Origin of the sequence: Streptomyces sp. NPDC049813, from assembly GCF_044465085.1 — a bacterium.
In the GTDB taxonomy this organism is placed as follows: domain Bacteria; phylum Actinomycetota; class Actinomycetes; order Streptomycetales; family Streptomycetaceae; genus Streptomyces.
In genome coordinates this window covers 416,336-471,035 of record NZ_JBITLI010000002.1, presented here as the reverse complement: position 1 = coordinate 471,035, position 54,700 = coordinate 416,336, and the positions used below count along the sequence as shown (strand labels likewise).

Below are 54,700 nucleotides of genomic sequence, written 5' to 3'. Positions count from 1 at the left end.
CGCGCGTGGGCGCCGGCGGCGTCGGCCAGGGCGTACGTCCCGGCGACCCGCGGGGTCAGCACCCCCTCGTCGGTCAGCCGGACCAGCTCCGTGAGCAGCTTCCCGTCCGCCACGACCTCCAGCGACCCGGTGCGCACCCCGCGCTCGGGGGCCGGGGCGGCGCCGGGGATGACGCCGAGGTACCTGCCCCCGTCCCGGACCCAGGCCAGTGCCTCGGTGCCGAGGACGGCCGCGTCCAGGACGGCGTCGGCCGGCTCGGGCGTGGCCCCGCGGGCCACGAAGCGGGCGGCGCCGAAGGAGCGGGTCAGCTCCTCGTCGCGCTCGCTCGCGTACGCGGTGACCTCGATGCCCCGGTGGGCGGCGAGCTGGATCGCGTGGCCGCCCAGCGCCCCGGCCGCGCCGGTGACCAACAGGGTCTGGCCGGGCCGCAGCTCCAGCAGGTCCAGGGCCTGGGCGGCGCTCAGCGCGTTGAGGGGGAGCGCGGCGGCGTGGGCGGCGTCCACGGTGACCGGTGCCGGTGCGGCGGCCGCGGCGTCGACGACCACATACTCGGCGTGGGTGCCACTCGTCTTGACCGGCCCCCGGTGGTGCAGGGCGACCACCTGGTCGCCGGGGCGGAAGCCGGACGCGGTGTCGCCCGTCGCGTCGACCGTGCCCGCCACGTCCCACCCGAGGCCGAGGCGCTGCCCCGCCCCGCCGAAGACGCCGGAGCGCACGCCCGCGTCGACGGGGTTGAGGGCCGCCGCGGCGACCTTGATCCGGATCTGCCCGGCCGCCGGCTCTGGCCGCTCGACCTCGGCGATCTCGATCGCTTCCGGTCCGCCGAACGTCGTCACTACTGCTGCTCGCATGGCAACTTCCCTCTGTAGGAGCCGCGTCGGGCTCGGAGTCTGATGCGGTGCGGGTGCTGCTCTCTTTCCCGCAGCAATGACTTTATGGAGTGCTACTCTCCATCGGTAAGTACGTACCTGGAAGTGCGTACCTCACCGGGAAGTGCGCGGGAGGCACCGGATCATGGCGACGACGACGGCGGCACACCGCCGCGAGCAGGCGCGGTTCGCGTACGACGCGTTCTTGCGGGAGTGCCCGACCAACCAGCTGCTGGCGCGGCTGAGCGACAAGTGGGTGAGCCTGGTCGTGAGCGCGCTGGCCGGGCAGGACGGGCCGATGCGCTACTCGGACCTGGGGCGCAAGATCGCGGGCGTGAGCCAGAAGATGCTGACGCAGACGCTGCGGACGCTGGAGCGGGACGGCATCGTGACGCGCAGCGTGACGCCGTCGGTGCCGGTGCGGGTGGAGTACGAACTGACGGAGCTCGGCCGGGACCTGAGTGGTCTGCTGCTCGCGGTCAAGGTCTGGGCGGAGTCGCACATGGACGAGGTGGCGGAGGCGCGCGAGCGCTACGACGAGGACGCGGCGGCGACCGGCTGAGCCCGGGCCCCGCGCGGGTGGCGGTGGTCAGAAGTAGTAGGTGTCGCCGGTGTCCAGCACCAGGAACCGCAGCCGGTCGTTGCCGTGGTTGCGGTCGCTGGGGCCGCCGCTCCACGCGGTCGTCACCTCCACGGTGACCTCGGTGGACGCGGCGGCGAGCTGGACCGGGACGGTGAAGCGGCGGCCGTAGGTCGCGGCGGGCAGGGCCCCGGTGCGGCAGGAGACCGCGCGCGGCCCCGCGCGCAGGCAGCCGGCCGGCAGGGCCTGGACGTCGGCCAGCGGGCTGGTCAGGGTCAGCAGCAGCGTGGCGTCGGAGACGTCGTGGGGGCCGTGGTTCTGCGGGGTGAGGACGACGGTGACGCGGGTGCCGCGCAGCGTGGCGTGCCCGTGGTAGGCGAGATCGGCCTCGGGCGGCTCACCGACGCGCGGCACCGCACGGCCGGCGGGGGCCGGGGTGACGGCGCCTGTCGGACCCGCCAGGGCGGCGGAGGCCGGGGCAGTGGACGCCGGGGCGGCGAGGGCGGCCGGGCCCGTGGAGGCCATGGGCTTCGGGCCCGCGGGGGCGGCCGGGACCGCGGACGCCAGGACCGCGGAGGCGGCGGGTGCCGGGGCGGCGGATGTCAGGACGGCGCGGGCTGCGGGCGCCAGGACCGCGTGGGCGGCGGGTGCCGGGACCGCGTGGGCGGCGGGCGCCAGGACCGCGCGAGCGGTAGGCGCCGGGACCGCGCGGGCGGCGGGCGCCGAGGCCTTCGTGAGGGTGGCGCGGTCGGCGGCGGGTGCCGGGGCGGCCACGGTGGTGGGGGCCGTCAGGGCGGTTGCCAGGGTGGCGGTCAGGGCGAGAGCGGTGGGGGTGAGCGCGCGGTGCATCGGGACCTCGGTACGCGGGAGCGACAGGGGTGGGCGCCCGATCTATCCCACGCCCCGGGGCGTACGACACCGGACGGGGCCCGCGTGGCACCCTGTGGCGCATGCTCGTCGCCCGTTCCGTCGCCCTGTTCGTGCTCGCCGCGCTGTTCGAGATCGGCGGCGCCTGGCTGGTGTGGCAGGGGGTGCGGGAGCAGCGCGGCTGGGTGTGGATCGGCGCCGGGGTGATCGCGCTCGGCCTGTACGGCTTCGTGGCGACGCTGCAGCCGGACGCCGAGTTCGGGCGCATCCTGGCGGCCTACGGCGGGGTCTTCGTGGCGGGCTCGCTCGCTTGGGGCATGGTCGCGGACGGCTACCGCCCGACCCGCTGGGACGTGGCGGGCGCGCTCGTCTGCCTGGCCGGCATGGCGCTGATCATGTACGCGCCCCGGGGCGACTGAGCGCCGGGCCGTAGGCTGGACGGCACCGTCCGCACCTGCGGAATCCCGTCGTCCGTGCCTGCCGAGGAGTAGCTCATGGCCCCCGCCGCGTCTTCCCGTATCGCCGTCGTCACCGGCGCGAGCAGCGGTATCGGCGCCGCGACCGCGCGCCAGCTGGCCGCCGCCGGGTACCGGGTGGTGCTCACGGCGCGCCGCAAGGACCGGATCGAGGCGCTGGCCGAGGAGATCACCGCGGCCGGTCACCAGGCGACGGCGTACGCCCTGGACGTCACCGACCGGGCGGCCGTCGACGAGTTCGCGACGGCGTTCAGGACGGTCGGGGTGGTGGTGAACAACGCGGGCGGCGCGCTCGGCGCGGACCCGGTGGCCTCCGGCGACCCGGACCAGTGGCGGCAGATGTACGAGACGAACGTGATCGGCACGCTGAACGTGACGCAGGCGCTGCTGCCCGCGCTGACCGCGTCCGGCGACGGCACGGTCGTGGTGGTCTCCTCGACCGCCGGGTTCTCGACGTACGAGGGCGGCGCCGGGTACGTGGCGGCCAAGCACGCCGAGCACGTGCTCGCGGAGACGCTGCGCCTGGAGATCGTGGGCACGCCGGTGCGGGTGATCGAGGTGGCGCCCGGCATGGTGAAGACGGACGAGTTCGCGCTGACCCGGTTCGGCGGGGACGAGGAGAAGGCGGCGAAGGTGTACGCGGGGGTGGCGCAGCCGCTGTCGGCGGACGACGTCGCGGACACCGTCACCTGGGCGGTCACCCGGCCCAGCCACGTCAACATCGACCTGCTGGTGGTCAGGCCGCGGGCGCAGGCCTCCAACACCAAGGTCCACCGTGAGCAGTGAGGCGGCCCCGAATCCGCTGGACGTGCTCCAGCGGGAGTACGAGGAGCGGCGGCTCGCCCAGGAGCGCAAGGGCGAGCGGTACATGTGGTGGTACCTGGGGTACTTCCTCTTCGGCATCCACCTGATCGCCTTCGTGCTGATCTACGCGATCCATCACACGAAGTAGCCGCCCGGCACCGGCCCGGGGCGCGCGGCCCCGGGGGAGCGGGTACGGGCGCGTCACGGAGACGGGTAGGCAGTGGGCGGGACGCCCACCGTCGCGGTGAAGTCGCGGACCAGGTGGGCCTGGTCCGCGTAGCCGAGGTCGGCGGCGAGGGCGGCCCAGTCGACGTCCCGGCGGGTGCCGGCCGCTTCGACGGCCTCGTGGATGCGGTAGCGCAGGATGCACCACTTCGGGCTGACGCCGACGTACGCCGCGAACAGCCGTTGCAGCGCGCGCACGGACAGCCCCTCGGCCCGCGCGAGGTCGGCGACGCGGCGCACCCCTCGCTCGGCCCGGATGCGGGCGACGAGGCCCCGGGCCAGCTCGGCGGCGGGGTCCGGGGCGGCCGGGGCGAGGGTGAGCAGGTAGGCGTCGAGGGCGGCGGCCCGGTCGCGGTCGTCGGCCGGGCCCACGACGGCGGTGACCGCGGTGCGGGGGAAGACGTCCTCGTAGGGCAGGGCGCGGCCGGTCCACGCGGTGACCGGCTGCCGCGGCGCGAACGGCCGGAAGGCGCCGGGCCAGAACTTCGCCCCGCAGACCCGCCCGCGCCCGCCGATCTTGCGCGTGTAGAGGCCGGGCGCGGCGACCCCGGTCAGCTCCCCGTAGGGCGGGCCCTCGTCCTGGTCCCACTGGAACGTGAGGTTGACCGAGGGGTGCGGGACGAGGTGGGAGGCGTAGGGGACGGGCAGGTCCCAGTCGATGAACCAGTAGGTCTCGACGTAGGGGCGCAGGGGCGCGGCGGGGGTGTGGCGGCGGAAGCGGACGCGGTCCAGCAGCGCCGCCGGGTCGACGATCCCGCGGGTGTCGCGCGGCGCGGACGGGTCCCGGTCCATGCCCGGATCGTACGTCGGCCCCCGGGCGGCGTCGCGTCTGTCCATGCGTCGCGTCTGTCCATGCCTCGCGTCTGTCCACGCGTCGCGTTTGTTCAAGAGGCGCGGGCGGCGCGCTCGTAGCGTCGGGGGCATGGACACGAACGAGCAGCAGAAGACGGTCGGGGTCGGCGAGCTGATGGCGCGGGCGGGGGCGCGGGCCGTGCCGGTGGTGGCCGGGATCGGCGACGCGGTGCTCAGCGCCCCCACGCCGTGCGCGGAGTACGACGTGAGGTCCCTGGTCAACCACCTCTTCCAGGTGGTGGTGGAGTTCCGCAAGCCGGCCGTGAAGCAGGACTCCGACTTCAGCGTGACGGTGGACCGGGTGGGGGAGGGGCCCGACTGGCGGGAGCGGTTCGCCGGGGCGGTGGCGGAGCTGGTGGCCGCGTGGTCGGCGCCGGGCGCGGAGGAGGGCACGAGCGGGTCGATGAACATGCCGGCGCGGCTGGTCGGCCTGATGGCGGTGCTGGATCTGACGGTGCACGCGTGGGACCTGGCGCGGGCCACGGGGCAGCCGTACGAGGCTCCGCCCGAGGTGGTGGCGCCGCTCGCGGAGGCGGTGGCGGAGCTGTCGCCGACGGCCAGGTCGATGGGGGTGTTCGGGGAGCCGGTGGCGGTCGGGGCGGACGCGTCGCCGTTCGTGCGGCTGCTGGCGGCGACGGGCCGGGGGGAATAGGCGGACCGCGGGCACCGTTCCCGGGATATAGTTGAACAGTCAACAACCCCGGGAGGGTGAGCAGCATGCAGTTCGGGATCTTCACCGTCGGCGACGTCACGACCGATCCGACGACCGGACGCGCGCCGAGCGAGCACGAGCGCATCAAGGCGATGCTCGCCATCGCGCAGAAGGCCGAGGAGGTCGGCCTCGACGTCTTCGCGACCGGCGAGCACCACAACCCGCCGTTCGTGCCGTCGTCGCCGACCACGATGCTCGGCTACCTCGCCGCGCGCACCGAGAAGCTGATCCTGTCCACCTCCACGACGCTGATCACCACGAACGACCCGGTGAAGATCGCCGAGGACTTCGCGATGCTCCAGCACGTCGCGGACGGCCGCGTCGACCTGATGATGGGCCGCGGCAACACCGGCCCGGTCTACCCCTGGTTCGGCAAGGACATCCGCGACGGCATCGACCTGGCCATCGAGAACTACGCGCTCCTGCGCCGCCTGTGGGACGAGCCCGTCGTCACCTGGAAGGGCAAGTTCCGCACCCCGCTCCAGTCGTTCACCTCGACCCCGCGCCCGCTCGACGGCGTCGCGCCCTTCGTGTGGCACGGCTCGATCCGCTCCCCGGAGATCGCCGAGCAGGCCGCTTACTACGGCGACGGCTTCTTCCACAACCACATCTTCTGGCCCGCCAGCCACACCAAGCAGATGGTGAACCTGTACCGGCAGCGCTACGCCCACTACGGGCACGGCACGCCCGAGCAGGCGATCGTCGGCCTCGGCGGCCAGGTCTTCATGCGCAAGAACTCGCAGGACGCGGTGCGCGAGTTCCGCCCCTACTTCGACAACGCGCCGGTCTACGGGCACGGCCCCTCCCTGGAGGAGTTCACCTCGCAGACGCCGCTGACCGTCGGCTCCCCGCAGGAGGTCATCGAGCGGACCCTCTCGTTCCGGGAGTACGTCGGCGACTACCAGCGCCAGCTGTTCCTCATGGACCACGCGGGCCTGCCGCTGAAGACCGTCCTGGAACAGCTCGACCTGCTCGGCGAGGAGGTCGTGCCGGTCCTGCGCAAGGAGTTCGCGAACAAGCGCGCGGCGAACGTGCCGGACGCGCCGACCCACGCCACCCGCGTCGCGGCCAAGGCGGCCGCCTCCGAAGGGAGTACGGAATGAAGCTCGTCGTCGTCTCGGCGGGGCTGAGCTCCCCCTCCTCGACGCGGCTGCTCGCCGACCGGCTCGCCACCGCGACCCTGGCCCACCCGGCCGCGGCGGCCGCCGAGGTCGAGACCGTCGAACTGCGGGACCTGGCCACCGAGATCGCCCAGCACTTCGTCACCGGGTTCCCGCCCGCCCGGCTGGCCGCCGCGCTCGACGCGGTGGCCGCCGCGGACGGCCTGATCGCCGTGACCCCGGTCTTCGCCGCCTCCTACAGCGGCCTGTTCAAGTCGTTCTTCGACGTCATCGACAAGGACGCGCTGACCGGCAAGCCGGTCCTGGTCGCCGCGACCGGCGGCACCGCCCGGCACTCCCTGGTCACCGAGCACGCGCTGCGCCCCCTCTTCGCGTACCTGCGCGCCCTCGTCCTGCCGACCGGCGTCTACGCGGCGTCGGAGGACTGGGGCGAGGAGGGCCTGGAGCGGCGCATCGCCCGCGCGGGCGCCGAGCTGGCCCGCTTCATGGCGCCCGCCGGGGCACCGGCCGCCCCGGACGTCGACACGGCCGCCGCGATCGCGCCCCGCTCGCTGACGGGCGCGATCACCTCGGTGGACCCGGGGGACGGCTTCACGGTCGAGCCGTTCGCCCAGCGGCTCGCCGCCCTGCGGGTCGACTGACCGTGTCCTATGGGCCTACGGGCCCGGCGTCCCGGCCTTGACGGGCACCGGCGCCTTCCACGCCGTCCAGCCCTGGGTGTGCGGCAGTCGGTACGGGGTCCAGCCGCGGGCGTACGGCGGTGGCGGCTGGCCGCGTCCGGTGAGCAGCGCCGTGGGGACCTGCGCGGCGCGGCGCAGCAGCGCGGCCCGCGTCGTGGAGCGGTTGTTGCCCTCGATCTGCGCGGAGGCGCACCCCGCCGCGTAGCCGACGGGCAGCGCGCGCGGGCCCGTCACCAGGCAGGGCGGTGTCACGCCCATCGCGCGCAGGCCCCGGGCCGCAGCGACGTACCGGGCGTCGGTGCGCGCCGTCTGCGTGAGCTGGCGGTCCAGCACCACCAGTTGCGCGGCGAGATGGCCGACGAGGACGGCCACGGCCAGGCCCGCAAGCACCCGCCGCCGTCGCAGCCTGCGCAGCAGCACCGCGAGCGGCAGGGCGAGCAGCGCGTACGACGGCAGCAGGAAGCGCGGCGCCGAGTAGCCGATGAGCAGCAGGTACGGGACGCACAGTGCGGCGGCGCAGGCCACCGGCATCACGACCGGGGCGGCCTTGCGCTCCCGCAGCGCGACGTACACGGCGGCCGCCACCAGCAGGGGCAGGACCAGCCACCACAGGGCGAGCCCGGGCAGGGCGGGGTGGCCGGCGGTGCAGGGGCGGCACAGCAGCGGGCCGTTCACCGCGCGCCAGGCCGTGCCCAGGTTCAGGTGCAGACCCATGTCGCCCTCGGTGGCGCTGGACACGCGCAGCCGCTGCGGGACCCCGCCCCAGCGGACGTACGCCTCCGCGACCCACTGCGCGAGTCCCGCCGCCAGACCGGCGGCGAGGAACGGCAGGGTCCACCGCCACCGGCGCCGCAGCAGAGCGGCGATCGCCGGCGGCAGCACCAGCCACACGGCGTCCGGCGCCCGGAACAGCGCCACCGCGGCGACGCACCCCGCCAGCCACCAGTGCCGTCCGCGGGCGGGCGCCCGCAGGAACCAGCCCACGGCGGCGACCGCCCCGAACGCCACCCACAGGTTCGGCATCGCCATCGCGCCGGACAGCACCGCGATCCACAGCCCGGCGAACAGCAGCGCCGCCAGGGCCGTGGTCCCCGCCCCGACCAGCGGCCGCCACACGCGGAACGCGGCGTACAGCGCGGCCGACGACAGCACGGCGAGAGCGGCGCGCAGCGCGACCGTGGAGCCGGTCACCGCGACGAGCGGCGCGGTCAGCAGGCTCGTGCCGCGCGAGCGCGGGGCGCTGAAGAAGACGGTCGGCGTGCGCGGGTCGTACTGCGACACGTACACCGACTCGTCCCAGCCGAGACCGTGCCCGAGGCGGGGCACCACCAGGACGAGCTGGGCGAGGCAGTAGAGGACGGCGACGCCCGCGAGCCAGCCGCCGGGGCCCGCGGCGGGGCGCGGAGCGGGCCGGGTGGCGGGGCGCCGCGCGCCGCGCCGGGCCGCGTCCTCCCGCCCGGTGACGGCCCGCCACCACAGGACGCCGGGCGCGGGGGAGGCGGGCGGTGCGGTCCGCTGCGCGGAGTGCGTCGGCATCGCGCGGTCCCTAGGAGCGACCGGGCTGCGCGGCGCCGTGCGCCGGACGGCGGCGGCCGTGCGGTGCCCGCCCCGGCGCGCCCGGCAGCGCGGCCCGCAGCGCACGGGACTTGCGGCGCGCCCAGTTGGCGGCCCGGGCGCGGAACCGCTGCCAGGCGCGCCTGCGCCGGGAGGCCCGCAGCTCCAGGAAGAGCGCGTCGTAGCGGGCCACGATGGGCTCCGCGTCGTAGCGCCGTGCGGAGGCGAGCGCCGCCGCGGCCATCCGCCGGCGGGCCGGGGCGTCCTCGATCAGCTCGGTCATCGCCTCGGCGAGCGCCCGGGCGTCACCGACCGGGACGAGCCGCCCGTCGACCCCGTCCGTGATGATCTCGGCCGGGCCCAGCGGCGCGTCCGTGCTGATCACCGGCGTCCCGCAGCGCATCGCCTCGACCAGCGTCATCCCGAACGACTCGGCGTCCGACGCGCTCACCACCAGGGCCGCCGCGGCGAACTCCGGCTCGATCGGCGACACCGTGCCCATCAGCTCGGCGCGGCCGTCCAGCCCCAGCTCGCCGATGAGGGCCCGCAGGTGCGGCTCCTGCGCGCCGCCGCCGTAGATCCGCAGCCGCCACTGCGGCTGCGCGGGGGCGACCTTGGCGAACGCCTCCAGGAGCAGGTCGTAGCGTTTGCCGGCGGCGAGCCGCCCCGCCGCCGCGATGATCTTCGACTCGCCGGTGGACGGCGGGACGCTGGCCCGCGGCACGATGTTCGGCACGGCCAGCACCCGTACCCCCGGCAGCGTCATCCGCGACCGGTAGACCGCCGCGTCCGCCTCCGTCACCGTCACCAGCGCGTCGAGCCGCCGGTAGTGCCGGGCGAGAGCGCAGCGCAGCTTCTTGCCGTGCGCGTCGTGGCGCAGGTGTTCCTGCCCGACCCGCAGGGCCCGCCGGGGGCCCCACAGGGCGAGGTAGACGTTGATGCCGGGCCGGGTGCCGACGACGACGTCCGCGGTGCAGCTCTCCGTGAGGTAGGCGCGGACCCGCTGGTCGTGCAGGAGCGTGTACTGCTTGCAGCGCTTCTCGGCGGCGGGGAAGTCCCGCGACGCCTCGCCGAACGCGGGGTTCCGGGTGTCCGCGGCCCCCTCCCGCGTGTCCACCAGCGGTACGAGCCGGATCCGCGGGTCGACCGGGAACCGGGGCTCCGTGCGGTGGCGGGACATCGACACGATCTCCACCTCGTGCCCGCCGTGCTCGACGAGCGCCGTGGCGAGGTTGAGGGTGGTGCGCACCGTGCCGCCCACGGCGTACACGTTGTGCAGCAAGAACACGATCTTCATACGCAGCGCCTTCCCCGGCGGACGCCCCGTACGGGCCCGCACACCCCCTGATGTACCGGCCCGGCCCCCCGAGACCAGGTAAGCCGCTCACGCACACCGGGTGACAACCCGGAACCAGCCCATTGGCTGCCGCCCGAACAGGGGACCCGGGCGCGGCCGCCGCACCCCGCGCCCCTGGAGCATGCGCTGCGCGCAGCTCCCCTATGAGATGGCGCACGCAGTGCGCATCTCAGGGGCGCGGGGAACTGCGCGACCAGCCACGGCGGCGGTGCAGACGTACGACTACCTAGAACGCACGACTACCCAGAGCGGCGCGGGGCGTGCGCCTCAGGGCCAGACCAGGCAGTACGCCTGGTGGCCCGCGTCGTGCAGGCGGTGGCTGAAGTCCTGCCACTCGTGGAGCAGCTGGTAGACGTTGAACGCGTCGCGCGGGCCGCCCCGGTCGGGGACCGTGGACCAGATGAAGGCGGCCGCGCCGACGGCCTCCTCGCCCACGCCGCGCAGCGGGTCGACGACCGTCATCGGCAGCTTGACCACCGCGTAGTCGGGGTGCAGCACGACCAGTTCGAGTGGGGGGACCTTGTGCAGGGGTATGCCCTCGATGCCGGTGAGGACCATCGCGGCCATCGTCTCCGGCTTGATCTTGGTGAACATGCCGCCCATGCCCAGCTCGTCCCCGCCGAGCTCCTCGGGACGCATGGAGATCGGGACGCGGGCGGCCGTCGCGCCGTCGGGCGCGCCGAAGTACTTGTACGTCACCCCCACCCGGCCACCATTCCCGCTGTCCCCGCCGCCTGTCGCTCTCTGGACCCGTGCCGCCGTCTCGTCGTGGCCCTCGCGCCGGTGCTTTCCCCGCCGGGCACGCCGGGGGCCCAGGTCGTCGGTCCCCTCGCCCAGTCCGCCGCCACCGCGATGCATATCTCCACCCGACTGCTGTTCTCAGGGCGCCTGGCCCTTTTCTAGGCCGCGCGACCGCCGACGCGCAACCCGATCATCGTGTCAGTGACCTCCCCCACGGTCACCCGCCGAAACGTCCCGGGGGAACAACCGCGCGACCGACCGCTCCCCGCCGCGGCACGGCGCACCGACAGCCCGAGTCTAGGGCGCCCGGGGTCCGCGCGAGGGGGCCCGGGGAAGCGGGCCGTACGCTGAGGGGCATGGCAGAGGCGAACAACACCCCCTATCCCTATGAGGCACCCGTTTCGCAGGGGCTCTTCGACCGCGCGGCACAGGTCACGCCCGGTGGCGTGAACTCCCCGGTGCGGGCGTTCGGCGCCGTGGGCGGTACGCCCCGTTTCATGGTGTCCGGTACCGGTCCGTACCTGACGGACGCCGACGGCCGCACCTATGTCGACCTCGTGTGCTCCTGGGGGCCGATGATCCTCGGCCATTCCCACCCCGAGGTCGTCGCGGCCGCCCAGGAGGCCGTCGCCCGCGGCACCTCCTTCGGCACGCCGGGCGAGGGCGAGGTCGCGCTCGCCGAGGAGATCGTCGACCGGATCGCCCCGGTCGAGCAGGTGCGCCTGGTCTCCTCCGGCACCGAGGCGACGATGTCCGCGATCCGGCTCGCCCGCGGCTTCACCGGCCGGGCCAAGGTCGTCAAGTTCGCCGGGTGCTACCACGGCCACGTGGACGCGCTGCTCGCCGCCGCCGGCTCCGGCGTCGCCACGTTCGCGCTGCCGGACACCCCCGGGGTCACCGGCGCCCAGGCCGTGGACACGATCGTCCTGCCGTACAACGACCTGGAGGCGGTACGGGCCGCGTTCGCCGCCCACCCCGGCGAGATCGCCTGCGTCATCACCGAGGCCTCGCCCGGCAACATGGGCGTCGTGCCGCCGCTCGACGGCTTCAACGCCGGCCTCAAGGCGGTCTGCCAGGAGAACGGCGCGCTGTACATCTCCGACGAGGTGATGACCGGCTTCCGCACGTCGCGGGCCGGCTGGTTCGGCGTCGACGGCGTCGTGCCCGACCTGATGACCTTCGGCAAGGTGATGGGCGGCGGCTTCCCCGCCGCCGCGTTCGGCGGCCGCGCCGACGTCATGGCGCACCTCGCCCCGGCGGGCCCGGTCTACCAGGCGGGCACGCTGTCCGGGAACCCGGTCGCCACCGCCGCGGGCCTGGCCCAGCTGCGGCTGCTCGACGACGCCGCGTACGCGAAGGTCGACGCGGTCAGCGAGCAGCTGCGGGCGCTGGTCACCGAGGCGTTCACCAAGGAGGGCGTCGCCCACCGGGTGCAGAACGCCTCCAACATGTTCTCCGTCTTCTTCACGGACACCCCCGACGAACCGGTCCGCGACTACGCGGGCGCCAAGGCCCAGGAGTCCTTCCGCTTCACCGCCTTCTTCCACTCGATGCTGGAGCAGGGCGTCTACCTGCCGCCCTCGGCGTTCGAGTCCTGGTTCGTCTCGACCACCCACGACGAGCAGGCCGTCGAGCGCGTCGCCGCCGCGCTCCCGGCCGCCGCGCGAGCCGCCGCGGAGGCCACGGCATGAGCGACAGCACGAAGAACGACATCACCGTCGTCCACCTGATGCGCCACGGCGAGGTGGAGAACCCGGAGGGGATCCTGTACGGGCGGCTGCCCGACTACCACCTCTCCGAGCTGGGGCGGCAGATGGCCGACCGGGTCGCCGAGCACCTGTCCTCGCGGGACATCACGCACGTCGTCGCCTCCCCGCTGGAGCGGGCGCAGGAGACCGCGACGCCGATCGCCAAGGCGCACGGGCTCGACCTGGACAGCGACGGCCGGCTCATCGAGGCGGATAACGTCTTTCAGGGCAAGACCTTCGGCGTCGGCGACGGCGCCCTGCGCAACCCGGAGAACTGGAAGCACCTCGTCAACCCGTTCAAGCCGTCGTGGGGCGAGCCCTACGTCGAGCAGGTCGTCCGCATGATGGGCGCGCTCGACGCCGCCAAGGACGCGGCGCGCGGGCACGAGGCGGTCTGCGTCAGCCACCAGCTGCCGATCTGGACGGTGCGCAGCTTCGTCGAGAAGCGCCGGCTCTGGCACGACCCGCGCAAGCGGCAGTGCACGCTCGCGTCGCTGACCACCTTCACCTACCAGGGCGACCGCATCGTCTCGGTCGGATACACCGAGCCCGCGCGCGATCTGGTCCCCGCGCATCTGCTGGCGGGCGCCAGGCCGGCGAAGACCGCCCAGGGCGCCCGGGGCGGCAAGGCCTTTGGCGCCTAGGGCGTGTTTTGAAAAGTCCCGTCGTCCGCCCGAAGGGCGGGCAGGCGGGACTTTCAAAACACGCCCTGGCCCCGTCCGGCCGCGGGCCGCCGACCTATGGCGGCCCGCGGCCCACCCACCGCCACCTGCGGATCCCTCCCCGAACTGGAGGAACCCCGCTCTCCGTCCCGCCCTCTAACTGGGTGCCCGCCACGAATGGGTGCACAGCGTGAGGAATGGTGACGGAATGCGCGATGTCAGTCGTAGGGGACTTCTCGGCCTGGGAGCCGGGACGGCGGCCGCGGCGGCGCTCGCCGGCTGCGGATCGGGCGGCGGCCCCCGGACCGTCGCGCCCGGCGGGCACGGCGCCGCGCACCGGCCCGAGCGGCCCGCCGCCCGCCCGATCGGGGACGGCTCGACCTCGTACACCGGCACGCAGCCGCACCAGCCCCCGGCGCCCGAGCGGCTCGAACCGGGGCAGCGGCCCCCGCAGTTCGTGGTCTTCTCCTGGGACGGCGCGGGCGAGGTGGGCAACGGACTGTTCCCCCGCTTCCTCGACCTCGCCAAGGACCACGGCGCGCACATGACCTTCTTCCTCTCGGGCCTGTACCTGCTGCCCGAGTCGAAGAAGCGGCTCTACCACGGGCCGAACAACCCGGTGGGCGCCTCCGACATCGGCTACCTCACCGACGAGCACATCAAGGCGACCCTCACCCATGTCCGCCAGGCCTGGCTCGACGGCCACGAGATAGGCACGCACTTCAACGGGCACTTCTGCTCCGGCACCGGCACCGTCGCGAACTGGACGCCGCGGCAGTGGCGCAGCGAGATCGACCAGGCCACCTCCTTCGTCAAGCAGTGGCGGACCAACTCCGGCTGGCACGACCTGCCCTCGCTGCCCTTCGACTACGACAAGGAACTCATCGGCGGCCGCACCCCCTGCCTGCTCGGCCAGGAGAACCTGCTGCCCACCGCCCGCGATCTGGGCTGGCGCTACGACGCCTCCTCGCCCGGCGGCCGGCAGCGCTGGCCCGACAAGAAGCAGGGCGTCTGGGACCTGCCGCTGCAGGCCGTCCCCTTCCCCGGGCACAGCTTCGAAGTGCTGTCGATGGACTACAACATGCTCGCCAACCAGTCCCTCAGCTCCACCCGGGCACCCGCCCACAACTACCCGGGCTGGCGCACCCAGGCCACCGAGGCGTACGTCGCGGGCTTCCAGCGGGCCTACGAGACGAACCGGGCGCCGTTCTTCATCGGCAACCACTTCGAGGAGTGGAACGGCGGCATCTACATGGACGCCGTGGAGAACGCGCTCAAGCACATCGCCCGCACCGCCGAGAAGCACGGCGACGTCCGCCTCGTCTCCTTCCGGCAGTACGTCGACTGGATGGACGCCCAGGACCCGAAGGTGCTCGACCGGCTCCGGACGCTCGACGTCGGTCAGCGGCCCGCCGGAGGGTGGCGCGCCTTCCTCGCGAAACCGTCGGAAAACCCTTCCTGAAATGGGCTTTTCCGTACATGAGGGGGGTGCGGAAGATCCCCTGACCAGACATGCGAAACTTTTCACATGAGTGCCGCCCGCCGCACCCCGCGCACCTCCGCGACCCCGCGCCCGGAGAAGTGAGCGACGGTGTCCCCCACGCTTGTCACGCTCGCCGCCCCCGGCGACCAGAACAGCACCATCCTGAGCGGCGCGCTCCTCCTCGCCATCCCCGTGGCCCTCATCGGCGGCCTGGTCTCCTTCTTCTCGCCGTGCGTCCTGCCCCTGGTGCCCGGCTACCTCTCCTACGTCACCGGCGTCACCGGCACCGACCTGATGGAGCAGCGGCGGGGCCGCATGGTGGCGGGCGCCTCCCTGTTCGTCCTCGGCTTCACCGCGGTCTTCGTCTCCGGCGGCGCGCTCTTCGGCTTCTTCGGGCAGACGCTCCAGGAGTACCAGGACGTCCTGAACAAGGTGCTCGGCGGACTCATGATCCTCATGGGCGTCTTCTTCATGGGGCTGATGCCCTGGATGACCCAGCGGGAGTTCCGCATCCATCGCAAGCCCGCCGCCGGGCTGGTCGGCGCCCCACTGCTCGGCGCCCTGTTCGGGATCGGCTGGACGCCGTGCATCGGCCCGACCCTCGGCTCCGTGATCATCCTGTCCCAGGACCAGGGCAGCGCCGGGCGCGGGGCCATACTGACGGTCGCGTACTGCCTCGGCCTCGGGGTGCCCTTCGTGCTCGCCGCGATCGCCTTCCGCAAGGCGCTCGGTGCCTTCGGCTGGGTCAAGAAGCACTATGCATGGGTGATGCGCGTCGGCGGCATCATGATGATCCTGACCGGAGTCCTCCTGCTCACGGGTGCCTGGGACAGCCTCGTGGAGCAGATGCGGACCTGGTCCACCGGCTTCCAGGTGGGAATCTGACTTATGAGCAAGACGCACACCCCGGACAGCTCGGAGACCACCGAGCAGGACGCCGGAGCCCAGCTGAGCACCGCCCCGGTCGAGGACCAGAGCCCGAACCTGCCGCGGCTCGGCGTGATCGGCTGGATCCGCTGGTTCTGGCGGCAGCTGACCTCGATGCGGGTCGCGCTGATCCTGCTGTTCCTGCTCTCGCTCGGCGCCATCCCCGGCTCGCTGATCCCGCAGGCCGGGACCGACCCGCTCAAGGTCGAGGACTTCCAGAAGGCGCACACCACGCTCGGGCCGCTCTACGAGAAGCTCGGCCTCTTCCACGTCTACAGCTCGGTGTGGTTCTCCGCGATCTACATCCTGCTGTTCGTCTCCCTCATCGGCTGCATCGTGCCGCGCACCTGGCAGTTCGTCGGCCAGCTGCGCGGCCGGCCGCCGGGCGCCCCCAAACGGCTCGACCGGCTGCCCGCCTACGCGACCTGGCGCACCGGCACCGAGCCCGAGCAGGTGCGCACCGCGGCGCTCGCGCTGATGAAGAAGCGCCGCTACCGCGCCCACCTCGCCGGCAACGCGGTCGCCGCCGAGAAGGGCTACCTGCGTGAGGTGGGCAATCTCGCCTTCCACATCGCGCTGATCGTGATGCTGATCGCCTTCGCCTGGGGGCAGCTCTTCAAGTTCGAAGGCGGCAAGCTCGTCGTCGAGGGCGAAGGCTTCTCGAACGTGCTGCCGCAGTACGACGACTTCAAGTCCGGCAACCTCTTCGACAGCGACCGCGACCTGTCGCCGTTCAGCTTCACCCTCGACAAGTTCACCGCGACCTACGCGCGCACCGGACCGGAGAAGGGCACCCCCCGCACCTTCCGGGCCGACGTCAGCTACAACGAGGGCACCGGGGACACCGCCAAGAAGACCGCCATCGAGTCCAACCACCCGCTGGACATCGACGGCACCAAGATCTTCCTCAACGGCCACGGCTACGCCGTCAACGTCACCGTGCGCGACGGCAAGGGCAAGGTCGTCTCCCAGCAGGCCGTGCCGATGCTGCCGATCGACTCCAACATCTCCTCGCAGGGCGCGATCAAGGTGATGGACGGCTACCGCGACGCCAAGGGCAAGAAGGAGCAGCTCGGCTTCAGCGCCTGGTTCGTGCCGACCTTCGCGGGCGCCGGCAAGGGCACGATGTTCTCCCAGTTCCCCGCGCTCGACTTCCCCGTCCTCGCACTCAACGCGATGCACGGCGACCTCGGGGTGGACGCGGGACTGCCGCAGAACGTGTACCAACTGGACACCTCCCATCTGAAGACGTTCAAGGACTCGAAGGGCCAGGCGCTCAAGGCGCGCCTGCTGCCGGGCGAGACGATGAAGCTGCCGAACGGGGCGGGCTCCATCACCTTCGACAAGGACATCAAGGAATGGGTCACCTTCCAGATCTCCCACCAGCCCGCTGACGGCTGGGCGCTGGGCGGGGCGATCTGCGCGATCTTCGGTCTGGCCGGCTCGCTCTTCATCCAGCGCCGCCGCGTCTGGGTGCGCGCCGTCGCAGGCCCCGACGGCGTGACCGTCGTCGAGCTGGCCGGCCTCGGCCGCAGCGAGTCCGCCCGCCTGCCCGACGAACTGGCCGGCCTGGTCGCCCTGCTGCACCCGCAGGCCCCCACCGCCCCCGACTCCGCCGAGACCCCCGATCCATCCGAACCATCCACTGCTGTACCCGCCGCCGAAGGGGCTGAGAAGTGACTCTCGCCGCCGCAACCAACGAATCCCTGGCGCATACGAGTAACGTCCTCATCTACTCGTCCATGGCCGTGTATCTGCTGGCGTTCTTCGCGAACATGGCCGAGTGGATCTTCGGCAGCCGCAGCAAGGTCGGCCGCACCGCCGCCGCCCTCACCGGGAAGGCCGGGGCCGCCGACGCCGGCGCCGCGGTGCAGGTCCAGGTGAAGCAGAAGAACGGCGGGACCGCCGTCCTGGAACGGCCGAAGGTCGTCACCCGGGCCGTCGCCGGAGCCCGCGACGTGCCCGACGGGCCGGGCGCCTCCGGCGGGGACGAGCAGGGCGACCTCTACGGGCGTATCGCCATCTCGCTCACCGCGCTCGCCTTCCTCGTCGAGTTCGCCGGGGTCCTCACCCGGGCCCTGTCGGTGCAGCGTGCGCCGTGGGGCAACATGTACGAGTTCAACCTCACCTTCTCCACCGTCGCCGTCGGTGTGTACCTCGCGCTGCTCGCGCTGAAGAAGAACGTCCGCTGGCTGGGGCTTCCGCTGGTCACCACGGTCCTCCTCGACCTCGGCCTCGCTGTCACTGTCTTGTACACCGCCAGCGACCAGTTGGTTCCCGCCCTCCACTCGTACTGGCTGTACATCCACGTCTCGACGGCGATCTTCTGCGGTGCCTGCTTCTACGTCGCCGGCGTCGGCACGGTCCTCTACCTCTTCAAGGACTCCTACGAGAACAAGCTCGCCGGCGGTGGCACGCCGGGCCGGTTCGCCACCTCCGTCCTGGAGCGGCTGCCCGCCTCGTCGACGCTGGACAAGTTCTCCTACCGGGTGAACGCGGCGCTCTTCCCGCTCTGGACCTTCACGATCATCGCGGGGTCGATCTGGGCCGGGGACGCGTGGGGGCGGTACTGGGGGTGGGACCCCAAGGAGACCTGGTCCTTCATCACCTGGGTCGCCTATGCCGCGTATCTGCATGCGCGGGCCACGGCCGGCTGGAAGGGGCGGAAGGCCGCCTACCTGGCCCTCATCGCCTTCGGCTGCTGGATCTTCAACTACTACGGCGTGAACATCTTCGTCACCGGCAAGCACTCGTACGCCGGCGTCTAGCCCTTCACTCCGCCCGGCCGGGGGCTGGTTCGCATCCCGCGAACCGGCCCCCGGCCTTTTGGTTGGCGGGAGCGGCGTTGCCGCGGGGCTCTGTTGGACAGCGCGTCCGGCGCTGGGGTGCCGCCTTGCCCACCCTGCCGCCCTGGGGGTCCCCCCGGACGGAGTCTGGGGGAGGCAGATTGCCCAAGGCGGGCGGGGCGGGGCAGCGGGCTACTCGCCGATGTCCCCGATGTCCCCGATGTCCCCGATGTCCTCGGTCCAAAGCTGCGGCTTCGCCGTGATGAAGTCCGTCATCATGCCCACGCACTCCGCATCGTCGAGCAGCACGACCTCGACCCCGTGCTCGGCCAGCCAGTCGTGCCCGCCGTGGAACGTCCGCGCCTCCCCGATGACGACCCGGGAGATGCCGAACTGCCGGACAAGCCCGGAGCAGTACCAGCAGGGGCTGAGCGTGGTCACCATCGTCGTACCCCGGTACGACCGCTGCCGCCCCGCCGCCCGGAACGCGTCGGTCTCCCCGTGCACCGACGGATCCGCGTCCTGCACCCGCCGGTTGTGCCCGCGCCCCAGGACCGTGCCGTCGGCCGAGTACAGCGCGGCGCCGATCGGGATGCCCCCCTCGGCGAGACCGGCCTTCGCCTCCGCCACGGCGGTGGCGAGCCAGGTGCGGGCGAGATCGAGTTCCATGACGTACGAGCCTTTCCTAGACAGCGGAGATGGTGCGGGCGCGCCGCCGCAGCGACGCGGACAGCAGCGCGTACAGCAGCGCGCCGAGCCCGAACCCGACGGGACACGTCAGATCGCCCACGCCGGGCCAGACCCGCGGCACGAGCCCGACGAAGACGGCCTGGTTGGAGAAGAGCGGCACCGACACGGCGATGCCGGCGAGCAGGGCGACCGGCCCGGCGGCATTGCGGAAGGACCGGTCCTGGAGCCGCCCGGCGAGCACGTCGCCGGGAAGGACACGCAGCGCCCGCTCCATGAGGACGACCCCGAGCCAGGGCGCGATCCAGTAGGCGATGACGAGCAGGAAGTTCTCGAAGGCGTGCCCCGCGTCGGCGAGCGAGGCCCACCCGGCGGCCGTGCCGACCGCGCCGACGAGGGCGACGAGCGAGGCGCGGCCCATCCGGCCGGGCAGCGGCAGCGCGAGGGAGGAGAGGGAGACGGCCGCCGAGTAGACGTTCAGGGTGGCGGCGGCCATGGCGCCGAGGATGATGGCGACCAGCGTGAGGTCGCCGAGCCACCCGGGGAGCTGCCCGGTGAACGCGTCGGTGGGGCTGGCCCCCGCGGGCGCGGCGAGCGTGCCGGAGGCCGCGCCGATCACGGAGACGACGGCGATGGAGACGAACAGGCCGAGCCCCGAGTACCAGGCGGTGGCCCGGGGCGGGGTGGAGGCGGGGAGGTAGCGGGCGTAGTCGGAGGCGCACGGGTTCCAGCCCGCGGTGAAGCCGAACACGGCGCTGAAGGCGAGCATGAAGCCCCCGAACCCGCCGACCCCGCCCCCGCTCCCGGCGCTCCCCGCGCCACCGAGGTCGGCGCCCCGCAGGATCCAGGCCCCGGCGAGCAGGAAGATCACGGCCAGGACGGGAAAGGCGTAGCGCTCGAAGCGGTGCACGAGGTCATGGCCCACGTACCCGATGACGATCTCGAGGACGACGAGGGCCAGCAGGCTGGGCAGCGGGGGCAGGCCGGTGAGCGAGTTCAGGGCGAGGGCGCCGCCGACGGTGTTGACGGCGAACCAGCCGACGCCGGAGACCAGCGCGTTCACGGCGGAGGGCAGGGCGTTGCCGCGGTGGCCGAAGGAGAGCCGGCCGATGACCATCTGCGGGACGCCGAACCGCGGGCCGTCCGTGGAGAGCAACCCGTGCGCCACGGAACCGAGCCCGGCGCCCAGCACGAGCGCGGCGACCGCCTGCGGGAAGGGGAGGCCGAAGGCGGTGACGGAGAGCACGCCGATGAAGACGGTGGCGAAACCGACCTGGGGGGAGGCCCAGGTCCACAGCAGTTGCCGGGGCCGGCCGTGCCGCCGCTCGTGCGGGACGGGTTCCGCGCCGTGCTCCTCGACGGCGATGAGCTTCTCCGGGCCGGTGGCCACGTCGGGCGCCGGGTCGTGCGGGGGTCTGGACATGGCCTTCAAGGGGTGCGGAGGGAAACGTTCCGCAACCAGTGTGCGGCACGGCACGAGCCCACCCGGGCCCGCCCCCGAGCCACCCGGGCTCAGGCCTGGTCCTGCTAGTCCTGCTCGCCCTCGCGCCGCTCGCGCCCGTCCCGCTCGTCGTCATGCTCGTCCCGGGCGCCCTTGGCACCGGACCCGGAGCTGGACCCGGCCCCGGAACCCGCGGGAGAGCCCGAATCGGAGGGGGACCCGGAGTCGGAAGGCGAGCCGGAGTCGGCGAGGGAGGCCAGGAACTCCGGATTGTCGTCGGGCGCGACGAACGCGGCCCTGCGCCCGCGGGGCCACGCGGACGGGCCCGGCCCCCCGGCGGGCGCCTGCCGCCGTTTCCCGGCGACGAGCCAGGCGACGGGCCCGACGAGGACCTCGCCGAAGAGCAGGATCACGATGACCCACACCACCTTCGGCAGCCCGCGCACCTCCTCCTCGGGGGTGTTCAGGCAGTCGATGAACGCGTAGATCCACAGGGCCAGGACCAAGAGGAACGGCAGATACCTGAGCATGACGGTGACGGCCCCCCGGGACGTGTGACGGATTCGCTGGGTGCGCGAAGGCGGGGGCCAGGGTAGCGCCTGACTGCGCGGGACCGGCCGGCCCGGCGGGGCGGGCGCCGTCGCCCGCCGCCGCGTACCCCGGCCCGCGGCAAGATCGGTCCCCGGGGATGACAAACTGAAGGACATGGCTTACGACGATCTTCGCTCCCTGCTCCGGGCGCTGGAGCGCGAGGGCGACCTGCTGCGCATCAAGGCCGAGGTCGACCCGCACCTGGAGGTCGGTGAGATCGTCGACCGCGTCCAGAAGTCCGGCGGCCCGGCCCTGCTCTTCGAGAACGTGAAGGGCTCCGCGATGCCCCTCGCGATGAACGTGTACGGGACGGACCGCAGGCTCCTGAAGGCGCTCGGCCTCAAGGCGTACAGCGACATCAGCGACAAGATCGGCGGCCTGCTCAAGCCCGAGCTGCCGCAGGGCTTCGTCGGCATCCGCGAGGCGTTCGGCAAGCTCGGCGCGATGACCCACGTACCGCCGCGCAAGGTGAAGGACGCGCCGGTGCAGGAGGTCGTCCTGCGCGGCGACGACGTGGACCTCGACAAGCTCCCTGCGCTGTTCACCTGGCCCGAGGACGGCGGCTCCTTCTTCAACCTGGGGCTGACGCACACCAAGGACCCGGAGTCCGGCGTCCGCAACCTCGGCCTGTACCGGCTCCAGCGGCACGACAAGCGCACCATCGGCATGCACTGGCAGATCCACAAGGACAGCCGCAACCACTACCAAGTGGCGGCCCGCAAGGGCGAGAAGCTGCCCGTGGCCATCGCCTTCGGCTGCCCGCCCGCGGTCACGTACGCGTCCACGGCGCCGCTCCCCGGCGACATGGACGAGTACATGCTGGCCGGCTTTCTCCAGGGCAAGCGCGTCGAGATGGTCGACTGCAAGACGGTCCCGCTCCAGGTCCCGGCCAACGCCGAGGTCGTCATCGAGGGCTGGCTGGAGCCCGGCGAGATGCTGCCCGAGGGGCCGTTCGGCGACCACACGGGCTTCTACACGCCGCAGGAGCCCTTCCCGGCGCTCACCATCGACTGCCTGACGATGCGCAGGCGCCCGCTGCTCCAGTCGATCGTCGTCGGCCGCCCGCCGACCGAGGACGGGCCGCTGGGCCGGGCCACCGAGCGCTTCTTCCTGCCCCTGCTCAAGGTGATCGTCCCGGACATCGTCGACTACCACCTGCCGGAGTCGGGCGGCTTCCACAACTGCGCGATCGTCTCGATCGACAAGAAGTACCCCAAGCACGCCCAGAAGGTGATGCACGCGATCTGGGGCGCGCACATGATGTCGCTGACCAAGCTGATCGTCGTCGTCGACTCCGATTGCGACGTCCACGATCTTCATGAAGTCTCGTGGCGGGCGCTCGGCAACACGGACTACGCGCGGGACCTGACGGTCGCCGAGGGCCCCGTGGACCACCTCGACCACGCCTCCTACCAGCAGTTCTGGGGCGGCAAGGCGGGCATCGACGCGACGAGGAAGTGGCCCGAGGAGGGCTACACGCGGGACGGCGGCTGGCCCGAGATGGTCGTCTCCGACCCCCGAACGGCGGCCCTGGTGGACCGCCGCTGGAAGGAGTACGGACTCTCGTGAGCTCAGCATCCGCCGCGATCCCGCAGCAGCCGGGCCGCACCAAGGCGTTCCTGCGCCTGGTCATGATCGAGCACTCGGTGTTCGCGCTGCCGTTCGCCTACACCGCGGCGCTGACCGCGATGTTCGAGCTGGACGGGAACATCCACTGGGGGCGGCTGCTCCTGGTGACCATCTGCATGGTGGGCCTGCGCACGTTCGCGATGGCGGCGAACCGGATCATCGACCGGGAGATCGACGCCCGCAACCCGCGCACCAAGCACCGCGAACTCGTCACGGGCGCGGTGTCGGTGAAGTCCGCGTGGACCGGCGCGCTGATCGCGCTGGTGATCTTCCTGGCGTCGGCCGCGCTCCTGAACCCGCTCTGCCTGGCGCTCGCCCCCATCGCGGTGATCCCGATGGTGGTCTACCCGTACGGCAAGCGGTTCACCAACTTCCCGCAGGCCATCCTCGGGCTCGCGCAGGCGATGGGCCCGATCGGCGCGTGGATCGCGATCACCGGCTCCTGGTCCTGGGACGCGGTGATCCTCGGCCTCGCGGTCGGCATCTGGATCGGCGGCTTCGACCTGATCTACGCCTGCCAGGACGTGGAGACCGACCGCGAGGTCGGCGTCATGTCGGTGCCCGCCCGGTTCGGCATCCCCGCCGCCATCTGGGGCGCCCGCGGCTGCCACACCCTCACCACGGCCCTGTTCGTCTGGTACGCGCTGGCCACCGGCGCCGGCACCTTCTTCTGGGTCGGCCTGGTCATCGTCGCGGGCGCGTTCCTGTACGAGCACACGATCGTGAAGCCGCACGACCTGTCCCGGCTGAACCGGGCGTTCTTCCAGGTCAACGGATTCATCGGGATGGCGCTGTTCGCGTGCGCGCTGCTGGACCTGCTGGTGCGCGGCCTCACGGTGTGACCGTCGTGCCCGCCGGGGGCCCGTCCCCGGCCCGCAGCAGACGCAGGAAGGCGCGGAGCCCGGCGATGATCTCCTGGTTGTCCGTCAGCCGGTGCACCACCGACTCGAACTCGCGGCTGAGGGCGTCGAAGCGTGCTTCGACGCTCTCCGCGCGGCCGTGCGCGGAGAGCCCGACGGCGTCGACGGAGGTGCGCAGGGCGGCCAGGGTCCGGTAGGTCTCCTCGGCCTTCTCCTCCTGGACGGCCGCGCCCTTCTGGAGCGCGGTGACGGCGGTGCGCACGGCGACGACGTCGTCGCGCGGGAAGCGCACCTCGCCGTGGAGCGTGGTGAGCCGGCTGCGCAGGGCGCCGAAGTAGGCGCCGGCGGGCCGGAAGAGGGTGCTCAGCAGGTAGAGGCCGGCCAGCCAGTAGCCGGCCGTGCGTCCCGTGGCCCAGGCGGCGAGGACCGTGCCGGAGCCGGTGACCAGGTGTGCGGCGACCGCGAGGCGCAGCATCACGGCGGCGATCCGGGCGGCTTCGGCGTCCCGGTCGGCGGGGACGTCGAGCCCACGCTCGCGGCTGATCCGGGCCTCGTGGACGACGGAACGGGCGCGGAAGTAGAGGTTCCAGGGCACGGTGAGCAGCAGCACCAGCCACAGCAGGCAGACCGTCGCCGCGGCGGCCAGCAGCAGGGTCTGGGCGGGCACGCCGAGGGCGTGGACCAGGACGAGGGAGGCGGCGACGACCGCCCCGCACAGCACCAGATGTCGGACCTTCATGGCCTCACTCTGGTCCGGCCCGGGCGGGCACCGCATGCGTCGGCGTACTCAGCCACGTACTCAGCCGCTACGGGGGTCCGGCCCACCAGGACCGGGGCGCGGGGCCTGCCTGCCCCGCGCCCCGGTGCTGGTGGCTCAGCGCGGCGGACCGGGCCGGGGCGGCTGCGGGCGGCGGCGGACGACGAAGGCCGCCGCCACGCCCGCGACGAGGCCGATGAGGTGGCCCTGCCAGCTCACCCCCTCGTTGGCGGGGGAGAGGCCCGCCAGGATGGTGGTGCCCCAGTAGGCGGCGATGAGCACGCCGACGACGATGCCCAGCGGTCTGCGCTCGACGAAGCCGCTGAGCACGACGAACCCGAACAGGCCGAAGATCAGGCCCGACGCGCCCGCCGTGTTCGAGTGGGCCGGGGCCACCAGCCACACCCCGAGCCCGTCCGCGACCACGATGAGGGCGCAGGCCAGCAGGAAGCGGCGCACCCCGGACAGGGCCGCGACGAAGCCCAGGACCAGCAGCGGCAGCGAGTTCGCCGCGACGTGGTCGAAGCCGAAGTGGATGAAGGACGCCGGGACGACGTCGACCAGCTCGGCGGGGTCGCGCGGCTCGATGCCGAAGCGGTCCAGCGCGTGGCCCGAGGCCGTGTCGACCGCTTCGAGCAGCCACAGCAGGGCGACCCACCCGGCCATCAGCTTGCCCGCGGCCAGTGCCCGGCCGCCCCGCGCCGGTCCGCGTACCGTGCTCGTGCTCTGCGTCATCTCAGCCCCCACCCCCATGGGCCCGCCGTCGCGCGGCGACCTCGCGGGAAGAACGACCACGGCCCCTGCTCAAGTTCCCCTGCCGGGGCGCCGGATAGGCTCGTGGTGTGGAGCACGTTAACGCACCGAGCCGCAGGCCCTGGGTGGTCGGGGTGTCCGGCGCATCAGGGACCCCGTACGCCGCCTCCGTGCTGCGCGCGCTGCTTGCCGCGGGCGAGGCCGTCGACCTGGTCGTCTCGCGGGCCTCGCGGCTCACGCTGCTCGACGAGACGGGCATCGCGTTCCGGGACGCGCACTGGCGCGAGGACCTGGCGCAGTGGCTGGCGCGGGGCGCCGACGGCAAGCCGGACACGTTCGGGGACATCGACCTGAGCGGGGTGCGGCACTGGCCGGCCGGTGATCTCGCGGCGGGCCCGTCCTCGGGTTCGTACCCGGTCAAAGGCATGATCATCGTGCCCGCCTCGACGGCGTGCGTGGCGGGCGTGGCGCTCGGTCTGTCCAAGGACCTGCTCCAGCGCGCGGCGAGCGTGACGCTCAAGGAGGGGCGCAGGCTGGTGGTCGCGGTCCGGGAGACGCCGCTGAACGGGCAGACGCTGCGGCATCTGGTGACGCTGGACGAGGCGGGCGCGGTGGTGCTGCCCGCCTCTCCGGCGTTCTACGCGGGCGCGACGCACATCCAGGATCTGGTGGACTTCGTCGCGGGGCGGGCGCTGGACGCGGCGGGAGTGCCGCACGCGCTGTACCGCCGTTGGGAGGGAGAGCTGGGGGGAGGCTCCCGGGGTGTCTAGCGCTTCTTGGCGCGGGCGGCGGACTTCTTGGCCGCACGGCGCCCGGCGGTGGCGGACTGGTGGACACGGGAACGAACGGCCTCGGCCTGCATCTCGCGCATGCGGGCGTACGCCATGTCGATCGTGAACACGGTGACAACACTCCTGTGAGTCGATGGATCGTCGCTGATCCGGCGGTTGAGCTTTAGATTTTGCGGGGCGTTCCCCCCGCAGGCCTTAAATTCTACACGTAAACTCGCGTCAACGCTGAATAATGAAAGGCTTCGGACCTATGGACGCCGTGGACAGGCAGCTCATCCAGGCCCTGCGCGAGAACGGCCGCGCCTCGTATGCGGAGTTGGGCCGTCTCGTCGGCCTGTCCGGGCCGAGCGTCACGGACCGCATCAACCGCCTGGAGGCGGCCGGTGTCATCACCGGCTACCGCGCCACCGTCGACTCCGCCTCGCTCGGCCTCGGCGTGACCGCCCTCATCGGCATCTCGCTCTCCGACGCCGCGGACCACGAGGACGTCGCGCGCCGCCTGAAGGACCTGCACGAGATCGAGGACTGCTGGTTCATCGCGGGCGACGACTCCTACATGCTCAAGGTGCGCGTCGGCGACGTCGACGGCCTGGAGAAGACGATCCGCCGGCTCAGCGGCACCAAGGGCGTCTCCCGGACCCGCACCACCATCGTGCTCTCCACGAAGTGGGAGAACAGGGTGGGCGAACTGCCCGAAGAGGTGTGAGCGCGGCCCTGTCACAGGGTGGGCGTACGGTGGAGCGGATTCACGGGGCGTGTTGGTGAGGAGAGGTACGGGCATGGACGCAGGGCTCAAGCGCGAGCTGGAGCAGAAGGTCAGGGACGGCGAGCGGCTGTCCCGCGAGGACGGCATCGCGCTCTACGAGTCGGACGACCTGGCCTGGCTCGGCGGCCTCGCCCACGAGGTGCGCACGCGCAAGAACGGCGACGTCGTGCACTTCAACGTCAACCGCCACCTCAACATGACTAACGTCTGCACCGCCTCGTGCGCCTACTGCTCGTTCCAGCGCAAGCCGGGCGAGAAGGACGCGTACACGATGCGCATCGAAGAGGCCGTCAAGCTCGCCAAGGCGATGGAGTCGGAGCACCTCACCGAGCTGCACATCGTCAACGGCCTGCACCCCAACCTGCCGTGGCGCTACTACCCGCGCTCCCTGAAGGCCCTCAAGGAAGCACTGCCGGACGTCGGCCTCAAGGCCTTCACCGCCACCGAGATCCACCACTTCGAGAAGATCTCCGGCCTCACCGCCTCCGAGATCCTCGACGAGCTGATCGAGGCGGGCCTGGAGTCGCTGACCGGCGGCGGCGCGGAGATCTTCGACTGGGAGGTCCGGCAGCACATCGTCGACCACGACACCCACTGGGAGGACTGGTCGCGCATCCACCGCCTCGCGCACGAGAAGGGGCTCAAGACCCCCTCCACGATGCTCTACGGGCACATCGAGGAGCCGCGCCACCGCGTCGACCACGTGCTGCGCCTGCGTGAACTGCAGGACGAGACCGGCGGCTTCCAGGTCTTCATCCCGCTGCGCTACCAGCACGACTTCGTCGACATGAAGGACGGCAAGGTCAGGAACCGCCTCCAGGCCCGCACCACGATGGCCACGGGCGCGGAGGCCCTGAAGACCTTCGCGGTCTCCCGCCTGCTCTTCGACAACGTGCCGCACGTCAAGTGCTTCTGGGTCATGCACGGCCTGCACACCACGCAGCTCGCGCTCCAGCACGGCGCCGACGACATGGACGGCTCGGTCGTCGAGTACAAGATCACGCACGACGCGGACAACTACGGCACGCCGGCCAAGCTGACCCGCGAGGACCTGCTCGACCTCATCCGCGACGCCGGCTTCCAGCCCGTCGAGCGCAACACGCGCTACGAGATCATCCGCGAGTACGAGGGCCCCGACCCGGCCCGCCGGGACTCGCCGCAGCCCATGCGGGTGTGAACCCCCCTCCCTCCGGAGCGCGGCGCGCCCGTGCTTCACTGGGAGGACCATTTCGCAACAGATCGCTACGGAAGAGTGGATTGAGATGCTCCGCTACACGCTGATGCGCCTCGGAGTCTTCGCGGGCTGCTTCCTCGTCGTCTGGGGTCTCGTCGCCACCGGCCTCGTCCCGCGCGGCCTCGGCGGCTCCAACTACCTGTGGATCGCCCTGCTCGCCCTGGTGATCTCCGCCCCGCTCAGCTTCGTGCTGCTGCGCGGCGAGCGCGACCGGGCCTCCGAGAAGATCGTCGCCCGCGTGGACCGCGCCAAGGCCAACATGGACGCCAACCGCACCATGGAGGACGAGGCGGACGACGCCGCCCGCGCCCAGCGCGCGTAACGTACCTCACAGCAGACACCGCCCCCGGCGCCCCAGTGGCGCCGGGGGCGCCTGTGTTCTCAAGGAACATGCGGCTTTGGGGGCATAAGAGCCGCGCGCCTGCCCCCAAGAACCCCTTTGATGTTCCCAAAGTGCTGGTGTTAACGTTCCTGACATGAAGACATCGGCCACGCACCGCACAGCCCTGGGCGTCTCGCTCGTGGCGCGCCTGCACGTCGATCTCTGCCGCTGCATGTCCGCGGCCTGTCGCGCCTGACGCGCCACCCCCGATGCAGCGGCGCCGCCGACCCCGTCACACGGTCGCCGCTCCCGTACGTCTCGTACGCCCTCCGCCTTGTCCCCGCGTGTCCTTCACTGGAGTGCCTCCGTGTCCGCGAACACCACCCCCGCCGACCCCGCGCCGGCCGAGCCGAAGTCCGGCTTCCGCATACCGAAGATCCCCTTCTGGGCGCAGATCCTGGGCGGCCTCGTCCTCGGCGTGCTGCTCGGCTGGCTCGCCCGCAGCCAGGACATCTCCTGGCTCGTCACCACCCTGGAGAAGGTCGGCGGCATCTTCATCCAGCTGCTGAAGCTGGCCGTCGCGCCGCTCGTCTTCTTCGCGATCCTGGTGTCCATCACCAACCTGCGCAAGGTCAACAACGCGGCGCGGCTCGCCACCCGCACCCTGCTCTGGTTCATGATCACCTCGCTGATCGCGGTCGCCATCGGCCTCGTCATCGGCCTGGTCACCAACCCGGGCGCGGGCACCGGCCTCACCCCGAAGGACGGCGCCAAGCCGGACCACGCGGGCTCCTGGCTCGACTTCCTCACCGGCATCATCCCCACCGACGTCATCACGCCGTTCACCGACCTGAACGTGCTGCAGATCGTCTTCATGGCCGTCGTCGCCGGCATCGCCGTCCTGCAGATCGGCGAGAAGGCCAAGCCGATCCTCACGCTCTCCGAGTCGATCCTCGAACTGCTCCAGAAGGCCCTGTGGTGGGTCATCAAGCTGGCGCCGCTCGGCACCGTCGGCCTCATCGGCTACGCCATCGCCACGTACGGCTGGGACCTCATCAGCAAGTACGCGACCTTCACCGCCGACATCTACGTCGGCTGCGCCCTGGTCCTCTTCGGCGTCTACCCGCTGCTGCTCGCGACCGTCGCCAAGCTCAACCCGATGCAGTTCTTCAAGGGCGCCTGGCCCGCGATCCAGCTCGCCTTCGTCTCCCGCTCCTCGGTCGGCACCATGCCGCTGACCCAGAAGGTCACCGAGCGCCTCGGCGTCCCGAAGGAGTACGCCTCCTTCGCGGTCCCCTTCGGCTCCACGACCAAGATGGACGGCTGCGCCGCGATCTACCCGGCGATCGCCGCGATCTTCGTCGCGCAGATCTTCGACATCGACCTCGGCCTCGGTGACTACCTGCTCATCGCCTTCGTCTCCGTGGTCGGCTCCGCCGCCACGGCGGGCCTCACCGGCGCCACCGTCATGCTGACCCTGACGCTGTCCACGCTCGGCCTGCCGATGGAGGGCGTCGGCCTGCTCCTCGCGATCGACCCGATCCTGGACATGATGCGGACGGCCACGAACGTCGCGGGTCAAGCCCTCGTGCCGGTGATCGTCTCCGCCCGCGAGAAGATCCTCGACCACGAGGCCTACGACAACGCGTCCTCCTCCCCGGTGGACGAGCCGCAGCCGGTGGCCGTGACGACCGCCGCCTGACGTCCCCCGGCCCGGACACCGCCGTGCCCCGCCCCCCGCATCCCGGGGGCGGGGCACGGTCGTACCCGGGGTGCGGGGGTGCTGCGTAGGGTGAGCGCGGCAAGGTGTGTGGCGGAGAGGTGGCTGGGGTGGGCGGCGACGTGGGGCGGCAGCGCGGCGAGGCCGGGGGGCGGGCGCGGCCCAGGGGGCGGATGCCGCGGGCCGAGCGGGAGCGGCAGATGCTGGACGCCGCGGTGCGGGTGTTCGGGGAGCGGGGCTACCGGGCGGCGTCGATGGACGAGATCGCCGAGTTCGCCGGGGTGTCCAAGCCGCTGGTGTACCTGTATCTGAACTCGAAGGAAGAGCTGTTCACCGCCTGCATCCGGCGGGAGGCGCGGGCACTGATCGCGGCCGTGCGGGCGGGGGTGCGCCGGGACGTGCCCGCGGACCGGCAGTTGTGGGACGGGCTCACCGCGTTCTTCGCGCACACCGCGGAGCGCCCCGAGGGGTGGGCGGTGCTGCACAGTCAGGCGCGTTCGGGCGGGGAGCCGTTCGTCGCCGAGGTGGGGCTCGCGCGCGCGGAGATCGTGGCGTTCGTGACCTCCCTGATCGCGGCGGCGGCCGGGGAGGCGGGGCAGGAGCCGGGCCCGGCCGAGCGGGAGGTCGCGGGGCTCGCGCAGGCCCTGGTCGGCGCGGCGGAGGCGCTCGCCGGGTGGGCCAACGCGGACCCGGCCGTCTCGGCGAAGGAGGCCGCCACGACGATGATGAACTTCGCGTGGTCGGGCCTGGGGAACCTGATGGAGGGGCGGCGCTGGCCGGCTCACCAGGCCTGAACCGGGCCGAGCCGGGCCGGGTTCGGTGCAGCCCTGAGCCCGGCCGGGTCCTGGGCCGGGCCCGGGTCAGGCGGCGCCCGGCGTGCGTACCTCCCCGCGGACGTGCACCCGCTCGCCGCGGGCGGCCCGCAGTTCGAAGGCCGGGCCCTCGGCGGCGTAGGTGACGGCGCCGGGCAGCAGGACGGGTGCCTGGAACCGGGCGTGGACGTGGACGGGGCCGCTCGCGCCGTACTGGGCCAGGCAGCGGGCGACCGTCCACATGCCGTGGGCGATGGCGCGCGGGAAGCCGAGGGCGCGGGCGGTGAGCGGGTGCAGGTGGATCGGGTTGCGGTCGCCGGACGCGGCGGCGTAGCGGCGGCCGAGATCGCCGTGCAGGGTCCACTCGGCGAGCGCGGGCAGCGGTGCGACCGGTGCGACCGGTGCGGGGGCGGCGGCCTTCGCGGCCGGGGCCGCCGTCCGGTGGCGGGCCAGGTAGGTGCTGGTGGACTGCCAGACGGGCTCGTCGGCGGTGCGCAGCTCGGTGCTGACGACGGCTTCGGTGCCGCGCCGGTGCGGCCGCAACTCCGTGACCCGCACGGCCAGTTCGTACGGGTCGGCGGGGGACAGGTCCCGGTGCTGGGTGAGGTCGATCGAGGTGTGGACGAGCCCGAGCAGCGGGAGCGGGAACGCCCGCTCCGACATCAGCCGCATGGCCGCGGGGAAGCCCAGGACGTGCGGGTAGGTGACGGGCAGCTCGGCCCGCCCGGTCGGGAAGGCGCAGACGCGTTCGTACGCGGCGAGGTGGCGCTGCGAGATCCGCAGGCCGGGCTGGACGAGCCGGGTCGCGGGCGGCGTCGCGCCGGGCCGGGGCCGCTTCAGGGGGGACAGCAGGGCGCCGCGGGCCATGAGGGGCAGCAGCGACGGCGGGGAGGTGAGGGTGACGGTGCGGGGTGCGCTCATGTCGGGTCCTGGGGGTGGGGACGGAGGCGAGGACGGGGACGGGGCCGGTGCGGGGCGGGCTCGGTGGGCGCGGAGGTGACGGTGCGGGCGGGGCTCGGCGGGTCCGGGCGCGGCGGGCCGGTTCCCGGTGGGGCCAGAGGGGCGGGTGTGCCGGGCCGGGTTTCCGGTGGGTCCGGGGCCCGGGTGTGGCAGGCTGGGTCCCCGGCGGGTCCGGGTGTGCCGGGCTGGGTGCCCGGCGGGTCCGGGCAGGGTCCCCGGCGGGTCCGGGTGTGCCGGGCTGGGTGCCCGGCGGGTCCGGGCTGGGTCCCCGGCGGGTCCGGGTGTGCCGGGCCGGGTCCCCGGTGGGTCCGGGGGCGGTCAGGCTCCGAGCAGGCTCTGTCCGCACACCCGGACCACTTGCCCGTTCACCGCGCCGGAACCCGCACAGGCCAGCCACGCCGTGGTCTCGGCGACGTCCACCGGCAGTCCGCCCTGGCCGAGGGAGTTCATCCGTCGGCCGGCCTCGCGGATGACGAGCGGGACGGCGGCCGTCATCTTCGTCTCGATGAAGCCGGGGGCCACCGCGTTCACGGTGACGCCGTGCTCGGCGAGCGCGTGCGGGGCGAGGGCCCGGACGAGCCCGATGACGCCGGCCTTGCTCGCAGCGTAGTTGGTCTGCCCGGTGTTGCCCGCGATGCCCGCGATGGAGGCCGTGGTGACGATGGCGCCGCCGCGCCGCACGGCGCCCGCCTTCAGCAGGGTGTCGGTGGTGCGCAGCACGCTCGCGAGGTTGACCTCCAGGACCGCGCGCCACCGCGCCGCGTCCATGTTGGCGAGGCGCCGGTCGCGTGTGATGCCGGCGTTGTGGACGACGACGTCGAGCCCGCCGGAGGCCGAGGTGAACTCGGCGATGCGCTCGCCCGCGTCCTCGGCCGTGATGTCCAGCGGCAGCGCCCGCCCGCCCAGCCGCTCGGCGACCGCGGCCAGCTCCGCCTCGGCGGACGGCACGTCGAGGAGCACGACCTGCGCCCCGTCGCGTACGAGGGTCTCGGCGACGGCCTCGCCGATGCCGCGCGCGGCGCCGGTGACCAGGGCGGTCCGCCCGGCGAGCGGCCGCGTCCACTCCGCGGGGAGCGCCGGCTCCTCCTCCGTGGCGCCGACCTCCATGACCTGGCCGCTGACGTAGGCGGAGCGCGGCGAGAGCAGGAAGCGCAGCGTCGTCTCGGCGGCGGCCACCGCTCCGGCGACGCGCACGAGGTTCACCGTGCGGCCGCGCCCGATCTCCTTGCCGAGGGAGCGGACGAACCCTTCGAGGGCCTGCTGTGCCGCGGCCTGGTGGTGGTCGTCGGGGGAGAGCGGGGCGCCGAGCACGATCACGCGGCCGCTCGCGGCGACCGAACGGACGACCGGGTGCAGGGCGGCGTGCACCTCGGCGAGCCGCTCCAGGTCGTCGACGGCGGTGGCGTCCACGACGACGCCGACCGGGTGCTGGGGTTGCGCGCGGCCGGAGACCGAGCCGCGGACCTGGAGGCCGGTGCGCGCAAGGAGCCGCGACAGCTCCGCGCGGTGGGTGGAGGGGCCCGCCGTGAAGTGCAGCAACTGACCCTCGAATACGGGGTGTTCCGCGGTGCGGCGGCGCAGGGGCGCGGGTTGCGGCAGACCCAGGCGGCGGGTCAGGAAGCGGCCGGGGGCCGTGCCGGTGAAGTGCAGATAGCGATCGGCCATTGTCCAACTCCCTGCGCGGTCGTAAATTTACTTCGGAGTAAGGTTACTCAGTAGTCAGGAGTTGTCGAGATGGTACGCCCCGCCAAAACCCCGGCGCCGCCCCGCCGAGTCGCCGTCATCGGCGGCAGCCGCATCCCGTTCGCGCGCTCCGACGGCCCCTACGCGACGGTCTCCAACCAGGAGATGCTGACCGTGGCCCTGGACGGCCTCGCCGGCCGCTTCAAGCTCCACGAGCCGGGCGCGGTCGGTGAGTTCGTGGCCGGCGCGGTCCTCAAGCACAGCCGGGACTTCAATCTCGCGCGGGAGACCGTGCTCGGCTCGATGCTGGACGCGCGCACGCCCGCGTACGACATCCAGCAGGCCTGCGGCACCGGCCTGCAGGCCGTGATCGCCGCCGCCAACAAGATCGCCCTCGGCCAGACCGACAGCGCGGTCGCCGGCGGCGCGGACACGGCGAGCGACGCCCCGCTCGGTGTCAACGACGAGCTGCGCAAGATCCTGCTCGCCGCCCGCCGCGCCGGCTCCGCGGGGGCCCGGCTGCGGGCGCTGGCCCGGATCAGGCCGGGGCACCTCGTCCCCGACATCCCGCGCAACGCCGAGCCGCGGACCCGGCTGTCGATGGGCGAGCACGCGGCCGTCACCGCCCGCGAGTGGGGCATCGCGCGCGAGGACCAGGACGCGCTCGCCGCCGCCAGCCACCAGCGGCTCGCGGCGGCGTACGACCGCGGGTTCTTCGACGACCTCGTCGTCCCGTACCAGGGGCTGGAGCGCGACCAGAACCTGCGGCCCGGCTCGACGGTCGGCAAACTCGCCACGCTGAAGCCGGTGTTCGGCGTCGACGACCCGCGCCCCACGATGACGGCGGGCAACTCGACGCCGCTGACGGACGGGGCCGCCGTGGTGCTGCTGGCGAGCGAGGAGTGGGCCGGGGCGCGGGGGCTCGAACCGCTGGCGTACCTGACGGCGTACGAGACGGCGGCCGTCGACTTCGTGGGCGGGGACGTCACCGGGGGCGGCGGGGACGGGCTGCTGATGGCGCCCGCGCACGCGGTGCCGCGGATGCTGGAGCGGGCCGGGCTCGGGATGGCGGACTTCGACCTCGTCGAGGTGCATGAGGCGTTCGCGTCGCAGGTGCTGGCGACGCTGGCCGCCTGGGAGAAGGCGGGGCTGGCGCCGGTCGACCGGGAGCGGCTGAACGTGGCGGGCTCGTCGCTGGCGACGGGGCATCCGTTCGCGGCGACGGGGGCGCGGATCGTGGCGACCCTGGCGAAGCTGCTCGCCGAGCGAGGGGGGACGGGGCGGGGGCTGATCTCCATCTGCGCGGCGGGCGGGCAGGGGGTGACGGCGATCCTGGAGCGGGCGTAGTCCCTCCGGGAGGCGGGGCTGGTGTCAAGCTCGCGGGGCTCCGCCCCGGACCCCGCTCCTCAAGCGGCCGGACTTATGTGTGGGGCGGCGCCGGCGCTGAGCTCACGGGGCTCCGCCCCCGGCCCCGCTCCTCAAGCGCCGGAGGGGCTGGTTCGGGGCGGCGCCGGCGCCGAGCTCACGGGGCCCCGCCCCGGACCCCGCTCCTCAGGCGCCGGAGGGGCTTGTTCGGGGTGGCGGCTTCTCGCGTAGCGGGCCGGTGGGGCGCCCACCACTTTTCTGAAGTGGCGGCTCAGGTGGGACTGGTCGTAGAAGCCGCAGGCCGTGGCCACCTCGCCGGGGGGCCGGCCCGCCAGGAGCAGGGAGCGGGCGCGGTCCACCCGGCGGGCCATCAGGTACTGGTGCGGCGCGATCCCGTACGCCGCCGCGAACGACCGGACCAGGTGCGCGGGATGCGCGTGGACCAGCTCCGCGGCCTCGCTCAGTCCGACCCCGCGCACCACCCGGGCGTCGAGCAGCTCCCGCAGCGCGCTCGCCACCCGCCGGTCCGGGCCGGGCCGGGGTGCCTGAGCGAGCCGTGGCCGCAGCCGCTCGCGCAGCCGCTCGCCGACCAGCGTGAGCCGGGCGGCGGCCTCCAGTTCGTCGCCGGGCCGCGCGAGGGACGTGTGCAGCTGGCTGATGCGCCGCCGCAGCAGCGGATCCGCCAGGTCGGGCGTGTCCACGGCGGGCCCGATGAACGACGCGTCCAGCGGCCCGGCCCCGGCGTCCAGGTACAGCACCCGCTTGCGGAACCCGGCCGGCGTCGCTGCCGAACCGTTGTGCGGCACCTGGGGCGGCAGCAGGGAGACCGTGCCGAGCGGGGTGCCGTGCGCGTTCCGCTCCAGGTCGTAGCGGACGGCGCCCTCGTCGACGATCAGCAGCGTCCAGGTGTCGTGCACGTGCATCGGATAGGCGTGCCGGGTGAAGTGGGCGTGGAAGACCTCCGCGACGCCCGCCACCGCGGGCCGCCACGCGGTGATCTCCTCGGGCTCCATGGACCCCGTGGACCCCGTGAGCCTTCCGGACTCCTCGGTCCGTCCGCCGTCGGCCGCCATGCAAAGAACGTACAAGACGGGGTCGCGGCCCGGACGGCAGTCTCAGGGCATGAGCACAGAGACCCTCACCGACCACGCCGGACGGCGCCCCGTACGGTTCGACACCAAGATCGCCGTCCTGCTCCGGGACGACCTGGAGACCTGGCAGCGGCTGAACGTGACGGCGTTCCTCGTGAGCGGCCTCGGCACGCGGCTCCCCGAGCTGATCGGGGAACCGTACGCGGACGCGGACGACACCCCGTACCTGCCGATGTTCCGGCAGCCGGTGCTGGTCTTCGAGGGGAGCAAGGAGGTGCTGACCGCGGCGCACGCCAAGGCGCTGGGGCGGGCGCTGCCGAGGGCGGTCTTCACCGCGGACCTCTTCGCCACGGGCCACGACGCCGACAACAGGGCGGCGGTACGCGCGGTGGCCGCCGCGGAGCTCGACCTGGTGGGCCTGGCGGTCCACGGCCCGCGCAACGCGGTGGACAAGGTCCTCAAGGACGCCCGTATGCACGCGTGACGCGGCCCCGGCACCCAAGGGCAGGAGCCCCGTCTCACCCGGCCGGCGAAGGCCGGCGGGGAGCGGGGCTCCTTGGGTACTGCGCTAGGTTCCGGATCAGGACACGGCCCTGGGCCGCGCGATCAGGAGAGATCAGGCGGGGGTGACGTTCTCCGCCTGCGGGCCCTTCGGACCCTGCGTGACGTCAAAGGTCACGGCCTGGTTCTCCTCGAGGGAGCGGAAGCCGTTCGCGTTGATCGCCGAGTAGTGGACGAAGACGTCCGGGCCGCCGCCTTCCTGGGCGATGAAGCCAAAGCCCTTTTCAGCGTTGAACCACTTCACGGTTCCGGTAGCCATAAGCCCTCCTATGGGCCAAAGGGTCGCCCTGCTCCAGAACCTGCAAATGCACTTGCGAACAACTGCAAAAGTCTGAATACGACGAGAGCCTGCGGTTACATGCTCCGCAGGCTCTGTACTGCAAGGGAAACCAAACTGCAACTTGCGGCGAGCTTAGCACGCAGGCAGCGGAAAGCAATAGGGGCCAAGATCACGTCACCCGGAGGTTTGACGGTGGCCCGGAGCGGGGTTGACGGGCGCGGCTCGACCGGGGTGGATCGGCCGGCGCAGGTGCGAACCCGGAGCCTGCACCGTACCGCATGGGGTCTAGCCTCACCGATGTGGACAATTCTCCCGAGACTCCTCAGGCGGCGCGGCGCACCCGGCCGCGCGTCGGCCACATCCAGTTCCTGAACTGCATGCCCCTGTACTGGGGCCTCGCCAGGACGGGTTCGCTCCTCGACTTCGAGCTCACGAAGGACACCCCGGAGAAGCTCAGCGAGCGGCTGGTCCAGGGCGACCTGGACATCGGCCCGATCACCCTCGTCGAATTCCTCAAGGCCGCGGACCAGCTGGTCGCGTTCCCCGATCTGGCGGTCGGCTGCGACGGGCCCGTCATGTCCTGCGTGATCGTGTCGCAGCTCCCCCTCGACCAGCTCGACGGGCGGCGCGTGGCGCTCGGTTCGACGTCCCGTACGTCGGTCAGGCTGGCGCAGCTGCTGCTGGCCGAGCGGATCGGCGTACAGCCGGAGTACTACACGTGCCCGCCCGACCTCGGCCTGATGATGCAGGACGCGGAGGCGGCCGTCCTGATCGGGGACGCGGCGCTGCGGGCCAATCTGCACGACGCCCCGCGCCTCGGGCTCCAGGTGCACGACCTGGGCGCCATGTGGAAGGAGTGGACGGGGCTCCCGTTCGTCTTCGCCGTGTGGGCGGCGCGCAAGGAGTACGTGGCGCGCGAGCCGGTCATCACGCGCCAGGTGCACGAGGCGTTCCTGCGGTCGCGGGACGTGTCCCTGGAGGAGGTCACCAAGGTGGCCGAGCAGGCGGCGCGCTGGGAGGCCTTCGACGAGACCGTTCTGGAGGAGTACTTCACCACGCTGGACTTCCGGTTCGGTCCGGCGCAGCTGGAAGGCGTCACGGAGTTCGCGCGGCGCACCGGCCCGACCACGGGCTTTCCCGCGGACGTGACGGTCGAACTGCTCTCCGCCTGACCTGTTCGCCGCGGTATCGGGCCCGCGCCGAATTCGTCGGGCGGCGTCGGCGTCACGGAATTCGGGTGAACGCCGGGGCGGAATTCACCGGGCCCGGTATGAAAGGAACGTGAACACACGGTATTCCGGCCGCGGCACTACGCTGCTGTGCCGGAGTGCCGCGCGCCGCGTGTGCCGAGTGCCGCGTACGCGCGTGCTTGAGTGCGCGTGCGGCGCGTACTGGGGGAGAGCTCGGGGGAGGTTCACGGGATGCAGCCGCTTGAGACCGACGATCCGGCGACGGTGGGTCCCTACCGGCTCCTCGGCCGGCTCGGACACGGTGGCATGGGCCGGGTGTACCTGGGCCGCAGCGCCGGGGGGCGGACGGTCGCCGTGAAGGTGGTGCATCCGCACTTCGCGCTGGACGAGGAGTTCCGGGCCCGGTTCCGGCGCGAGGTGGACGCCGCGCGGCGGGTCGGCGGGGCGTGGACCGCGCCGGTGCTCGACGCGGATCCCGACGCGCGGGTGCCGTGGGTCGCCACGGGGTACGTCGCGGGCCCCTCCCTGGCGCAGGCGGCGGGGCCAGGGCCAGGGCCCGTCTCCTCGGAACCCGGCTCGGGGACCGGCGGCCCCGGCTCCCCTCACGGTGGTACGCGTCCCGGGCGCCCCGGGCCGCTGCCCGAGCACTCCGTCCGTGTCCTGGGCGCGGGGCTCGCGGAGGCGCTGGCGGCGGTGCACGGGCTCGGGCTCGTGCACCGGGACGTGAAGCCCTCGAACGTGCTGCTGACCGTGGACGGCCCGCGGCTCATCGACTTCGGCATCGCCCGCGCCACCGACAACACCGCCTCGCTCACCTCGACCGGTGTCTCGATCGGCTCGCCCGGCTACATGGCGCCCGAGCAGATCCTCGGCAAGGGGGTCACCGGCGCGGCGGACTTGTTCTCGCTCGGCGCGGTCCTGGTGTACGCGGCTACGGGGGAGTCCCCGTTCCGGGGCGACTCGTCCGCCGCGCTGCTCTACAAGGTCGTGCACGAGGAGCCCGAACTCGGTGCTCTCACCGGCGACATACGGGAGGTCGCCGCGGCCTGCCTGGTGAAGGACCCGGCCGCGCGGCCCGCCCCCGGGGAGGTGGCGCGGCGGCTCGCGCCCGACGGGGCGGCCCGGCTCGTCGCGGCGGGCTGGCTGCCCGGCGCCCTGGTGGAACAGGTCTCCCGCAGCGCGGTACAACTCCTCGACCTGGAGGGCGCCCCGGGTGCCGCGCCGCTCTCCGGCCCGGTCGGCTTCGCCGGCCCCTCGGTGGGCGGGAGCCCGGAACCCGGGGGCGTCTTCGGCCCACCGGACCCGGGGTACGGCGAGTTCGGCGGGCCCGGGGGACACGAGGGATATGGGAGGCCCGGGGCGGCGTACGGCGGGTACGGCAAGTACACGGCGGGCCCGGAGTCCGGCACACCGCCGCGGCCGTCTGCTTCGGCGTCGGGGTCTGGGGCGGAGTCGTGGCCGTCCACTGCGGCGCCGGGGTCCGGCACGCCGCCGCGGCCGTCCACTCCGCCGGGGTCTGGGGCGGAGTCGTGGCGGTCCACTCCGGCGTCGGAGTCCGGGGCCGAGTCGTGGCCGTCTGCTTCGGCGTCGGGGTCCGGGGCGGAGCCGCGACCGTCCACTCCGGCACCGGGGTCCGGGGCGGAGTCGTGGCCGTCCGCTGCGGCGCCCGGATCTGGGGCGGAGTCGTGGCCGTCCGCTGCGGCGTCCAGATCCGGGGCGGAGCCGCCGCCCGGTCCGGCAGCGGAGTCGGTGCCGCCCGGACCGGCCTCGCGCCCCGCCGCACCACGGCATCCGCTGCCGCCCGCCCCGGCCAGGGACGCCGCCGCCCGGGAGCCGGAACCCCAGGACTCCCCGCCGGGCCGCTTCTCCGTCTCGGTGTCGGCGGCCTCGGCGCCCGCCTCGGCCGACGGGCGGGGGCGCAGGCTGAGCTGCTCGGTGGCGCTCGCGGTGGCCGGCGCGCTGGCGGCGGTCACGGTCGGCGGGGTGATCGTCGTGAACATGCTGCCGGACGACTCGCCCCACACCGGAGCGGGCGCCGACCACGCGAGCCCCTCGACCTCGGCCCCGCCCATGGGATCGGCGCCGCCCGACGGCTCCGCCCCGCCCACGGGTCCGGCCCAGCCGTCGGGCACGGCCCCCGGGCCACCCGGAGCGGCGGACGTGCCCTCCTTCTACCTCGGCGTGTGGAACGGGCCGGCCGTACAAGCGGGCATCCCCTTCGGCACGTTCCGGGTCGACCTGAAGCAGACCGCCGTGGGGCGCCGGGTCGGCACGGTGACCTCGACCGACCCGCTGGGCATCCGCTGCGTCGACGTACTGACGCTGACGTCCGCCGACGGCAAGAGCCTCGTCGCCAAGGGCGCGGCCGCGCCGGACAACCCGGGCACCTGCGCCCAGGGCACCCACACCGTGCGCCTCACGCGCGACGGCGACGCCCTGAAGTACAGCTCGCGGTACCCGCAGGCGGGCAACCCCACGGCCGACCTCGCGCGGGTACCGCGATGACCTGGAGCCCCTCACCGCCGGAGCTCGCCCTGCTCGCCGCGGTGTGGGGCGCGGCCGCCGGGCTCCTGCTGCCGCGACCCGCGTACCGCCTCTCCGTGGAGCCGGACGAGCCCTGGCGGGCGGCGGACCCCGCCGGGCGGCCGATCCGCGGCTGGCTCGGCCCGGCCCGGTACGGGCCGAGCACGACGGGCCTCGCGAGCGGGACCGCCCTCGTCTGCGCCCTGCTGGCCGCGGCCACCGGCACCCGGCCCGAGCTGGGCGCCTGGCTGCTGCTCGCGCCGCTCGGGGTGCTGCTCGCCACCGTCGACTTCGCCGTGCACCGGCTGCCGGACGTGCTCACGCTGTCGCTGGCCGGGCTCGCCCTGCTCGCCCTCGGCGTGGCCGCCGCGCTGCCCGAACCCGGCGGCTCCTGGCGCGGCGCGCTCCTCGGCGCGGCCGGCCTCGGCGGCGGCTATCTGGTGCTGCTGCTCATCTACCCGCCGGGCATCGGCTTCGGGGACGTGAAGCTGGCGCTCGGACTGGGCGCGGCACTCGGCTGGTACGGGTGGGGGGTGCTGTTCGTCGGGGCGTTCGCGGGGATCTGTCTCAACGGCCTGTACGCGGGCGTCCTCGTCGTGGCCCGGCGCGCGGCGCGCGGATCGGAGCTGCCGTTCGGCCCGTTCATGCTCGTCGGGGCCTGCGCGGGGGTTCTGCTGGGGGCCCTGGCGGCCTGACGTACGCTGAGACGGTCCGCCCTGATTTTGTTCAGAACCTCCGAAAGGGGCACGCCCGGTGACCGAGAAGGCCGCGCAGCAGTCCATCCTCGCCGTCCTCGACCGTGCCGCGGCCGGCGGGCGGATCACCCCGGAGGAGGCCGTCGTCCTCTACCGCGACGCCCCGCTGCACGCGCTGGGCGCCGCCGCCGACGCGATCCGCCGCCGCAAGTACGCGGGCATCGAGCACATCGCGACGTACATCATCGAGCGGAACATCAATTACACGAACGTGTGCGTGACCGCGTGCAAGTTCTGTGCCTTCTACGCCGCCCCGAAGGACACCAAGAAGGGCTGGTCCCGCGACCTCGACGACATCCTGCGCCGCTGCGCGGAGACGATCGAGCTGGGCGGCACGCAGATCATGTTCCAGGGCGGGCACCACCCGGACTACGGCGTGGAGTACTACGAGGAGCACTTCTCCGCGATCAAGAAAGCGTACCCGCAGCTCGTCATCCACAGCCTGGGCGCGAGCGAGGTCGAGCACATGGCGCGGATCTCCAAGGTGTCGGTGGAGGAGGCGATCCAGCGCATCCACGCGGCGGGCCTCGACTCGTTCGCCGGGGCCGGCGCGGAGCTGCTGCCCGCGCGCCCGCGCAAGGCGATCGCCCCCCTGAAGGAGTCCGGCGAGCGCTGGCTGGAGATCATGGAAGCCGCGCACAACCTGGGCGTCGAGTCCACCTCCACCATGCTCATGGGCACCGGCGAGACGAACGCCGAGCGCATCGAGCACCTGCGCATGATCCGCGACGTACAGGACCGCACGGGCGGCTTCCGCGCCTTCATCCCGTACACGTACCAGCCGGAGAACAACCACCTCAAGGGTCGTACGCAGGCCACGCTCTTCGAGTACCTGCGGATGATCGCGATCGCCCGGATCTTCCTGGACAACGTCCAGCACATCCAGGGCTCCTGGCTGACCACGGGCAAGGAGGTCGGCCAGCTGTCCCTGCACTACGGCGCCGACGACCTCGGCTCGATCATGCTGGAGGAGAACGTCGTCTCCTCGGCCGGTGCCAAGCACCGCTCCAACCGCATGGAGATCATCGAGCTGATCCGCAAGGCGGGCCGCGTCCCGGCGCAGCGCGCCACCACGTACGAGCACCTCGTCGTGCACGACGACCCGGCGAACGACCCGGTCGACGAGCGCGTCATGTCGCACATCTCGTCCACCGCGATCGACGGCGGGACGGCCCACCCCGAGCTGAAGCTCGTCGCCACCAACTAGGTCCGGTCCCCGCTGTGCTGACCCTGCACGTCACCGCCGACACGTCCGTCCTCGTCGACGGGGAGCGCGTCAAGGCGCTCGGACCGTACGAGGAGCTGGCCGCCGCCCACCCGGACGTACGGGTGCGGCGCTGGCCCGGCATCCTCACGCCCGGGCTCCTCAACCCGTACGGGCCGGAGATCCTGGAGCACACCTACCACCCCGATCCGCGCGAGGCCGACACGTACGGCACGGTGCCGATCGGCGGGGCGCGGGCCCGGGAGATCTTCCGGGCCGATCCGGGGGTGCTGGGGGCGAGTGCGCGGCGCGGGGTGCAGCGGTTGTTCGCGCACGGGACGGTGGCGCTGGCCGGGGAGGTGCGGGCCAGGCCCGTCCTTGAGGTGGTGCGGCGCTCCGGGCTCGTCTTCGGGGCGCGGCCCGAGGGGCTGGCGGGGCCGGTGTCCTTGTCGCCGAGGCCGTTGGTCCTGTTGCCCGGGCTCGTGGTGGGCGGGCCGGCCCGGTTCGCCGTCTTCGACGTGCCCGATCGGGCGGGGCTCGTCCGCGAGGGGGCCTCGACCTGCGTCGCCACGGTGATCGCCGGCCGCCTCCTGTACCGGGCCCACTGACCCGCGCCCCGCGCCTCTCACGAACCGGTCCTCCGACTGCCCCACCGCCGTGGCTGGTCGCGCAGTTCCCCGCGCCCCTGATGGGCCGTTCCTCGGCTATCCCCCCGGTGGGGGCTGGTCGCGCAGTTCCCCGCGCCCCTGGAGCATGCGGCTTCGCCGCAGCCCCAGGGGCGCCCCGATGAGATGCCGCACGAAGTGCGCATCTCAGGGGCGCGGGGAACGGCGCGAGAAGCCCCACCGGTGCCGCGGACGAAGTGCCGCCTAGGGGCGCGGGGAACGGCGCGAGACGCCCCACCGGTGCCGCGGACGACGTACCGCCTAGGGGCGCGGGGAACGGCGCGAGAAGCCCCACCGGAGCCGCGGACGACGTACTCCTAGGGGTCCCGGTCACGCGGAGCGGGGTGGCGTCCTGACACAATGCCGAAGTGACCCGCGCATCCTTGGACAAGCAACCCCACGAAGTCGCCTCCATGTTCGACGACGTGGCGGAGAAGTACGACCTCACCAACGACGTACTCTCCCTCGGCCAGGCCCGCGCATGGCGCAAGGCCGTCGCCCGGGCGGTCGACGCGCGCCCGGCGCAGAAGGTCCTCGACCTGGCCGCCGGCACCGCCACCTCCTCGCAGCCCTTCGCGCGGGCAGGCGCGTACGTCGTGCCCTGCGACTTCTCGCTCGGCATGCTCCGCGTCGGCAAGCGGCGCCACCCCTGGATGCCGTTCACCGCGGGCGACGGCACGAAGCTGCCGTTCAAGGACGACACGTTCGACGCGGTGACGATCTCCTTCGGGCTGCGCAACATCCAGGACACCGACCAGGCGCTGCGCGAGCTGTACCGCGTCACCAAGCCGGGCGGCCGCGTCGTCATCTGCGAGTTCAGCCACCCGACGTGGACCCCGTTCCGCACGGTCTACACCGAGTACCTGATGCGGGCCCTGCCCCCGGTCGCCCGCGCCGTCTCCTCGAACCCGGACGCGTACGTCTACCTCGCCGAGTCGATCCGCACCTGGCCCGCCCAGCCCGAGCTGGCCGCCCGCCTCCAGGGCGCCGGCTGGCAGAAGGTGGCCTGGCGCGACCTCACCGGCGGGATCGTCGCGCTGCACCGCGGTATCAAGTAAGTCCCGTTCCCGGCATTGCCGTTGACGGGAACCGGGGCGCGGGAAAGATGAGTCCGTTGATTACGTGGTGACGTCCGGTGACGGAGCGTCACCCGCTCGTCCCCGGAATCATCACGGAGCATCCCGATGCCGTCGTTCTGCCCGCACTGTGGAGCCGAGGCTCCTGAAGAGGCCCGCTTCTGCATGAGATGCGGGCGGGAACGGTCCCCGGCCGCGCTCCCGCCCGCCCCCGCGCAGCCCCCCGTCGCCGGCACCCCCGCACCACCGCCCCCTCCCGCCTACGCCCCGGGCCCCGCTCAGCCCTCGGCCGTGGGCCAGTTCCTCGCGCGGGCGCTGCGCGGCGACTGGGCCGGGGCGGCGCAGGCCGCGCTGTGGCCGGTCGGGATGCTCGTGATCGCCGCGGCCGCCCTCTCCGTCCCGTCGTACGGGCAGGAACCGGACGAGGTCGTCGTCGGCTTCGCGGACCGGCTGCGCATCGCTCTCGCCGTGCTGCTCCAGGGTCTCGGCGGCGGCCTGGAGGTCTCCGGCGGCAACTCCGGCGGCTCGCCGTTCGAGAGCGGCCTCGACTCCGGCCCGTCCGGCTCCGCGTCGGTCTCGGTGATCCCGCTCCTGGTGACCGTGGTGTGGATCGGGGCGCTCGTCATCGGCGTACGGATGTTGCGCACGCGCCTGTACGCGCGGACCGCCCCCGGCGCCCCCGGCGCGGCGGGCGGCACGAGCGCGGGGCTCGAAGCGGCCGTGCGGGTCGCCCTGTTGGTGGCCGGAGCGACGCTGGTGCTGGCGCTGATCGGGCAGCCCGGCATCGAGGGGGCGGAGCTGTCCACGACGCCGTTCCTGACCCTGCTGTGGACGCTGCTGCTCGCGTTCGCGGTGGCCGGGGGCGTGCTGCTCGGCGACGACCTGCGGTACCGGGTCGCGCAGGCCGCGCAGGCCCGGCCGGGGCTGCACATGACGGTGCGGGCCTTCGGCACCGCCGTGCGTGCCATGGCCCTGGTGCTGCTGATCGCCGCCGTCCTCGGCTGGATCGGGCTCGCCCTCTTCGGCGACGACGGCGGGTCGAGCCCGTCGGACCTCGCCGACTCGTCCGACTTCGACGGTTCGGACGCGGCGGCGCTCGGCGTCTTCCTGATGCTGCTGCCCAACCTCGCCGTCGCCGTCCTCGGCCTGTGCTGGGGCGCGCCGCTGGAGGCGGAGGGACGGGGCTCGTCGTCGTTCGGCGGCGGCGGGTACGACAAGGAGACGTTCGGCCTGTCCCGGCTCGGCGACCAGCTCGGCTCGGGCGCGCTCGTCTACGCCCTTGCCGTCGGCCTGGTCTGTGCGGTCGCGCTGGGGGTGCTGGTGGCCCGGCGCTCGCCCGACCGGCGCGAGCAACTCCTCTCCGCTGGCCTGTTCTTCGCCCTGTTCCTGCTGCTCGCCGGGGTCGGCGGCGTCGGCGCGGAGTTCGCGGGCGACCTGGACTTCTTTGGCAGCGGGTCGGGCCGCATCGAGCTGGGCCTGAGCGTGCCGGACGCGCTGCTGTTCGGGCTGTTGTGGATCGGCGGGGCCGGGTTCCTGGTGCCGCACCTGATGCGGCTGGCGGGGATCGCCCCCGCGGCGGGCCCGGTGCCGTATCCGGGGATTCCGGGGCAGGCGCCGTACCCGGGGACGCCGGGTGGCTGGGACCCGGCGACGGGCATGTCCGGTCCGGGCTCGCATCCTGGGATGCCGGATGGCTGGGCTCCGGCGGCGGGCATGTCCGGTTCGGCCTCGCATCCGGAGCTGTCGGGTGGCCGGGACCGGGCGGCGGGCATGTCCAGTTCGGCCTCGCATCCTGGGACGCCGGGTGGCTGGGCTCCGGCGGCGGGCATGTCCGGTTCGGTCTCGCATCCTGGGACGCCGGGTGGCTGGGCTCCGGCGGCGGGCATGTCCAGTTCGGCCTCGCATCCTGGGACGCCGGGTGGCTGGGCTCCGGCGGCGGGCATGTCCGGTTCGGCCTCGCATCCGGAGCTGCCGGGTGGCCGGGACCCGGCGGCGGGTATGTCCGGTCCGGCCTCGCACCCTGGGATGCCCGACCAGACCCCGTCGGCGCCCCTGCCCCCACTGCCCGGCCACGCCCCCACGCCGGCCGCCGGTACCCCTGTGCCGCCGGGGCCGGGTCAGGAACCGGCGGCGCACACCGCGGACCCGGCCTGGCACCCGCCGACGGAGGTCTCCGGCTCGGGCCCGTCCGACGCGGAGAGCCCCCCGGACCCGGATGCGGCAGGGCACGCCCCGACGGATCACTCCGACCCGGCCGGCTCCGCCGCGCCGACGGACCACTCCGACGCGGCCGGCTCCGCAGCCCCCACGGAGACCGCCACTCCGCGTGGACCCGCCACCCCGACCGACCCCGCCACCCCGACCGGCCACGGCACCCCGACCGACCCCGCCACCCCGACCGGCCACGCCACCCCGACCGACCCCGCCACCCCGACCGACCCCGCCACCCCGACCGGCCACGGCACCCCGGCCGCCCCCGCCACCTCCAAGAAATCCGCCGACGCGGTGGCGCACGCCCCCACCGAGCTCTCCGGATCAGCCGGGCCCGACCTGACCAAGGCCCCGGCTCCGGCCCCGGCCGCGCACACCCCCACGGAGACCGCCACCCCGGCCCCGACGCCGACCGCGTCCCCGGCATCCGCCCCGCTCCCGTCCCCGCTGGGCCCCGCCCCCACCACGTACACCCCGGAACACACCCCGTACCCGTACGACCCCGGCACCCTCCCGCTCGCCCCGCGGCCCGCCGAAGGGCCCTCGCGCAGGCGGGGCGTGGGGATCTGGGTGGGGACCATCGTGGGCGCGTTCGTGATCGGCGGCGGCGCGGCGGCCGGCGTGCTGCTGCTCCAGGACGACGGCGACGGTGACGGCGGCGGCACGACGGCCGGCGGCGACGACCGCCCGGCCACGAGCCAGACCGACCGCCGGGGTCCGGCCGGCTCACAGGCCCCGACGCCGACCTCGGCGTCGACTCCCACCCCGACGGCGACGTCCTCCGCGGGCGGCGCCACCGGCGCCCCCACCGCCCCGCCCGAGGTCCCGGCCGGCTACCACCAGGTCTTCGACCCGCAGGGTTTCTCCTTCGTCGTCCCCGACGCCTGGAACCGCATCGACCTCTCGAACGGCAGCCAGACCACGTACGCGGGCAGCACCGGCATGGAGAAGTACGTCATCGGAGTCATCCCGAACGCCGACTACACGTCCCACGAGAACCTCCTCGCCATGGAGAAGCACCTCAAGGAGGACAAGAAGAAGACGGACTACCGGCGCATCCTGCTGGACACCAATACCTTCCAGGGCGTCTCCGGCGCCCTGTGGGAGTACACGTACGAGAACGAGGCCGGGCAGACCGTGCACGGCATCGACCAGTCGTACATCGCCGCCGACGGCACCGAGTACACGATCTTCCTGACGGGCAAGGAGGACCTCTGGCCCGAGCTGTCCGGCACCTACCGGGTGGGGCTCGACTCCTGGCGGCTCACGGACACGGAGTGAACGGCGCGGCGGGTCCCGCCGGTTCGGGCTCGGCGGGTTCGGCGGGCTCGTCCAGTTCACGGCGGAGGCCACCGCCCCGCGGGCCCGGCTCGCGGGGCACGCGCACGCCCCCGCCGCCCTCGCCGAGGTCGAACCAGATGGTGACCGTCGCGTCCCGGGGGACCTCGGTGCCGGGTGGCGGGTACTGGCGCACCACGTAGTCGACCGTCGTCAGCGGGAAGTCGGGCCGGTCGGGAGCCGCGAGCCGTACGCCGTGGTCCTCGGCCGCGCCGCGCGCGTCGACCGCCATCAGACCGACCAGCTTCGGAACCCGTACTTCCGGTGGGTTCTCGGGTGGTATGTGCACAGAGGCCACCTCCAGGAGGTACCGGAAGGGTAGCTCCGCGCGGCGCCGGGCGATACGGGTGCGGGGCGCGACGGGGCCACCCGTCCCCTCACTCCCAGAGTCCCACGCCCGGCGCGCCGGTTCCAGCGGAAGCCCGCGCGCCCCGGCGGGCCCCGAGCCCCGCGGCGACCGTCACAGCTCCAGCCGGAAACAGTGTCCCTGCCGCCCCGAAGGCGTCACGAACGTCTCCTCGCGCTCCATGCCGAGCCGCCGGGTCACCGCGATCGAGCGTTCGTTGAGCGCGTCGACCATCGCGACGACGCTGGTGACGCCCGCGGCCCGGACCCGCTCCAGCGTGCCGAGCGCCGCGGCCGTCGCGTACCCCTTGCCCCAGGCCGCGCGGCCGAGCCGCCAGCCGATCTCGATCTGGCCGGTGGGGCCCCACGGGTGCTCCCAGGGCTGCGCGCCCGTGAACCCGATGACCTGGCCTGACCCGTCGGTCATGGTCCACAGGCAGAAGCCGCGCTCGGCGTCGTGCCGGCGCTGGCGCGCGGTCAGCTCCTCGTACACCGACAGCTCGGCCGGGGCGCCTCCGTGGAACTCCATGACCTCGGGGTGGTCGAAGGCCCGGTGCCAGGCGAAGGCGTCCTCGTGGGTGGGGACGCGCAGATCCACGGCGGGCAGGACTCGACTCATGGGCTGGCCCTTCGGCTGGGTGATCGGTGCCGCTGAATAGACTGCCCATGTCCGTGCCGCACGGCACACCCTTTTCGAGCCTCGGGGAGAACCCGCCGTGACCGAACCGAAGACCCTCTCCGAATACAGCGCAGACGTGATCGTCGTCGGAGCCGGTCCTGCCGGTTCGACGACCGCCTACTACCTCGCGAAGGCGGGGCTCGACGTCCTGCTCCTGGAGAAGACCGCGTTCCCGCGCGAGAAGGTCTGCGGCGACGGTCTGACGCCCCGCGCCACCAAGCAGCTCGTCTCCATGGGCATCGACATCTCCGAGGAGGCGGGCTGGCTGCGCAACAAGGGCCTGCGCATCATCGGCGGCGGCGTCCGCCTCCAGCTGGACTGGCCGGATCTGGCCAGCTACCCGGACTACGGCCTGGTCCGCAAGCGCGACGACTTCGACGAACAGCTCGCCCGCCAGGCGCAGAAGGCGGGCGCACGCCTGTACGAGCGGTGCAACGTCGGGGCGCCGATCGTCGACGACCGCACCGGCCGCATCACCGGCGTGCACGCCAAGCTGGGCGACGAGAAGACCGAGGTCACCTTCCACGCCCCGCTGGTCGTCGCCGCCGACGGCAACTCCACGCGCCTGTCGCTCGCGATGGGGCTGCACCGGCGCGAGGACCGGCCGATGGGCGTCGCGGTGCGCACGTACTTCACCTCGCCCCGCCACGACGACGACTACCTGGAGTCCTGGCTGGAGCTGTGGGACCGGCGCGGCCCGGGCGAGGACCGGCTGCTGCCCGGCTACGGGTGGATCTTCGGCATGGGGGACGGCACGTCGAACGTGGGGCTCGGCATCCTCAACTCCTCCAAGGCGTTCAAGGAGCTGGACTGGCGCGAGGTCCTCAAGGCGTGGTGCGCCTCGATGCCGGCGGACTGGGGCTACACCCCGGAGAACATGACGATGCCGATCCGCGGCGCCGCGCTCCCCATGGCCTTCAACCGCCAGCCGCACTACACCAAGGGCCTGCTCCTCGTCGGCGACGCGGGCGGCCTGGTCAACCCGTTCAACGGCGAAGGCATCGCGTACGCCATGGAGTCCGGCCAGATCGCGGCCGACGTCATCGTGCAGGCCCACGCGCGCGCCACCCCCGCCCAGCGCGAACTGGCCCTGCAGAACTACCCGAAGACGCTCAAGGAGACCTACGGCGGCTACTACACGCTGGGCCGCGCCTTCGTGAAGATCATCGGCAACCCGAAGATCATGAAGATCGCGACGCAGCGCGGCCTGACGCACCCGATCCTGATGAAGTTCACCCTGAAGATGCTGGCGAACCTCACGGACCCGACGGGCGGCGACGCGATGGACCGCATCATCAACGGCCTCAGCAAGGTGGCCCCGAAGGCCTGACCCCGCCCTGACACGGGTCGTGACGCGGGCCCCTGGTGTGGCCCGCCCCCGGTGGCTCAGGGCAGGGTGGAGGCATGATTTTCATCGCTGTGAAGTTCACCGCCCGCCCCGAGCACGCCGAGACCTGGCTGAAGAAGACCGCCGCGTTCACCGAGGCGACCCGCGCCGAGGAGGGCAACCTCTTCTTCGACTGGTCGCGCGGTGTCGAGGACCCGAACCAGTTCGTCCTGCTGGAGGGCTTCCGCGACGCCGACGCGGGTGCCGTGCACGTCGCCTCGGACCACTTCAAGGCCGGCCTCGCGACCATGGCCCCGCTCATCGCCACCACCCCGGAGATCATCAACGCCGACATCCCGAACGAGGGCTGGGGCGCGATGGGGGAGCTGACCCCGCAGGGCTGACCGCAGGGCTGAGCGCGCAGGGTCGACCGCGCAGCTGTGATGCTCCTGTGACGCGCGCGTGGGCAACGGTCGGCCCGCTCGCGGAGTCGAAAGAGGGTGTGCCGTGCACCGGCACACCCTTTCGACTCCGATGAGGAAGCGTTGATGAGACGTCACATGCGCCGCTCCGCCCTCCGCGCGGCCCTCGGGCTCGCCGCGGCCGTGTCCCTGTCCGGTGGTGGGCTCGCGGCCGCCTCGCCCGCGTCGGCCGCCGGCGGCGCTCCGCTGACCGTGGCCATCACCGGCGAGAACCGGGTCGACCTGTCCCTCCAGGGTGACGACGGCGACTCGTCCGAGCCCCAGGTCACCCTGCGCCTCGCGGCCCCGGGCAGCGACGAGCCGGGCGACGACGGCGTGATCCCCGTCGTCCACCGGGGCGACTACACGATCAAGATCGACGCCACTGGGCTCAAGGGCGTCGCCGCGGTGAAGCTCCCCTGCGACAAGAGCGGCCTGACCGCCGAGTGCACGGGCAGCGAGATCAACGCGGGCGAGGACTACAACCGGCTCGGCGGCATCCGCCTCGACCTGAACGCCGAGAGCGCGGCGGGCGACTTCGGCTCCATCAAGGTGACCGGTGAGGGCGAGGGCGTCGACTTCACCCCGCTGACCATCGACGTCCTGGTGGGCGGCCCCGAGTTCCGCGGCCACGAGCTGACCGAGCCGAAGGGGTTCGAGGCCGGACAGACGTACGACGCACCGGTCGGCTTCCGCAACGTGGGCGGCATGGCGGCCGAGGGCGCGGTCCTGCGCTTCCACGGCTCGCGCGGCCTGAGCTTCCCCGACAGCTACGGCAACTGCGCCTACAAGGCGACCACTGACGGCCCGCTGCTGCGCCAGGGCACGGACGCGATCTGCACCTTCCCCGGCACCTACCAGGCGGGCACGGCCTACGCCCTCGCCGAGCCGCTGAAGGTGAAGACCGCCGACTTCGCGCTCTACGACATCGTGAACTACGGCTTCTCCGCGGTCACCCCGGCCAAGGCGAAGGCCCTGCTCGACGGGGACGGCTACACCCCCGGCACCGGCGCGCCCCTGACACTGCAGGAGGCCACGGGCACGGCACCGGCCGACTACACCCGCTACGCCGAGCTGGACCTGCCCAGCACCAACACCTACGACCTGGTCCTGACCGGCGCCGCCGCGAAGGGCGCGGCCGGCGACACGGTGACGGCTGAGCTCGGCTTCCGCAACGACGGGCCCGGCTGGCTCAGCGCCCTGCGCTCCGGCGGCGAGCCGATCGTCTTCACGGTCGAGGTGCCCGAGGGCGCGAAGGTCACGCAGGCACCGGACCGTTGCAACTCCACCACACTCGACAAGGGTGTGAAGGGCTACCGGTGCTGGGTGGACACCCCGCTCCTGGAGGACGCGAAGCTGACGTTCCCCTTCGAGCTGCGTATCGACAAGGTGGTGCGCGACGCCAGGGCGAAGGTCGCGCTGCCCGCCTGGGAGAACCCGAACGAGCCCGAGCAGGCCAACAACATCGCGTGGATCGTCCTCAACGGTACCGACGACGAGCAGTCCGCGGGCGGTTCCTCCGACGGCGGCTCCTCGGCGAGCCCCTCCCCGAGCGCGAGCGGCGATTCGTCCGGTAGTTCCGGTTCCGCTGGTACGTCCGGTAACTCCGGTTCGTCCGGCGGCGATTCCGGCGCTCAGGGTTCCGGCTCGGGCGGCGGGCTCGCGCTCACCGGCGCGGGCGGCGTCCTGGTCGTCGGCGGCCTCGCCGTCGCCGTGCTGGGGCTCGGCGCCGCGATCGTCCTCGTGATGCGCCGCAGGGCCGCCGGACGCGCCGCCTGAGGCCACGCGCCGGCGACGCGCTCGGGCCCCGCGCCCGCGACGCGCACCGGCCCCGCACCAAGGGGCCACGCACACAGGCCGCACAGGCCACGCACAAAGGCCGCCCCACCCCGTCCGGGGTGCGGCGGCCTTCGTCGTCCGTACGTGCGCGCTAGAGGGCGCGCACGGCACCGCTCGCCGGGTAGCCGGAGAGGTCCTGGATGACGACGCCCTTCGAGGGGTTGGCGGCGTCCAGGTACTGGCCGTTGCCGATGTAGACACCGACGTGGTACGCCGAGCCCGCGCCGCCCCAGTACAGGATGTCGCCGACCGCGAGGTTGGAGAGCGAGACCGAGGTGCCGAAGGTCGACTGCTCCTGGGAGGTGCGCGGCAGGTCCACGCCGGCCTGCTTGAAGGCGGCCTGGACGAGGCCGGAGCAGTCCCACGAGTTGGGGCCCGTGCCGCCCATCACGTACGCGTCGCCGACCTGCACCTGCAGGAAGCTGATGACGGCGCCGACGGAGCCGCTGGCCGGGGCTGCCGCGGTCGTGGGGGCGGCGGAGGAGGAGGAAGAGGAGGCGGCGGACAGCGTCGTGCGCTCGCTGGAGCGGGAGGCGGCCTGCTGGGCGGCCTCGCGCTCGGCCTTCTCCTTGGCGGCGGCCTCGGCCTTCTTCTTGGCCTCCGCCTTCTTCTCGGCGGCGGCCTGGTCCTTCTTGGCCTGGTCGGCGGCCTTGGCGAACGCGTCGTCGCGCTCGGCCTGCAGCTGGTAGTTGGCCGCGGCCTGCTGGGTGGCGTCCGCGGAGCGGGCCACCTGGGAGGACAGGTCGGTGGTGAGCGTGGGCAGTTCGATGGTCTGCGTCACGGGCTCGGCAGCGTTCGCCGCACCGGACGCACCAGCCACGGCGAGGGTGCTGAGAACGCCACCGGTGACTCCGGCGCGCAGGGCCATCTTCGAGGCGCTGCGACGGGGCTTCCGGTGGCTGGGTATGTGAGCGGTGTGGGACATGAGTACAACCGCTATCAGGGCTTCACGGTTCCCTTCAAGAAACGTGTGGTGCGCCACAGTTGTGAAGCCGCGGCGTGAATCCGGGGCGTGACGGCCCTTATTGACGCCGTAACGGGCAATACGGACAGCGAGGCTCGGGGCTGTGATCACGCTGTTTTCGCAATACGTCCGAATTGCCCGACGCCTACCACTCGTTGACACCGATGGCCAAGCCCGGTTTCCGTGGCGATCTGTCCCGCGTGACACAGGTCACAACCAGCCCCTAGGGGATGCCCCGGTGTCCACTTCCGTCCACACCTCTCCCTCTGATGTGTGAACGCCGTCCACTATCAGCCACCCGCGTCCAGCGCCAATTTGCCCGCACATGCCGACTCTTGATAGTGCGACACGGCTCCGACCAGCGGTGACGAGGCAAGTTGTCACCACTGGTGATCACTCAGGCGCTTCGAGTGTGAAGATCACCGCTCATCCGACTTCATGATCCTTCGTCAGGTGGTGGAGATCACAAACTAGTTGGCGCACCCCGTGTCGCAGATCACAGAGGAGCAGGCATAGGATGCGGGGCAAGTTGGGCTTGTGACCTGCTTCACATGTAAGCGATCTTCGACCGTTTGCGGGGGAGCGGGGCGCGAGCCCGTGACCGCCATGCAGTCAGTGCCGACTGAGAGGAGCGAGGAGCGGTGAACGCGTATGCGCCCATCCTCGTACTGGGAGCCCTCGGGGCAGGCTTTGCGATCTTCTCCGTGGTCATGGCCACGCTTATCGGTCCAAAGCGGTACAACCGGGCCAAGCTAGAGGCTTATGAGTGCGGGATCGAGCCGACCCCGACGCCGGCCGGTGGCGGGCGCTTCCCCATCAAGTACTACCTGACGGCGATGCTCTTCATCGTCTTCGACATCGAGATCGTCTTCCTCTATCCCTGGGCCGTCACCTTCGACGCCCTGGGCGTTTTCGGGCTCGTGGAGATGCTGCTCTTCGTGCTCACCGTCTTCGTCGCGTACGCGTACGTATGGCGGCGCGGCGGCCTGGAATGGGACTGAGCCCCGTATAGGGGAGGACCGGGAGCCACAGACCAATGGGACTCGAAGAAAAGCTGCCGAGCGGATTCATCCTGAGCACCGTCGAACAGGCCGCGGGGTGGGTGCGCAAGTCGTCCGTCTTTCCCGCCACGTTCGGGCTCGCCTGCTGCGCCATCGAGATGATGACGACGGGCGCGGGCCGCTACGACCTGGCGCGGTTCGGCATGGAGGTGTTCCGCGGCTCGCCCCGCCAGGCGGACCTGATGATCGTCGCGGGCCGGGTGAGCCAGAAGATGGCCCCCGTCCTGCGCCAGGTCTACGACCAGATGCCCAACCCCAAGTGGGTCATCTCCATGGGGGTCTGCGCCTCGTCCGGCGGGATGTTCAACAACTACG

General features: G+C 72.9%; 54 protein-coding genes and 1 pseudogene (2 of these 55 cut by a window edge). 36 read left to right on the top strand and 19 right to left on the bottom strand.

The annotated features are described in order from the left end of the window. Positions 1-851, bottom strand: the 5' portion of a protein-coding gene (locus tag ACIBW6_RS06255; protein WP_399057181.1) for an NADP-dependent oxidoreductase. The gene continues 46 nt to the left of window position 1, outside the view; only the first 851 of its 897 coding nucleotides appear in the window; it begins with the start codon at positions 849-851; its stop codon lies off the left edge, out of view. 163 nt (positions 852-1,014) lie between these two features. Between ACIBW6_RS06255 and ACIBW6_RS06250 the strand changes: the two genes are divergently transcribed. Then, positions 1,015-1,431, top strand: a complete 417-nt coding sequence (locus ACIBW6_RS06250; protein ID WP_399057179.1) for a winged helix-turn-helix transcriptional regulator — start codon at positions 1,015-1,017, stop codon at positions 1,429-1,431. 27 nt (positions 1,432-1,458) lie between these two features. On the opposite strand, the gene ACIBW6_RS06245 is transcribed toward ACIBW6_RS06250, so the two are convergent. Next, entirely contained in the window at positions 1,459-2,298 is an 840-nt protein-coding gene (locus ACIBW6_RS06245; RefSeq protein WP_399057177.1) for a hypothetical protein, read from the bottom strand. A gap of 101 nt (positions 2,299-2,399) precedes the next feature. Here ACIBW6_RS06245 and ACIBW6_RS06240 point away from each other — a divergent pair, with 101 nt between their 5' ends. The 3 genes from ACIBW6_RS06240 (at position 2,400) to ACIBW6_RS06230 (ending at position 3,744) form a co-directional block, all read left to right on the top strand. Continuing rightward, a complete protein-coding gene (locus ACIBW6_RS06240; RefSeq protein ID WP_399057175.1) occupies positions 2,400-2,735 on the top strand; it encodes a YnfA family protein in 336 nt (111 codons plus the stop codon). A 75-nt stretch (positions 2,736-2,810) separates the two neighbouring features. Further along, positions 2,811-3,578 carry an SDR family NAD(P)-dependent oxidoreductase gene (locus tag ACIBW6_RS06235; protein WP_399057173.1) on the top strand — a complete coding sequence of 256 codons (768 nt, stop codon included), beginning with the start codon at positions 2,811-2,813 and terminating at the stop codon, positions 3,576-3,578. Next, on the top strand, positions 3,568-3,744 hold the full coding sequence (locus tag ACIBW6_RS06230; protein ID WP_399057171.1) for a hypothetical protein: 177 nt from the start codon (positions 3,568-3,570) through the stop codon (positions 3,742-3,744). Before ACIBW6_RS06235 ends, ACIBW6_RS06230 begins: the two co-directional genes overlap by 11 nt. A gap of 53 nt (positions 3,745-3,797) precedes the next feature. On the opposite strand, the gene ACIBW6_RS06225 is transcribed toward ACIBW6_RS06230, so the two are convergent. Next, positions 3,798-4,613: a DUF6597 domain-containing transcriptional factor gene (locus ACIBW6_RS06225; RefSeq protein ID WP_399057169.1), complete on the bottom strand. Its 816-nt coding sequence runs from the start codon at positions 4,611-4,613 to the stop codon at positions 3,798-3,800. Positions 4,614-4,743: 130 nt separating this feature from the next. Here ACIBW6_RS06225 and ACIBW6_RS06220 point away from each other — a divergent pair, with 130 nt between their 5' ends. The 3 genes from ACIBW6_RS06220 to ACIBW6_RS06210 all read left to right on the top strand — a co-directional run bounded on the left by ACIBW6_RS06220 (position 4,744) and on the right by ACIBW6_RS06210 (position 7,147). Beyond that, on the top strand, positions 4,744-5,325 hold the full coding sequence (locus ACIBW6_RS06220; RefSeq protein WP_399057167.1) for a TIGR03086 family metal-binding protein: 582 nt from the start codon (positions 4,744-4,746) through the stop codon (positions 5,323-5,325). A gap of 65 nt (positions 5,326-5,390) precedes the next feature. Then, entirely contained in the window at positions 5,391-6,488 is a 1,098-nt protein-coding gene (locus tag ACIBW6_RS06215) for an LLM class flavin-dependent oxidoreductase (protein ID WP_399057165.1), read from the top strand. After that, entirely contained in the window at positions 6,485-7,147 is a 663-nt protein-coding gene (locus ACIBW6_RS06210) for a CE1759 family FMN reductase (protein ID WP_399057163.1), read from the top strand. The genes ACIBW6_RS06215 and ACIBW6_RS06210 overlap by 4 nt, the downstream gene beginning before the upstream one ends. 15 nt (positions 7,148-7,162) lie before the next feature. Here ACIBW6_RS06210 and ACIBW6_RS06205 read toward each other — a convergent pair whose 3' ends face one another. From ACIBW6_RS06205 to ACIBW6_RS06195, 3 genes are all read right to left on the bottom strand, one after another. Further along, entirely contained in the window at positions 7,163-8,722 is a 1,560-nt protein-coding gene (locus ACIBW6_RS06205) for a hypothetical protein (RefSeq protein WP_399057161.1), read from the bottom strand. Between the two features lie 10 nt (positions 8,723-8,732). Next, the gene (locus ACIBW6_RS06200; protein ID WP_399057159.1) at positions 8,733-10,037 is read right to left on the bottom strand and encodes a glycosyltransferase family 4 protein; all 1,305 of its coding nucleotides are present in this window, start codon (positions 10,035-10,037) and stop codon (positions 8,733-8,735) included. 327 nt (positions 10,038-10,364) lie between these two features. Further along, positions 10,365-10,955 (bottom strand): hypothetical protein, encoded by a 591-nt coding sequence (locus ACIBW6_RS06195; protein ID WP_399057157.1) that lies wholly within the window; start codon positions 10,953-10,955, stop codon positions 10,365-10,367. A 239-nt stretch (positions 10,956-11,194) separates the two neighbouring features. Here ACIBW6_RS06195 and hemL point away from each other — a divergent pair, with 239 nt between their 5' ends. The 6 genes from hemL (at position 11,195) to ccsB (ending at position 18,426) form a co-directional block, all read left to right on the top strand. Continuing rightward, entirely contained in the window at positions 11,195-12,529 is a 1,335-nt protein-coding gene (hemL, locus tag ACIBW6_RS06190) for a glutamate-1-semialdehyde 2,1-aminomutase (protein ID WP_399057155.1), read from the top strand. Further along, a complete protein-coding gene (locus tag ACIBW6_RS06185) occupies positions 12,526-13,230 on the top strand; it encodes a histidine phosphatase family protein (protein ID WP_399057153.1) in 705 nt (234 codons plus the stop codon). The genes hemL and ACIBW6_RS06185 overlap by 4 nt, the downstream gene beginning before the upstream one ends. Before the next feature lie 226 nt (positions 13,231-13,456). Then, complete coding sequence (locus tag ACIBW6_RS06180) at positions 13,457-14,710, top strand: hypothetical protein (protein WP_399057151.1); 1,254 nt, start codon at positions 13,457-13,459, stop codon at positions 14,708-14,710. A 129-nt stretch (positions 14,711-14,839) separates the two neighbouring features. Further along, entirely contained in the window at positions 14,840-15,616 is a 777-nt protein-coding gene (locus ACIBW6_RS06175) for a cytochrome c biogenesis CcdA family protein (RefSeq protein WP_399057149.1), read from the top strand. 3 nt (positions 15,617-15,619) lie between these two features. Continuing rightward, positions 15,620-17,338, top strand: a complete 1,719-nt coding sequence (locus tag ACIBW6_RS06170; RefSeq protein WP_399057147.1) for a cytochrome c biogenesis protein ResB — start codon at positions 15,620-15,622, stop codon at positions 17,336-17,338. Then, positions 17,335-18,426, top strand: coding sequence for a c-type cytochrome biogenesis protein CcsB (gene ccsB, locus ACIBW6_RS06165; protein ID WP_399057145.1), 1,092 nt, complete (start codon positions 17,335-17,337; stop codon positions 18,424-18,426). The genes ACIBW6_RS06170 and ccsB overlap by 4 nt, the downstream gene beginning before the upstream one ends. A 210-nt stretch (positions 18,427-18,636) precedes the next feature. On the opposite strand, the gene ACIBW6_RS06160 is transcribed toward ccsB, so the two are convergent. The 3 genes from ACIBW6_RS06160 to ACIBW6_RS06150 form a co-directional block, all read right to left on the bottom strand. Continuing rightward, the gene (locus ACIBW6_RS06160; protein ID WP_399057143.1) at positions 18,637-19,113 is read right to left on the bottom strand and encodes a nucleoside deaminase; all 477 of its coding nucleotides are present in this window, start codon (positions 19,111-19,113) and stop codon (positions 18,637-18,639) included. A gap of 16 nt (positions 19,114-19,129) precedes the next feature. Then, a complete protein-coding gene (locus tag ACIBW6_RS06155) occupies positions 19,130-20,554 on the bottom strand; it encodes a purine-cytosine permease family protein (protein ID WP_399057141.1) in 1,425 nt (474 codons plus the stop codon). 104 nt (positions 20,555-20,658) lie between these two features. After that, a complete protein-coding gene (locus tag ACIBW6_RS06150; RefSeq protein WP_399057139.1) occupies positions 20,659-21,102 on the bottom strand; it encodes a PLD nuclease N-terminal domain-containing protein in 444 nt (147 codons plus the stop codon). 175 nt (positions 21,103-21,277) lie between these two features. Here ACIBW6_RS06150 and ACIBW6_RS06145 point away from each other — a divergent pair, with 175 nt between their 5' ends. Together ACIBW6_RS06145 and mqnP are read left to right on the top strand one after the other, a co-directional pair. Continuing rightward, positions 21,278-22,732, top strand: a complete 1,455-nt coding sequence (locus ACIBW6_RS06145; protein WP_399057137.1) for a menaquinone biosynthesis decarboxylase — start codon at positions 21,278-21,280, stop codon at positions 22,730-22,732. Next, entirely contained in the window at positions 22,729-23,634 is a 906-nt protein-coding gene (mqnP, locus tag ACIBW6_RS06140; RefSeq protein WP_399057135.1) for a menaquinone biosynthesis prenyltransferase MqnP, read from the top strand. The genes ACIBW6_RS06145 and mqnP overlap by 4 nt, the downstream gene beginning before the upstream one ends. Here the strand turns inward: mqnP and ACIBW6_RS06135 are convergent. Next, the gene (locus ACIBW6_RS06135; RefSeq protein WP_399057133.1) at positions 23,624-24,391 is read right to left on the bottom strand and encodes a hypothetical protein; all 768 of its coding nucleotides are present in this window, start codon (positions 24,389-24,391) and stop codon (positions 23,624-23,626) included. The two genes, mqnP and ACIBW6_RS06135, sit on opposite strands and share 11 nt — an antisense overlap. A gap of 135 nt (positions 24,392-24,526) precedes the next feature. Then, the gene (locus ACIBW6_RS06130) at positions 24,527-25,144 is read right to left on the bottom strand and encodes a rhomboid family intramembrane serine protease (RefSeq protein ID WP_399057131.1); all 618 of its coding nucleotides are present in this window, start codon (positions 25,142-25,144) and stop codon (positions 24,527-24,529) included. A 107-nt stretch (positions 25,145-25,251) separates the two neighbouring features. Between ACIBW6_RS06130 and ACIBW6_RS06125 the strand changes: the two genes are divergently transcribed. Then, the gene (locus ACIBW6_RS06125; protein WP_399057129.1) at positions 25,252-25,932 is read left to right on the top strand and encodes a UbiX family flavin prenyltransferase; all 681 of its coding nucleotides are present in this window, start codon (positions 25,252-25,254) and stop codon (positions 25,930-25,932) included. Here ACIBW6_RS06125 and ACIBW6_RS06120 read toward each other — a convergent pair. Then, positions 25,929-26,063 carry a hypothetical protein gene (locus tag ACIBW6_RS06120; protein WP_399057127.1) on the bottom strand — a complete coding sequence of 45 codons (135 nt, stop codon included), beginning with the start codon at positions 26,061-26,063 and terminating at the stop codon, positions 25,929-25,931. The two genes, ACIBW6_RS06125 and ACIBW6_RS06120, sit on opposite strands and share 4 nt — an antisense overlap. Before the next feature lie 140 nt (positions 26,064-26,203). Between ACIBW6_RS06120 and ACIBW6_RS06115 the strand changes: the two genes are divergently transcribed. The 5 genes from ACIBW6_RS06115 to ACIBW6_RS06095 all read left to right on the top strand — a co-directional run bounded on the left by ACIBW6_RS06115 (position 26,204) and on the right by ACIBW6_RS06095 (position 30,789). Continuing rightward, positions 26,204-26,659: an Lrp/AsnC family transcriptional regulator gene (locus ACIBW6_RS06115; RefSeq protein ID WP_324776280.1), complete on the top strand. Its 456-nt coding sequence runs from the start codon at positions 26,204-26,206 to the stop codon at positions 26,657-26,659. A 73-nt stretch (positions 26,660-26,732) separates the two neighbouring features. Further along, positions 26,733-27,896 carry an aminofutalosine synthase MqnE gene (gene mqnE / locus ACIBW6_RS06110; protein ID WP_399057124.1) on the top strand — a complete coding sequence of 388 codons (1,164 nt, stop codon included), beginning with the start codon at positions 26,733-26,735 and terminating at the stop codon, positions 27,894-27,896. An 85-nt stretch (positions 27,897-27,981) separates the two neighbouring features. Continuing rightward, positions 27,982-28,275 carry a DUF4229 domain-containing protein gene (locus tag ACIBW6_RS06105; protein WP_399057122.1) on the top strand — a complete coding sequence of 98 codons (294 nt, stop codon included), beginning with the start codon at positions 27,982-27,984 and terminating at the stop codon, positions 28,273-28,275. 367 nt (positions 28,276-28,642) lie between these two features. Beyond that, positions 28,643-29,977, top strand: coding sequence for a dicarboxylate/amino acid:cation symporter (locus ACIBW6_RS06100; RefSeq protein WP_399057120.1), 1,335 nt, complete (start codon positions 28,643-28,645; stop codon positions 29,975-29,977). 191 nt (positions 29,978-30,168) lie between these two features. Then, positions 30,169-30,789 carry a TetR/AcrR family transcriptional regulator gene (locus ACIBW6_RS06095; RefSeq protein ID WP_399057695.1) on the top strand — a complete coding sequence of 207 codons (621 nt, stop codon included), beginning with the start codon at positions 30,169-30,171 and terminating at the stop codon, positions 30,787-30,789. A gap of 66 nt (positions 30,790-30,855) precedes the next feature. Here ACIBW6_RS06095 and ACIBW6_RS06090 read toward each other — a convergent pair whose 3' ends face one another. Together ACIBW6_RS06090 and ACIBW6_RS06085 are read right to left on the bottom strand one after the other, a co-directional pair. Further along, positions 30,856-31,728: a MaoC family dehydratase gene (locus tag ACIBW6_RS06090; RefSeq protein ID WP_399057118.1), complete on the bottom strand. Its 873-nt coding sequence runs from the start codon at positions 31,726-31,728 to the stop codon at positions 30,856-30,858. Positions 31,729-32,085: 357 nt separating this feature from the next. Then, entirely contained in the window at positions 32,086-33,432 is a 1,347-nt protein-coding gene (locus ACIBW6_RS06085) for a 3-oxoacyl-ACP reductase (protein ID WP_399057116.1), read from the bottom strand. 69 nt (positions 33,433-33,501) lie between these two features. Between ACIBW6_RS06085 and ACIBW6_RS06080 the strand changes: the two genes are divergently transcribed. Beyond that, positions 33,502-34,797, top strand: a complete 1,296-nt coding sequence (locus tag ACIBW6_RS06080; RefSeq protein ID WP_399057114.1) for an acetyl-CoA C-acetyltransferase — start codon at positions 33,502-33,504, stop codon at positions 34,795-34,797. 131 nt (positions 34,798-34,928) lie between these two features. On the opposite strand, the gene ACIBW6_RS06075 is transcribed toward ACIBW6_RS06080, so the two are convergent. Then, positions 34,929-35,828, bottom strand: coding sequence for a helix-turn-helix domain-containing protein (locus ACIBW6_RS06075; RefSeq protein ID WP_399057693.1), 900 nt, complete (start codon positions 35,826-35,828; stop codon positions 34,929-34,931). 58 nt (positions 35,829-35,886) lie between these two features. On the opposite strand from ACIBW6_RS06075, the gene ACIBW6_RS06070 reads away from it, so the two are divergent. Further along, the gene (locus ACIBW6_RS06070; protein ID WP_399057110.1) at positions 35,887-36,390 is read left to right on the top strand and encodes a DUF2000 family protein; all 504 of its coding nucleotides are present in this window, start codon (positions 35,887-35,889) and stop codon (positions 36,388-36,390) included. 132 nt (positions 36,391-36,522) lie between these two features. Here ACIBW6_RS06070 and ACIBW6_RS06065 read toward each other — a convergent pair whose 3' ends face one another. Continuing rightward, positions 36,523-36,726, bottom strand: coding sequence for a cold-shock protein (locus ACIBW6_RS06065; RefSeq protein WP_003948780.1), 204 nt, complete (start codon positions 36,724-36,726; stop codon positions 36,523-36,525). Positions 36,727-37,046: 320 nt separating this feature from the next. Here ACIBW6_RS06065 and ACIBW6_RS06060 point away from each other — a divergent pair, with 320 nt between their 5' ends. The 8 genes and pseudogenes from ACIBW6_RS06060 to ACIBW6_RS06025 all read left to right on the top strand — a co-directional run bounded on the left by ACIBW6_RS06060 (position 37,047) and on the right by ACIBW6_RS06025 (position 47,652). Next, a complete protein-coding gene (locus ACIBW6_RS06060; RefSeq protein WP_399057107.1) occupies positions 37,047-37,919 on the top strand; it encodes a menaquinone biosynthetic enzyme MqnA/MqnD family protein in 873 nt (290 codons plus the stop codon). A gap of 249 nt (positions 37,920-38,168) precedes the next feature. Further along, a complete protein-coding gene (locus tag ACIBW6_RS06055) occupies positions 38,169-40,442 on the top strand; it encodes a protein kinase (protein ID WP_399057105.1) in 2,274 nt (757 codons plus the stop codon). After that, positions 40,439-41,155: a prepilin peptidase gene (locus ACIBW6_RS06050; RefSeq protein WP_399057103.1), complete on the top strand. Its 717-nt coding sequence runs from the start codon at positions 40,439-40,441 to the stop codon at positions 41,153-41,155. The genes ACIBW6_RS06055 and ACIBW6_RS06050 overlap by 4 nt, the downstream gene beginning before the upstream one ends. A gap of 58 nt (positions 41,156-41,213) precedes the next feature. Further along, positions 41,214-42,422, top strand: a complete 1,209-nt coding sequence (gene mqnC, locus ACIBW6_RS06045; RefSeq protein WP_399057101.1) for a cyclic dehypoxanthinyl futalosine synthase — start codon at positions 41,214-41,216, stop codon at positions 42,420-42,422. Positions 42,423-42,436: 14 nt separating this feature from the next. Then, positions 42,437-43,027 (top strand): imidazolonepropionase-like domain-containing protein, encoded by a 591-nt coding sequence (locus tag ACIBW6_RS06040; RefSeq protein WP_399057099.1) that lies wholly within the window; start codon positions 42,437-42,439, stop codon positions 43,025-43,027. A gap of 425 nt (positions 43,028-43,452) precedes the next feature. Then, positions 43,453-44,142, top strand: a complete 690-nt coding sequence (locus tag ACIBW6_RS06035; RefSeq protein ID WP_399057097.1) for a demethylmenaquinone methyltransferase — start codon at positions 43,453-43,455, stop codon at positions 44,140-44,142. Positions 44,143-44,268: 126 nt separating this feature from the next. Next, positions 44,269-44,337 (top strand): annotated as a pseudogene (locus ACIBW6_RS06030) (zinc-ribbon domain-containing protein); the annotation flags it as partial. Positions 44,338-44,451: 114 nt separating this feature from the next. Further along, positions 44,452-47,652, top strand: a complete 3,201-nt coding sequence (locus ACIBW6_RS06025) for a hypothetical protein (RefSeq protein WP_399057743.1) — start codon at positions 44,452-44,454, stop codon at positions 47,650-47,652. On the opposite strand, the gene ACIBW6_RS06020 is transcribed toward ACIBW6_RS06025, so the two are convergent. Together ACIBW6_RS06020 and ACIBW6_RS06015 are read right to left on the bottom strand one after the other, a co-directional pair. Further along, complete coding sequence (locus ACIBW6_RS06020; RefSeq protein ID WP_399057095.1) at positions 47,636-47,998, bottom strand: PASTA domain-containing protein; 363 nt, start codon at positions 47,996-47,998, stop codon at positions 47,636-47,638. The genes ACIBW6_RS06025 and ACIBW6_RS06020 overlap by 17 nt on opposite strands. A 171-nt stretch (positions 47,999-48,169) precedes the next feature. Further along, positions 48,170-48,673 (bottom strand): GNAT family N-acetyltransferase, encoded by a 504-nt coding sequence (locus ACIBW6_RS06015; RefSeq protein ID WP_399057093.1) that lies wholly within the window; start codon positions 48,671-48,673, stop codon positions 48,170-48,172. A 97-nt stretch (positions 48,674-48,770) separates the two neighbouring features. Between ACIBW6_RS06015 and ACIBW6_RS06010 the strand changes: the two genes are divergently transcribed. The 3 genes from ACIBW6_RS06010 (at position 48,771) to ACIBW6_RS06000 (ending at position 52,300) form a co-directional block, all read left to right on the top strand. Continuing rightward, positions 48,771-50,063, top strand: coding sequence for a geranylgeranyl reductase family protein (locus ACIBW6_RS06010; protein ID WP_399057091.1), 1,293 nt, complete (start codon positions 48,771-48,773; stop codon positions 50,061-50,063). Positions 50,064-50,137: 74 nt separating this feature from the next. Beyond that, on the top strand, positions 50,138-50,464 hold the full coding sequence (locus ACIBW6_RS06005; protein ID WP_399057089.1) for a putative quinol monooxygenase: 327 nt from the start codon (positions 50,138-50,140) through the stop codon (positions 50,462-50,464). Between the two features lie 144 nt (positions 50,465-50,608). Next, a complete protein-coding gene (locus tag ACIBW6_RS06000) occupies positions 50,609-52,300 on the top strand; it encodes a hypothetical protein (protein ID WP_399057087.1) in 1,692 nt (563 codons plus the stop codon). A gap of 151 nt (positions 52,301-52,451) precedes the next feature. On the opposite strand, the gene ACIBW6_RS05995 is transcribed toward ACIBW6_RS06000, so the two are convergent. Next, positions 52,452-53,285 carry a C40 family peptidase gene (locus tag ACIBW6_RS05995; protein WP_399057085.1) on the bottom strand — a complete coding sequence of 278 codons (834 nt, stop codon included), beginning with the start codon at positions 53,283-53,285 and terminating at the stop codon, positions 52,452-52,454. A 680-nt stretch (positions 53,286-53,965) separates the two neighbouring features. On the opposite strand from ACIBW6_RS05995, the gene ACIBW6_RS05990 reads away from it, so the two are divergent. Then, on the top strand, positions 53,966-54,325 hold the full coding sequence (locus ACIBW6_RS05990; protein WP_007383963.1) for an NADH-quinone oxidoreductase subunit A: 360 nt from the start codon (positions 53,966-53,968) through the stop codon (positions 54,323-54,325). Positions 54,326-54,360: 35 nt separating this feature from the next. Next, positions 54,361-54,700 carry the 5' portion of an NADH-quinone oxidoreductase subunit B family protein gene (locus tag ACIBW6_RS05985; protein ID WP_356491345.1) on the top strand. It continues 215 nt past the right edge of the window, so 340 of the gene's 555 nt are visible here — the first part of the coding sequence; it begins with the start codon at positions 54,361-54,363; its stop codon lies off the right edge, out of view.

What these genes read in the sequence shown, in the direction of transcription:
- ACIBW6_RS06130 (WP_399057131.1), bottom strand. Translation starts at nt 25,144, where the DNA reads ATGACGCAGAGCACGAGCACGGTACGCGGACCGGCGCGGGGCGGCCGG.
- ACIBW6_RS06115 (WP_324776280.1), top strand. Translation starts at nt 26,204, where the DNA reads ATGGACGCCGTGGACAGGCAGCTCATCCAGGCCCTGCGCGAGAACGGC.
- ACIBW6_RS06250 (WP_399057179.1), top strand. Translation starts at nt 1,015, where the DNA reads ATGGCGACGACGACGGCGGCACACCGCCGCGAGCAGGCGCGGTTCGCG.
- ACIBW6_RS06210 (WP_399057163.1), top strand. Translation starts at nt 6,485, where the DNA reads ATGAAGCTCGTCGTCGTCTCGGCGGGGCTGAGCTCCCCCTCCTCGACG.
- ACIBW6_RS06200 (WP_399057159.1), bottom strand. Translation starts at nt 10,037, where the DNA reads ATGAAGATCGTGTTCTTGCTGCACAACGTGTACGCCGTGGGCGGCACG.
- ACIBW6_RS06135 (WP_399057133.1), bottom strand. Translation starts at nt 24,391, where the DNA reads ATGAAGGTCCGACATCTGGTGCTGTGCGGGGCGGTCGTCGCCGCCTCC.
- ACIBW6_RS06185 (WP_399057153.1), top strand. Translation starts at nt 12,526, where the DNA reads ATGAGCGACAGCACGAAGAACGACATCACCGTCGTCCACCTGATGCGC.
- ACIBW6_RS06050 (WP_399057103.1), top strand. Translation starts at nt 40,439, where the DNA reads ATGACCTGGAGCCCCTCACCGCCGGAGCTCGCCCTGCTCGCCGCGGTG.
- mqnE (WP_399057124.1), top strand. Translation starts at nt 26,733, where the DNA reads ATGGACGCAGGGCTCAAGCGCGAGCTGGAGCAGAAGGTCAGGGACGGC.
- ACIBW6_RS06195 (WP_399057157.1), bottom strand. Translation starts at nt 10,955, where the DNA reads ATGCATCGCGGTGGCGGCGGACTGGGCGAGGGGACCGACGACCTGGGC.
- ACIBW6_RS06065 (WP_003948780.1), bottom strand. Translation starts at nt 36,726, where the DNA reads ATGGCTACCGGAACCGTGAAGTGGTTCAACGCTGAAAAGGGCTTTGGC.
- ACIBW6_RS06015 (WP_399057093.1), bottom strand. Translation starts at nt 48,673, where the DNA reads ATGAGTCGAGTCCTGCCCGCCGTGGATCTGCGCGTCCCCACCCACGAG.
- ACIBW6_RS06170 (WP_399057147.1), top strand. Translation starts at nt 15,620, where the DNA reads ATGAGCAAGACGCACACCCCGGACAGCTCGGAGACCACCGAGCAGGAC.
- ACIBW6_RS06005 (WP_399057089.1), top strand. Translation starts at nt 50,138, where the DNA reads ATGATTTTCATCGCTGTGAAGTTCACCGCCCGCCCCGAGCACGCCGAG.
- ACIBW6_RS06055 (WP_399057105.1), top strand. Translation starts at nt 38,169, where the DNA reads ATGCAGCCGCTTGAGACCGACGATCCGGCGACGGTGGGTCCCTACCGG.
- ACIBW6_RS06215 (WP_399057165.1), top strand. Translation starts at nt 5,391, where the DNA reads ATGCAGTTCGGGATCTTCACCGTCGGCGACGTCACGACCGATCCGACG.
- ACIBW6_RS06160 (WP_399057143.1), bottom strand. Translation starts at nt 19,113, where the DNA reads ATGGAACTCGATCTCGCCCGCACCTGGCTCGCCACCGCCGTGGCGGAG.
- ACIBW6_RS06240 (WP_399057175.1), top strand. Translation starts at nt 2,400, where the DNA reads ATGCTCGTCGCCCGTTCCGTCGCCCTGTTCGTGCTCGCCGCGCTGTTC.
- ACIBW6_RS06075 (WP_399057693.1), bottom strand. Translation starts at nt 35,828, where the DNA reads ATGGAGCCCGAGGAGATCACCGCGTGGCGGCCCGCGGTGGCGGGCGTC.
- ACIBW6_RS06085 (WP_399057116.1), bottom strand. Translation starts at nt 33,432, where the DNA reads ATGGCCGATCGCTATCTGCACTTCACCGGCACGGCCCCCGGCCGCTTC.
- ACIBW6_RS06205 (WP_399057161.1), bottom strand. Translation starts at nt 8,722, where the DNA reads ATGCCGACGCACTCCGCGCAGCGGACCGCACCGCCCGCCTCCCCCGCG.
- ACIBW6_RS06000 (WP_399057087.1), top strand. Translation starts at nt 50,609, where the DNA reads ATGAGACGTCACATGCGCCGCTCCGCCCTCCGCGCGGCCCTCGGGCTC.
- ACIBW6_RS06145 (WP_399057137.1), top strand. Translation starts at nt 21,278, where the DNA reads ATGGCTTACGACGATCTTCGCTCCCTGCTCCGGGCGCTGGAGCGCGAG.
- ACIBW6_RS06245 (WP_399057177.1), bottom strand. Translation starts at nt 2,298, where the DNA reads ATGCACCGCGCGCTCACCCCCACCGCTCTCGCCCTGACCGCCACCCTG.
- ACIBW6_RS06220 (WP_399057167.1), top strand. Translation starts at nt 4,744, where the DNA reads ATGGACACGAACGAGCAGCAGAAGACGGTCGGGGTCGGCGAGCTGATG.
- ACIBW6_RS06080 (WP_399057114.1), top strand. Translation starts at nt 33,502, where the DNA reads ATGGTACGCCCCGCCAAAACCCCGGCGCCGCCCCGCCGAGTCGCCGTC.
- ACIBW6_RS06235 (WP_399057173.1), top strand. Translation starts at nt 2,811, where the DNA reads ATGGCCCCCGCCGCGTCTTCCCGTATCGCCGTCGTCACCGGCGCGAGC.
- ACIBW6_RS06105 (WP_399057122.1), top strand. Translation starts at nt 27,982, where the DNA reads ATGCTCCGCTACACGCTGATGCGCCTCGGAGTCTTCGCGGGCTGCTTC.
- ACIBW6_RS06150 (WP_399057139.1), bottom strand. Translation starts at nt 21,102, where the DNA reads ATGCTCAGGTATCTGCCGTTCCTCTTGGTCCTGGCCCTGTGGATCTAC.
- ACIBW6_RS05995 (WP_399057085.1), bottom strand. Translation starts at nt 53,285, where the DNA reads ATGTCCCACACCGCTCACATACCCAGCCACCGGAAGCCCCGTCGCAGC.
- ACIBW6_RS06095 (WP_399057695.1), top strand. Translation starts at nt 30,169, where the DNA reads ATGCCGCGGGCCGAGCGGGAGCGGCAGATGCTGGACGCCGCGGTGCGG.
- ACIBW6_RS06090 (WP_399057118.1), bottom strand. Translation starts at nt 31,728, where the DNA reads ATGAGCGCACCCCGCACCGTCACCCTCACCTCCCCGCCGTCGCTGCTG.
- ACIBW6_RS06180 (WP_399057151.1), top strand. Translation starts at nt 13,457, where the DNA reads ATGCGCGATGTCAGTCGTAGGGGACTTCTCGGCCTGGGAGCCGGGACG.
- hemL (WP_399057155.1), top strand. Translation starts at nt 11,195, where the DNA reads ATGGCAGAGGCGAACAACACCCCCTATCCCTATGAGGCACCCGTTTCG.
- ACIBW6_RS06155 (WP_399057141.1), bottom strand. Translation starts at nt 20,554, where the DNA reads ATGTCCAGACCCCCGCACGACCCGGCGCCCGACGTGGCCACCGGCCCG.
- ACIBW6_RS06070 (WP_399057110.1), top strand. Translation starts at nt 35,887, where the DNA reads ATGCAAAGAACGTACAAGACGGGGTCGCGGCCCGGACGGCAGTCTCAG.
- ACIBW6_RS06225 (WP_399057169.1), bottom strand. Translation starts at nt 4,613, where the DNA reads ATGGACCGGGACCCGTCCGCGCCGCGCGACACCCGCGGGATCGTCGAC.